The following is a 44,443-nucleotide window of genomic DNA, read 5'->3' as shown; positions in this document are numbered from 1 at the left end:
GTTTTTGTGCAACCTCAAAGGTAACGATGAGTTAAAACTTTCCCTTCTCATTTTTTATTCGTTTAGGACGCTATTGAAAAATAATAAGAGGCCTCCAATTTAATTCTGGCTTATTTTAAGAAATTGTAACCACCAAAAAATAGTGTTAATCTTTTTAAATCAGCATTAGAACAAATCTGAGATTATTTTTTCTGTATCAACACCTTCTGCCTCTGCTTTGTAGTTCCTCACGATCCTATGCCTTAATATCGGTTTTGCAACTGCTTGTACATCTTCAATATCCGGAGAATATTTACCGTTTATAGCCGCATGGCATTTTGCCCCAACCACTAGATATTGCGATGCCCTTGGCCCAGCGCCCCAAGAAAGGTATTTGTTAACAGCCTCGGTAGAATAGGTAGAATTGGGCCTTGTTTTAGCAACCATTTTAACGGCATATTCCAAAACATGATCAGCAATAGGTATTTTTCTGATAAGCTGTTGGAAATAAGTAATCTGTTTTGCCGACAGTATCCTTTTTAACTCCGCAACTTTATTTCCGGTTGTATTTTTAACAATGTTCAATTCTTCCTCAAATGAAGGATAATCTAAGCTCACGTTAAACATAAAGCGATCTAACTGTGCTTCGGGAAGTGGATATGTTCCTTCTTGCTCAATTGGGTTTTGGGTAGCCAATACAAAAAAAGGATTAGGCAAACTATGCGTTACGCCAGCGGCAGTTACACATTTCTCTTGCATCGCCTCTAATAGTGCCGCTTGCGTTTTTGGTGGTGTCCTGTTGATCTCATCGGCCAAGATGATATTAGAAAAAACGGGGCCTTTTATAAATTTAAAGTTTCTATCGTCCCCCAAAATCTCGCTCCCAATAATATCAGAAGGCATTAAATCTGGCGTAAATTGGATACGGTTAAAAGAAAGATCTAAAACATTGGCAACGGTTTGCACCAATAATGTTTTAGCTAAACCCGGCACACCCACCAAAAGGCAGTGCCCGTTACTAAAAATAGATATTAAAACAGATTTTACAACCTCATCTTGCCCAACAATTACCTTAGAAATTTCTTTTTTAATGGTATGGTAAGATGCACTTAAGGCATCAACGGCTTCTACTTCAGATCTGTAATCCATAAATATTTACTGTTTAGCAGCGGTGTCGGTATCTGTTATCCAATCTTTTAAAACATCGCAACTGTAATATTCTTTATCCAATTTTATGTAGGTAGATTTTCTTCTTTTCTCAAACCATTGGCTTACCGTTTTATTGATCTTATCCTCATAAGCGGCATCTTTAATTTTTGGCAGATCTTGGTTTAGGTTTGCTTTGTGAGGCGGTATCTTAGATTTAAGGTATAAAAACTTATAACCTGTTTTACCGCTGGCATCTGTAAACAGGGCAGGGGTAGAGTAGGTTCCCACCTTCATGGTATCTATGGTTAAAAACACTTTTGGATCTAATTGATCGGTAGGGATAAAAGTGGTACGTGTAGAAACATTTTGGGAGTTAAGCATCATGCCCCCATTAAATTTACTTTCCTTATCGTCAGAATTTAAGGCTGCTGCCGTAGAAAAATCTAGCTTACCGGTATTTACAAGTTTGTAAATAGAATCTATTTTAATTTTTGTTCTTTCTAAAGCAGCAGGCGTGTTTTGTGGGATGATCAAAATATGCCTTGCCCTTACTTGCTCCCCTCTCCTTTCGGTAACTTCTAAAAAGTGGAAACCAAATTCTGTTTCAAATACCGGCGAAATTTCTCCCGGTTTTAATTTAAAGGCCCAAGCCGTAAATTCTTTGGCCATGGTTTTTCTATCAAAAAACCCCAGATCGCCCCCGTTGCTTGCAGATCCTGGGTCTTGGGAGTACAGCCTGGCTAAGGTAGCAAAGCTTTCACCGCCCTTTATCCTTAGCCTTAAAGCCTCTGCTTTATCTTTGTAAAACTCTTTCTCTTTCTTGTTTAGTTCTGGGTACATCACTATTTCCCCAACTTCAACCTCTGTGTTAAATTCTGGTAAAGAATCTTTCGGAAACTTGTTATAATACCTTTCTACCTCAAGTGGGGTAACTTCTACTTTTTCGGTAATTTTTGCCTGCATTTTTTGCGCAACCAACTGTTCTTGTATATCGGGCCTTATCTCATCTTTGTATTGAATGATAGATTTCCCCAAAAACTCCTCTAACCTATCTTGCCCACCTGCCCTAGATATCATCACACGCATACGCCTATTGATTTCGTTATCAACATCTTCTTCATCTACGGTGATAGAATCTATTACGGCCTGCTGTGTCAATAACTTTTGGCTTAACATATTTTGCAAAAACAAGCATTTGGTGTTTTCATCTGCCTTGTTGCCTTGTGCCAAATATTGGGCATATTGCTGATCTACATCAGATTTTAAGATGATGTTGTCACCAACAACGGCAACCACTTTATCAACCACTTTTTCTTGTGCGTAAATATTTAAAAAACCAAAGAAGGTTAGCAAACCTAATATCGAAATCCTTTTCATTTATGATATATTTCTAATTCGTTATTCTTTTGAGCTTCGTTAAAAATGCTCTTTTCCATCTCATTGATCAAGGCCAATTTCCTTTGATTGATGATTAAATTCTTGATGTTCTGTTTTTCAAAAGCCAAGGGCGATAAACTATCCTTAAATTTCGAGTCCCGCAAAATTAGGAGATATAATGTATTATTCTCAGAAATTTCAAATATATGGTTTAAATTATCGTAATTATTTTCCCCAATTTTAGAAATGGGCAAAGTTTGCGCTAGTTCTTCGGTATAATGCCAGGTGGTATCCATCAAAGAAAAATTGGGCGAGTACTTAAAACAATATTTTTCTAACAGGTCAAAATCCCTTAAATCTTTAGAGGTAAAAAGTTTTTTTACCATGTTTATTTTTGGTGCTTTTTTAGATAATTTAATGTAAGAAACTTTTAAAATAGGTTTTTTGAGCTGAAAGTTATCTTTATTGCTTTCATAAAAAGCCGCAATTTCTTTCTCGCTTACCAAGGTATCTAACTTTTGCTTGATCAGCTCTTGCTCATATTGGAACCTTATCAAAGATCTTTTATAAACATCTAACTGTTCTTGTAAGGTTTTATCGTCTGCTTTAACATTTTGCTCTGCTTGGTGCTGTATAGCTTGCTCATGCAGCCATTGATCTATAAAACCTTTTACGATAGAAATACTATCATTGCCATGCGTGTTGTTAGGCACAATGCCTTCTAGATCTTTTAAATAAAGATACTTATCAAATGCTTTGGCAATGGGTTTGTTTTCTGGTTTAGAGAAATAATTACAAGAAATTGCCGTAAAAGAAAAAACTAAAACAGCAATAGAAAACCTAATTATATACATCATTAATCGAACGAAAGTAAAGCCTTTTTAGCGTAATAGGAATGCTTTAACTTTTTTTAACAAAAAATAAACAACTTTGTAAATGGATAATTTGCAAACAAATGATTTGATCGCTTTAAGTTTATTGCTTGATGAAGAGATTTATCTGATCAGAGGAGAGCAGATTGATGGCGATAAGGCGGAAGCTTTAAAAATTGGAATACTTGATAAAACCATAACCGAAGGACCCATTGAAATAAACAATGCGCCTGTTAAAGCAGCGGCTTTAGAAACAGAAGTTACCGTAATACCTGCCACTAACAAAGCAGGTGCCGTTGCACAGGCTAAACCTGCGTATAAATACCTTGGCGATAATAATAAATACCTGTTGATTATTGTAAATGAGCCTAGTTTTGAATTTTTGAACAAAAAAGACCTAGATTTTTTAACCAAGATTTTAGGTGCTAAAAAATGGGCGATCAATGATATTGCGATAGTTAACCTTGCAAAATACAATTCTTTGGATTTTGATGAGCTAAAAACTTTTTTCGGTTTTAACAAGCTCATTACCTTTGGGATAAACCCTAAAATATTAAATGTAGAAGGTGCGGTATCTAACAAAAAATGTATGTTTAAAGACGTTGCGATCTTAGGGACTTGGGATTTATTTAAGCTAGCTGAAGACGTTAAAAAGAAAACCACCTTTTGGAACGAATTAAAAACATTTTAAGCAATGGAAAAAGAACTGGTTTTTGCCACCAACAATGCACATAAATTAGAAGAGGTACGATCTAAAGTTGGCGATGTTTTTAAAATAATCAGCTTAAATGATATTGGTTGCCACGAAGATATTGCGGAGACAGGAAAAACGTTGGAAGAAAATGCTAGCATAAAAAGCCAATACGTTAACAAAAATTATAGCGTAAATTGCTTTGCAGACGATACAGGTTTAGAGGTTAAAGCTTTAAACAACGAACCCGGCGTTTATTCTGCCAGGTATTCTGGCTTTAGGGATTTTAAGCATAACATGGATTTGGTTTTGCTAAAGATGCAAGATATTACAGATAGAACTGCAAGGTTTAGAACGGTTATTTCTGTGATCATTGATGATGAAGAAACCTTGTTTGAAGGTATTGTAAATGGTAAAATAAGGGAAACACCTTCTGGAAATGATGGTTTTGGTTACGACCCGATCTTTGAGCCCGATGGTTATGATATTACCTTTGCGGAAATGGGTTTGGACGAGAAAAATAGAATTAGCCACCGTGGTTTGGCTATGGAAAAATTGATTGCGTTTCTGAAAAGTGTTTGAATATCTCCCGCAGATTTGGCTGATTAGCACAGACTTATGGAGGTCAGTTTCACGTTATATCCCTCATTAAAGGTACTTAGGGATAGCTAGGGGCTATCTTAGCTTTCAAATACCGTTAACTTTAACTGTTTTACTTTTCACAATATAGGTGCGTTAGGGATTGAAGTGGATACCCGCCTTGTGGCTAAGGCCTTGTGGGGTATGAACGTAAAGCCCGCCCGAACGCCCAAATTATATTCCTTTGTTTTAAGTGCCTATCTATCTGCAGATTTCCATTTGGTAATGTTATTGCTTAACTATTCATTAAAAAAAACAATGGAAAGGTTTAAAGATAAAAACATATTGGTTACCGGTAGTACTTCTGGTATTGGCCAGGCTTGTGCCGAACGTTTTGCAAAGGAAGGCGCAAACATTATTTTAAATGGGAGGCATTTTGCCGATGACGAAAAGCAACTGATAAAAACAATTGAAGCTTATGGCAACAAGGTTAAATTTGTGCAAGGCGATGTGAGCAAAGGGATGGATTCGGTGGGTATTTTGCAGCAGGCAATTGATGCTTTTGGGAGTTTGGATATTTTGGTAAATAACGCCGGCGTAGAAAGAAACGCAAATTTTTGGGAGGTTACGGAAGAGGATTATGATTTGGTAATGCACACCAATTTAAAAGGGGTTTTCTTTGGTACACAAACTTTTGTGAAATATTGCAGGAAAGAAAATAGACCGGGCGTGGTTATAAACATGAGTTCTGTACATGAAGAAATCATATTCCCGCATTTTTCTGCTTATTGTGCCAGTAAAGGGGGTTTAAAAATGTTGATGAGAAATTTGGCAACCGAACTTGCCCCACTAAATATCAGGATAAATAATGTTGCGCCCGGAGCTATTGCTACGCCCATTAACCAAAAAATGATGGCAGATAAAGACAAGATGAAGGGCTTGTTAGAAAACATACCGATGAAAAGAATGGGAACCCCAGAGGAGGTTGCAGGTTTGGTGGCTTTTTTAGCGAGTGATGATGCGAGTTACGTTACCGGCAGCACTTATTTTATAGATGGTGGGCTAACGTACCATTATGAAGAGCAATAGATTAGTGGATTAATTTTAATTGCGAATTGATTTTCAGTTCGCAATTTATTTAAGGCTGATCAACCATAACTTTATAGATGCAAACTTCTTGTTTTCTGCCTTTTAAGGGAACCAAGCCTTGCGATACCATGTTATAGGTTTTTTGATCAGGCAAAATAGTTTTCAGATCTTCTGAGATGATGAGATCGGCATCCAATTCATTGCATTTAGCTTGGATCCTTGCGGTTACGTTTAGTGTATCGCCATGGAAAGCAATTTCCCGTTTAACATCGCCCACTTCTACGGCAGTTACTTTACCAATGTGCATCCCTGCTTTAAACTGCGGCAAAACACCATGTTTCTTTAAGTAACGCGATTTTTTTTCGATAAAATAATTATAACAGGCAAAATAGAAATCTAAAGTAATTAAAGGGTTGGATAGGTGTTTGGTAGGCCAGCTCAATACTACCTCATCGCCAACGTATTGATAAATCTCGGCCCCATACTTTACCGAAATATAGTTGATATGCAAAAAACAATCCCTTATCAATTTGCTGTACTTTATATGCCCTAGTTTTTCTGCATGTGTGGTAGAAGACTTTAGATCCAAGAAAATAAAAATCCTTTCTTCTTCTTTTGGATTGGCGTACCTGCCCATTAAAAGCGGGACTAAAACGCCAGGGCCAAATTTTGTGTTTACTTGGATAAAAAAACTGATGATGATGCTCATGAAGAAAACATACACCATTGTAAGCTTAAAATAATCGGCCCAGGCCTGTTCTGGCAGGTTAAATTTTGTTCCTAGAAAATAAGTAGGATATAAGAAGCGCCCCCAAATTATTTCTTTCACAAAGTAGAACATCAATATCATCATTAAAAAGTAGAAGATACTTTTTACCACTATGAGCAAACCGGTAGATTTTCCTTTAAACAATCTGCGGTAGAAATAAAAATCTAGCAGGCCCAAAGAAATGCCATAAAGCAAGCCCATGGCTACAGAAATGATCACAATAGGTTTAATGGAGCTTGGAATAACTACATGATAGATTTTGGCAAATCCGTTTGCGGCAAAATGAAGGATTAGGCTTAAAAAGAAAAACGAGATGACCCAAAAGCTGGTTTGAATAAATATTGCGCTTATCAATGGGTATTGGAAAGCATATTTTCTGGCGTTTGCGGTATAATTTATCTTCATTAAGGCTTAAGCAAACAATCTGGTAATTAGGATAAAAACCAGAAGAACGATCAATAAAAAAATATAGGCTAAAGGTTTGGCAAAATTTAAGGTATAACCAAACCTAGGATTTGCCATTGGCACTATTAAATCCTCGTCATTGGCATCAAAAAAGAACACGCCGCCTTTATATTTAGATAAATCTTTTTTTGGTGGGTTAACCATGGATCGTTTCTGCCTTTCCGTAACTTTTTATTACGCTTCCTTCATAATCTAACCATTCTTGCCAGCGTTTTTCAACATCAATGCCAACACCATATTTACGGGCCAAACCTATGAATAAAGTATAATGTGTGGCTTCAGAAACCATTAATTCGTGGTAAAACTCAGAAAGTTCTTTATCGTCCACATATTCTGAAAGCACTTTAAAGCGTTCGCAACTTCTAGCCTCTATCATTGCTGCCAATAACAACCGATCTACCATGCTTTCTGTTCTCTTGGCTTCGCCGCCACCACGTTTTAAAAACTTAATGAGTTCATTAACATAATTATCCTTACGCTCTAAACCCAAGGTATAGCCACGTTTGATGATAATATCATGGACACGTTTAAAATGATCCATTTCCTCCTTAACCAATTCGGCCATTTCTTGCACCAATTCAGAAATGTTTGGGTTTTGGATAATCAGGGTAATCGCATTTGTAGCCGCTTTTTGCTCGCAATAGGCATGATCGGTCAAAATTTCTTCTATATTACTTTCCACCACATTTTTTACCCAAAAAGGATCTGTGGGCAAACGCAACTTAAAAATGGTTTTCTCGCTCATGCTGCAAAAATAAGGAATTTATAAAGGCTTAGGGCAAAATGCGTAAAGCTAAATTAATGTTGCCGCAAACTTTAATATACCGATTTGGTTTTTGGTATAAAAAATGCTTAAATTTATCTCAAATAATAATTATCATGAGAAAAGAGTTACAAGAGTTTTCTTTAATGATTGATGAACAGTTTGATTTATTTGAAAAACCACAAGGATTTTGGGGATATTTACTCAGCTTTTTCATTTAAAAAACATCAATTAAGTTCGGTTAAACTTTCTTTTAAAAGATAAATTAAGGGATTGCGCCCTCTCCATATCAATCTATCTCAAAATATTGCATTAAAACTTTACGCATAAAACCTATTACCTACAACTTACTGTTATCCCTCATAAAACTTATAACTCGAAACCTGCCACTTAAAACTTAATTCTCTTAAATTTGCACCTCAATAAAAATCAAGATTTGAGAGAGCAAAAAATTTTAACAGCGTTAAGCGTTTTTGATATAGCAGAAGAAGGCAAAGGCGTGGCCAGGGCCGATGATTTGGTGGTATTTATAGAAAAAGCCATTCCCGGTGATGTGGTGGATGCCGCAGTTTATAAAAAGAAAAAGAAATTTGCCCAAGCAAAAATCTCAAATCTGCTAACTCCTTCACCCGATCGTGTTGACCCTTTTTGCGAGCATTTTGGCATTTGTGGCGGTTGCAAATGGCAGCACATGGATTACGCTACGCAATTAAAATATAAACAAAAATCGGTTTTAGATGCTTTACAACGCTTGGCAGGTTTAGAAACCCATCATGCCGAAGATATTTTACCATCCGCAGAAGACAAATATTACCGAAATAAATTAGAATATACTTTTTCCAATAAACGTTGGTTAACAGATTTAGATGGCGAAATAAGCGATGAAAAGGAAATGAACGCTTTGGGTTTTCATGTTCCGTTGCGTTTTGATAAAATCCTGGAAATTAACCATTGCTATTTACAGGCTGATCCATCAAACCATTTACGCAACCAAATATCGGCTTTTGCCAAAGAAAACAATATTTCATTTTACGATTTAAGGGCGCATAATGGTGCTTTAAGAAACTTGGTAATCCGTACCTCTTCTACCGGAGAACTGATGGTAATTGTGGTTTTTGCTTACCCAGAAGAAGGACAAGTAGATCTGATGATGGAATTTGTTAAAGAAACTTTCCCGCAGATTACTTCTTTGCTTTACATCATCAACCAAAAAAAGAACGATACTTTTTTTGATCAAGAGGTGTTGCTTTACAGCGGCCGAGAGTTTATTTATGAAGAAATGGAAGGCTTAAAATTCCGTATCGGGCCAAAATCTTTTTACCAAACCAATTCTCTTCAGGCTTACCAATTATATAAGATCACTCGCGACTTCGCCGATTTAAAAGGCCATGAACTGGTTTACGATCTATATACCGGTACCGGCACCATCGCCAATTTTGTGGCAAAAAAAGCCAAGAAAGTAATAGGCGTAGAATATGTTCCGGATGCCATTGAAGATGCAAAAATCAATTCGCAAATCAATGGGATAAACAATACCGTTTTTTATGCCGGCGATATGAAAGACATTTTAAACAACGATTTCATCAACCAAAATGGCAAACCAGATGTGGTGATAACCGATCCGCCGAGGGCAGGGATGCACCCCGATGTGGTGGAGCGTTTAATGGAGCTTGAAGCAGAAAAAATAGTTTATGTAAGTTGCAATGCAGCTACCCAAGCCCGCGATCTTACACGTTTAAAAGAGAAATATGATTTGGTGCGCATTAAACCGGTAGATATGTTCCCGCATACGCAACATGTAGAAAACGTGGTACTTTTAAAACTAAAGAAATGAACCCAGAAGAATTATTAGGACAAAACGAAGGCGAAGCACCAAAAGAAAGTCCGCTGATCAGTTTAAAAAAAGACCTAGAATTTTATAAAGAAACGCTGCGTGAAGTTGCCGTAGAAATTATGGTAGAGGGGCTTTCTGCCTATCCAATTTTTGTGGCACATCAGCATGAGGTTGCCTTGGGCGAAATGATCTTGGACAGCAAAGAATTGGGTACAAATTGGAGCATCCAAGCTTCTACGCTAGAAGAATTTGTAGAGAAAAGCATTATCCAACACAGCAAACAAGAGATGTTTATACAAAGCTACAAACCCGCAGACGAGTTTATGTGCGTTTTTGCGATAGTTCCAGAAGGTGCAAATTTCATTTATTATCCTTATAAGTGAGCTGATTTGGGCGTTCGTCCGCCAGCTGGTGGATTACACTCTATCTTTTTATCCCTAATGCACTCATAAAACGGCTCTTCAAATTCAAAACTCCGTCATGTTGAAGAAACGAGACCTGACCTAAAATACAGGCGGGCATCACATTATAAAAGGTTTTAAAATTTTGAGTTTTAAAATTAACTTCAAAAAATCCTTTTCAAACTGTTGGCATCATTTTGCGGTTTATTTGCATTGTAAATAATTAGATCCATCATGAAAGCAGTCATCATTACCAAACCGGGCGGACCAGAAGTTTTAAAAATTGAAGAAAGACCGATACCAGTTCCGTCAGAAAATGAAGTGTTGATCAAAGTGAAAGCGGCGGGTTTAAACCGTTCTGATATTGCCCAACGTAAAGGAAACTACCCAGCCCCAATTGGTACTATACAAGATGTTTTGGGCTTGGAGGTTGCCGGAACAGTAGAAGATTTAGGTAAAGGAGTTAGAAAATGGAAAAAAGGAGATAATGTGATGGCGCTTATTTCTGGCGGTGGCTATGCAGAATACGTAACCGTTGATGAGAATATTTGTTTAGCTATTCCAGATACCTTATCATTTACGGAGGCAGCTTCTTTGCCTGAAGCATTATTTACCGTTTGGGATAATGTTTTTAGAAGAGGGAGATTAAAACCCGGAGAAAATTTTCTGATCCATGGCGGAAGCAGTGGAATTGGTATAACTGCTATTCAATTGGCAAAAGCTTTTGGGGCAACAGTTTTTGCAACCGCCGGCACTGATGAAAAATGTAAAGCCTGTGAAGATTTAGGTGCCGATATTTGCATCAATTATAAAGAACAAGATTTTGAGGCCAAATTAAAAGAAAAAGGAATTGATGTTATTTTGGATATGATCGGCGGAGATTATTTTGCTAAAAATATCAATATTTTAAATGCTGATGGGCGTTTGGTTTACATCAATGCGATGAAAGGAAATCCAAAAGAATTTAATATCATGAAAATGATGCAAAAAAGAATTGTGATTACAGGAAGTACGCTGCGTGGTAGAGATATTGAATTCAAATCGGCTTTGGCCAAAGAAATTGAAGAACACGTTTTGCCATTAATTAAACAGGGGAAATTTAAAACGGTTATCGATCAAACTTTTCCTTTATCAGAAGCTTCAAAAACACATGAATTAATGGAAAGCAGCAAGCATATTGGGAAAATTATTTTGGTGAACGAATGAAATTATATTATTCTTTTGAATAAAATCAACATAAGTTCTTTATTTGAGAACTATTTTTTAAATTTGTTAAAGAATTTGAACTTATGCCTAGGATTTTTTCAAGAGGTACTTTAAGAAGTTATTCGGAAAAACATCCAGAAATAGAACAACATTTAAAAGTTTGGTATGACACAGCCATTACTTCAAATTGGAGAAGTCCGGCAGATGTAAAACAAACTTATGCAAATGCTAGTATTCTTAAGAATAGTAGAATTGTGTTCAACATTAAGGGTAATTCTTATAGATTAGTTGCAAAATTTAGTTTTGAGAAACAATGGGTTTTTATTCGATTTATTGGTAATCATTCTGAATACGATAAAATAGATGCGAATACAGTTTAACAAATTTTGATTATGGATATAAAAATAATTAAAAACGAGAAAGAATATCAAGTTGCATTAGCAAGACTAGAACTATTGTTTGATGCAAAAATTGGTTCATTAGAAAGTGACGAGGCTGATGTTTTAGCATTAGTAATTGATGATTACGAAAGTAAATATTATCCAATTGAAGCCCCAGATCCTATTGAAGCAATAAAAATAAGAATGAAAGAAATGCATTTAAAGCAAACTGATTTAATTGGTGTTATTGGAGGTAAAAGCAGAGTCTCTGAGGTTTTGAATAGAAAGAAAAAACTCACTATTGATATGGTTCGTAAGCTTACAAATAGATTGAATTTATCTCCAGAATTACTTATTCATGATTACAAATTAAATTAATGCTTTTCATTTCACTGTATCTTCAAATACATCACCTTATGGTTTCCTATACCGGGGATATCAAAAAAATCACTTACCAATTCAAAGCCTAAACTTTGATAAAACCTGAAGGCTTTTTCCCTTGCGTTGCACCATAAATAATTGATTTTTTTTCCACGTAAATAAACGATCGCAAAATTAACCAACTTATTCCCAATTCCTTTTCCTTGATGTTTTGTTGCCGTTGCCATTCCTCTAAGTTGGTAGGCTTGGCCTATAAAATCGCTATGCGATTGTTTATGAAAAGAGGCCACGCAAACCAAATTATCCCTTTCAAAATATCCTAAATGGAAGGTATCATCGGCATCATCGTTTAAGAAAACACACTCTTCTGGTTTTCGTTTTCCTTGTCGTAATATCTCACTTCTCAAAAATAAAACCTGCTCTTTTTCAACAAATTTAATCATGGTGCTTATCTGATATTTTATCTATTAAATCTGCCAATCTGTTGGCATAACCAAACTCATTATCATACCAACCAACAACCTTAACCAAACCTCCCACAATAGAGGTCAGTTGGGCATCAAAAATACAAGAATGCGGGTTATCGATAATATCTACGGAAACAATCGGGTCTTCGGTATATTCCAATATATGTTTCAATTCAGCATCGGCGGAAGCCTTAAAAGCTCTATTTATTTCTTCTACCGTGGTTTGTTTTTTAAGGATGCAGGTAAAATCTGTTAATGAGCCATTTAAAACCGGGACACGGATTCCCGCACCTCCTAAATGGCCGTCTAAATGAGGGAAAATATTGGTTATCGCTTTTGCAGCACCCGTTGTGGTTGGGATAATGGAAGAAGAAGCGGCCCTTGCCCTACGCAAATCGCGATGTGGTGCATCATGTAGGTTCTGGTCGCCAGTCATAGAATGGACGGTTGTAATATAACCCTCTTTAATTTGCCAATTTTGATCCAAAACCTTAACCATGGCGGCCACGTTATTGGTGGTACAAGATGCGTTAGAAATTATTGGGCTATTCCAATCTATATCTTTATCATTTACACCCAAAACAACTGTTGGGATATTTTTATCTGGAGAGGGTGCAGATAACAACACTTTTTTTGCACCTGCTTTTATATGCTGATTTGCCAATTCTGCCGTTAAAAATTTCCCCGTAGATTCTATAACTAAATCTACATTTATTGCTTTCCAATTGATGTCTGCCGGTTTTTTTTCTTTAAGAACTTTAATTTTTTTTCCGTTTACGATTAAGTGGCTTTCATCAAAATCTAATGTTCCCTTAAAATTTCCATGAACAGAATCGTATTTTAGCAGATGGGCCAAGGTAGCGGTATCGGTCAAATCGTTAATTGCTACGATAGCTATTTTCTCAGAATTCCTTTCTATTAAGATCCTCAACAATGTTCTACCAATCCTACCAAAGCCGTTTATTCCTATCCTCATTAAAATTATTTTTGTGCAATTTACCAAAACTGCGATAATAATGGGAGGTGCTTTATCATCGCCATCAAAAACTTACGTTATATTGAAATTCTTTTATCGCTTAAATCATTTGATAATCCCTTAATTTGTTTGTAATGAACATTAACCGAGAAAAAGCCGAATTTTTGGATGAAATGATCGATGCTTGGCAACAAGAGCAATTATTATCTGAAGAGAAAGCAAGAGAATTAAAAAAGAGCTATGCCGTAAAATCTTTCGACTGGCAAAAACTGGCCCAATACTCCATTTATGTGGCCTTGGCTTGTGGTGTTTTTGCTTTAGGCTCCTTATTGTTAGATAAACAAATGACCGTTTTGTTGGAAAGGCTTTATTACACGCCAAATATTGTTATCAGTTTATTGTCTTTTGCTGCCGCTGCTTATCTACTATTTATAGGTAATAAAAGAAGAAAAACCAAAGCTAAACAGGTTTTTAGTAATGAGGCCTTACTTTTTGGTGGGGTAATGTTTATTGCGAACGGATTGGCATATTTTGGTAAAACTGTAAATAAGGATATTGAAAATTATGCTTTGATTTTTCTGTTGGCTGTCCCAATTTATGGGTTTTTAGGCTATTATTTTAAATCTAAGCTGATCTGGGCCTTTGCCTTATTTTCTTTGGGAGCTTGGTTTGGCACACAAACAAGTTATTTAGGGAAGCAAAATTTTTATTTCTTGGGGATGAACTATCCTTTAAGATTTGTGGTATTTGGTGCTTTACTTACCGCTTGTTCTATTGTTTTTAGGCAAAGCAAAAAACTTAATTTCCTTTTCCAAGCAACTTATTTTATCGGGCTTGTTTATACTTTCTGTGCATTGTGGCTGCTATCGATATTTGGTAATTATGCTTCTATTGATCAATGGTACAAAGTAAGCCAATATACTTTACTTTTTTGGGCGGCCTTATCTTTATTCATTTGTGGCTTAACCTTCTTTTTGGGCTTCAAATACAAAGATGAAATGGCTAGGGAGTTTGGCGCTACCTTTTTGATCATCAATTTATACAGCAGGTTTTTTGAGTATTTTTGGGATAGTTGGCATAAAGCGATATTCTTTGGTGTTTTAGCGCTTTCCTTTTGGCTCATCGGCCGTAAGGCAGAAAAGATATGGAACTTAGAATTTTTGAAAAAAGAAGATGCTGTTAAATAATTTTTTTTTTGCAGCTAATACGATAATCTTAAAAATTTGGGGTTTTATATCCATCTAACTCTCCGTGGTTAAATTTAAACATGAGGGAATGGAGAAACATGGAGTTTGTAATAACGAATGATTTCCCTCTGTTTTCTCTGTGGACCCTGTGGTTAAAAAACCTTAATTACTAAACAACAATTCTTTTGATATTTGAAATATCGCCAAACCAAAAAATACCGCAGCAATACTTCTGTTGATGATTTTATGGTTAAACGAGAACTTATTTTGGATATAAAGCGCAAATTTGGCGAAAAGATATAAACATAAAAAAGACCCTATCCCCGCTCCGATAGCAAAAACCTCTAAAGCCAAACCATCGGTTGTTATCCAATTATTGGCAATTAAATAAGTTCCCCCGATGGTCCAAAAAGGTATGATCATGGGGTTAAAGATCCCTAAAATAATACCTGTCCTAATACTGTCTCTTTTTCTGGATTCTTCTTTGGGTTTCGATTCCTTTTCGGCCTGTACCAAACTGATGATGCCCATAATAATGAAAACAGCCACTAAGATCCATCCCAGCCAACTCAACAAATCTTTTTTGCTGGCAAACCATTCGGCAAAATTCATTAAAATGAAAGTAAAGATGGCTTCTATAACGGAAAATGAAACCGCAAAAATTACAGCTTGTTTAAGCCCTTTATTAATGCTGATCTGCATTGAAGTAAGATTAATATTGCCCAACGGGATATATCCAAGAAAGTTGACTACAACAGCGACCAAAAAAGTGAGTAAAAGCATGTCTCCAAATATATACAAATTGTATTTCGCTCATAATATAAATTGGACAAACTGCTTTTAAACCCCTTTAAAGAAGTGTTTATTAAACTTATAATCAGATTTTTTAAAAAAACAGGAGTAGAATATTTTTTTGGCATCCACTTTGATAACTACATAATATCTTCACTCAAAGAAGATATTTCATACGTTTAGGTTTAGGTTTAGTAGAAAAGGAAGCGCCCATCGTTTCCTTTTCTCTTTTTGTGCAGAATTGCAAATATTAAACCTAGCAAACAGAATTGTTTTTTATTATTTTTAACCGCAGAAACCATAAAGTTCGATGACTAAAACTTTATCTTGTATTGCCATAGACGATGATGCTCTTGATTTGCTCGCTTTGCGTAACGAGATTTGCACAAACGCAAATTTGAACCTATTGGCAAGTTTTAATAATTGTTTTGATCTTAAAGATTTCTTAGATCACCATCAACCAGAAGTGGTTTTTATGGATATAGAAATGCAGGAAATTAATGGTTTGGACTTTATAAAGGCACTAAGTGGTATAAAATCTCAGTTTGTTTTGGTTTCTTCCCATCCAGAATATGCCATTGAAGGTTTTCAGCTTAACGTATTTGATTATATCTTGAAACCTATTGAAAGCGATAGGTTAAATAGTTGTGTGCAGAGGTTAATGGATTTTCTAGATTTAAGAGATAAAGCGGCTTGTTACGATCTTTATTTTGAAAACGAGAATATCGTTTTTAAAGAGGGCCACGCTATCGTTAAGTTAAATGTAAATGAGATTTTTTATCTAGAAGCTTTTGGCGATTATACTAAAATCATCACGCTAAATAAAAATTACCTCACTTTAAACCCACTATCAAAACTTTTAGAATCATTGCCCTTAGGCAAGTTTTTGCGTATCCATAGAAGCTTCATAGTTGCTATAAATAAAGTAAAAAGCTTGGGCAATAAAGTGATAGATATAGGTTTAATCAAAGTTCCGGTGGGTAAAACTTATTTAAAAGAAGCCAAACAAATGTTCAAATAAAAATAACATGAAATTTAAGCTGTTCTTTTTTTTTACTTGGTTTTTACCAAGTTTTCTTTTTTGCCAAACCAACCGATACACTAAATTAACGAGCATAAAAAGTAGGTGCGATGCTATTCTTGCGGCCTTTACCGGAAAACCAGAAACATTTGACGAATTAATCAAAGAGGGTACAGAAGGATTAAAATTTACAGCCCCGATAGATCACGAGTTTAGGTTTTCTTTTTACCAATCTATTGGCAACGGTTATTATTACAAGCAAAATTTCAAACTTGCCGCTTTTAATTTTGAACAGGCCTACAAAGAGGCAGCCGAGGCGAAACTTACCGAAAAAAGCTTGAAACCCCTTGGTAATCTTGTTTCTATTTACCATTATTTAGGTTTGCAGAACAAGGCTGATAGAGCTGCGCAGCAACTTAAAGAATTTGTAGAAAACATTGATACCCTCAAAAACAAAAGCGATGTGTATTATAATCTTGGGCTTTATAACCAACAGCAGAAATTTTATTACAGCATTGCTTTGGATAATTTTTTAAAAAGCGTTCAATTGCACAAACCCATTGCCGATACCACAAAGATCCTTAAGAAAAAGCTTGATTACGGCACCAAACTGATGATGGTATCAGAAATTTACCTTCAACTTAAACAGCCCCAAAAAGCACTTGATTATTTAAACGAGGTAAAACCATTTTTAAACCTCTCATCTATTGTAGATATAAGTGCCTACGGCAAATTTATAAGGGCTTATTCACAATTAAACAACAAAGCGGCAGCACTAAAATATTATAGCTTGTTACATAGATCGGAAGCCGCAAAAAACGGAAAATGGTCAGAACTGGTATCTTCAAATTTAGAGATTGCGGGTTTAGCATTAAAAACTAGGGATTTTAAAACGGCTAAACTATATCTGGATAAAGCCGTTAAGCAATCGGGGATCGATAATCTAGAGATTTTAACTTCATCCGTAAACTTATCTTATGGCAATTATTACAGCGATCTAAAAAAATATGAACAGGCCATAAAATATTATCAAATGGCAGAACATGGCTCTAAGCTTTATAATCAAGAACAATATGCAGATTTACTTAAATCAATCACATCTGCCCATATTTTGTTGGGTAACAAAAAACAAGCTAGCGTTTATTTCACAAAATACCTAACAGTATCCGACTCATTAAACCAAAGGAAAATCTCTTTGAATTTAGCAGAAATGGAAGCTAGATTTCAGAATAAAAGTAAGCAACAAAAGATAGTTGTCTTAGATAAAGAGAACCAGATAAAGGCTAGGCAGCTTTATGAGGAAAAGAAAACAAGATGGTTGTTGGTAGGAGGTGCTCTTTTATTGATGGTTGCACTTTTTTCTATCTATTCAAATTACAGAAATATCAAAAAAACAAATCTTTTATTGGACAATAAAAATAAAGAGTTAGATATTTTGAACGAGAAATTGACAGAGGCTAACCAGACAAAGGCTAAGCTGTTTAGTATAATCTCACATGATTTGCGCAACCCCATAAGCCAATTGTTTACATTTTTAAAAATACAGCAAAAACAAAATGCTTTTTTTGATGAAAAGGAAAGGGAAAAACACCAAGAAATGCTGCTGCAATCCTCATCACAATTGTTAGAAAGTATGGAAGATGTGCTACTATGGTCTAAAAGCCAAATGGAAAATTTTGAGCTAGAGAAAGAATTGGTTAAGATAGAAGGTATTTATGAAGATGTGGGCAATTTTATAGGGCATCAGGCTTTACAAAAAGCCATAGTTTTAGAAATTGGCAAGTTAGATTATAAAGAATTTTTTACAGATTATAACCTACTACACATTGTTTTAAGAAACATCCTTCAAAACGCAGTTTTAAACTCTCCTATTGGTAGTAAGATTTTTTTGGATACCTATCTTAAAGATGGAAAGCCAACGATCTCATTTACAAATATGGTTTCAAAACCCCTAGTTATGGGTAATGCAAATGATATCGCCAACGGCTTGAAGATTAAAAGCAGCGCAAATGGATATGGGCTCACTATAATAAAAGATCTGGCAGAAAAATTAGATGCTGAAGTAAAGATCAGTACGATAGACCAAAATAAATACTTAATTGAGCTTTTGTTTCAAACAGGTTAGATATCCTTATTCTCGATAAAAAGCCTGATGATTTTCACAATTGTACCTTAAAATTCTCTTTTGTCGATTATAACACTACGTTTACCGATCATGTTCCATAACCAGTTTTCATCTATGTACTTTCAGGAGTTAAAAAAATCCAAAGATGAAAAAGCATTACCTAACCTTATTAATTTTAGTATCATTTTGCTGTTTTAACGCCTGTACGGAAGTAGGCCTTGAAGGGCCAGAAGGCCAACAAGGTGCGGTTGGGCCAGCTGGAAAAGATGGCAGTATAATCTATAACGGACTGGGTGCACCACTTACCACTATTGGCAATACCGGCGATTATTATTTAGATAAAAGTACTGGCAAACTTTATGGGCCAAAAGTAGCGGCCGGCTGGGGCGATCCTGTTTCCTTAATGGGCACAAACGGAACCAACGGTAAAGATGGTTCAAACGGAACCGTTACCTTAAGCGGTAGCGGATCGCCCTCTATATCCCTAGGCAATAGTGGCGATTATTATTTGGATAAAGCAACTTACCAACTGTACGGCCCCAAAACAGCCACTGGCTGGGGATTGGCCATATTGTTGCGTGGGGCTGATGGCGCACAGGGGCCAACTGGGGCAGCAGGTAAAGACGGTAGCATTATATATAGTGGTACGGGAGTACCGGTAAATAATTTAGGCAATAACGGCGATTATTATTTGGATAAAACGCTTGGCTCACTTTACGGGCCAAAAACAACTTCTGGATGGGGTTCTCCGCTTGTTTTAAGAGGCACAAATGGCACTAACGGCAGCAATGGCACTAACGGCAGCGTAACTAACTCTGGCCTAGGCTCGCCAGATTTAACAATTGGCAAGCTAGGCGATTATTATTTAGATAGGATAGGATACCTATTATACGGGCCAAAATCCGTAGATGGTTGGGGAGTAGGTATTTTACTACGTGGTGCCGATGGGGCACAAGGCCCGATGGGCCCTGCTGGAGCAGACGGGACGGTTATTTACAGTGGTGATTATACACCAGATCCATTATTAGGCAAAATTGGAGATTACTTTATTGGCAAATACACTATTGCATTATATGGCCCAAAAACGGCGGCTGGATGGGGTACAGCAACATCGCTTAAAGGCACAAATGGGACTAATGGAAACAGTATATTAAACGGAATTGGTGCGCCAATAGCTACCAATGGTGTAAATGGAGATTTCTATATTAACCTTACAGATTACACTATTTATGGTCCAAAAACAGCTTCTGGATGGGGTACGGGTACTTCCTTAAAAGGCGCAAGTGGAAATAGTGATGCCAACGCATTTGAAACTTTAAGTACCGATACTTTTGATTGGATTTACGAAAACGGGTATTTGGTTTTAAGAAGATATGGTGTTGCGGTAAATGACACTTCTTCTGTTTTTAATATCCCAATGGCAAATTTTAACTCAGTAAAAACAGGGAGTACATTCGTTTACCTTAGTTCTTTAAATCTTGATGGTTCTTACACTTGGAGGCAATTAAACTTTACGGATAGCAATAACGGCTATGATGTTTTCCATAATTATGTTTTGCGTATCAGTACAAATGATGCCAAAGTGAGGATTAAAAGGACTTATGAGGGCTATGGCACCCCATATGTTCCAGTGGCCGTTAATAAAATACGTATCGTTATTATTCCCTCGGCATCTGTTGGGGCACTGAGTGCAAAAAATTCTGGCCCAAATACACTTCAACAGGTAATGCAGCAATTTAACATAAAAGACAAAGATTTCATAAAGTTACACTAAACGAAACAGCAGTATAAAATCTCTTTTCTAATTACCTAAACTAAAGTTATGAAACCATTTTGTGTTGCTCTACTTATGCTCATTATTGCAATTTTTTGCGCCCGTTCGTCAAAAGCCCAAGATTTAGGAAATATCAAAAACCAAAAACCATTTACTTTCAATGGCAATTTGGGCATTGGGTTGGGTACTTATCATGCCAACGGGATTATGGCGAGGCAAAGAGATTTTTCATATATTTTTAATGGCTCGCCAAACTTAAGCATTTTCGGCATTAGCTTTCCCTTTTCAGTGGTCATCAGTGATCAGCAAAAAAGTTATACCCAACCTTTTAACCAATATGGCATTAGCCCAACTTATAAATGGGCAACCCTACATGCGGGTTGGCAAAGTATTACTTTCTCGCCTTTTACGCTAGCAGGTCATAATTTTTTAGGTGGAGGTATAGAGCTTAACCCTGGTAAATTGCGCTTTGGCTTTGTATATGGCCGGTTTAATAAAGCAATAGAAGCCAATAACCAACAACCTCTTGCATTTACGCAGGAACCAACCTATGAGAGAAAAGGATATAGCGCAAAGTTGGGTTTAGGTACAGATAGAAACCATGTAGATGTGGTTTTTTTAAAAGCCAAAGATGATATTTTTTCATTAACAAAAACTCCTCCTTCAATAACACTCACTCCGGCAGATAATATGGTGCTTGGCCTGTCATCAAGATTTAGCTTTTATAAATATTTTGCTCTAGATATAGATGCAGCCGGCAGTATTTATACCCGTAATGTTTTATCAGATACGGTGTCTAACCTCAAACTTGGAAAATATAGTTTTATAAGAGATTTAATCACTTTAAATTCTTCTACCCAGCTTTTAACGGCAGGCCAAATAAGTTTCGGTTACCAAAAACCTAACTACAACATAAAACTACATTATAGAAGGGTAGATCCTGATTATAAGAGCATGGGTGCCTATTATTTTGAAACAGATGTGCAAAATTATACCCTGGAAGGGATGTACCGTTTGATAAAAGGACAATTACAGATCGGGGGCAGTTTCGGTTTACAAAACGATAACCTTTTAAAAGATAAAAGCTATCAATCTAACAGAAAGATTGGTGCAATAAATATCTCTTTTAACAACCCCAAATACGGGATGGATGTGCGTTACACAAATTACGGGATTACGCAAGACAGAGGACTTAACCCAATAGTAGATCAATTTAGGGTTGCCCGCACAAATCATAATTTAAGTACTGTTTTAAGATTTAATATCAATAAAGAAGAGATTTCGCAAGGCTTTATTTTGGTGGGGAGTTTGGCTAATTTGGTTGATCTAAATCGGTTTACTAGCAAGCAAAGCCAATCTAACAGTAAAACCGCCAACTTTTCTTATCAACTTAATTTCCCTAAGAGATACCTTGGCATCAATGTAAATGCAAATTATACCGTTGCCGATTTTTTTGGCGGAAACAGCACTTTTTATGGCCCAACGTTGGCTATCAACCAATCCTTTTTTAAGGGAGGCCTGGCCCTAGGGACAAGCTTTAGTTATCAAATCCAAAAATCTAATCATAAAAAAACCGGAAATATAGTAAGCGCCAATTTTAACAGTAACTATAGAATAGGGAAAAGGGATGCCTTAAGCTTTAATTTGATCTATTTAAAAAGCAATTCCCAAACATTTTTGCTTCCATCCTTTGATGAAATAAGTACCAAACTCGGAATTGTGCATACTTTTTAATTTTAGAAAAAACAATGAAAGACCTTAACCTAGCCATAACAAAAATACTCTTCGCTTTCTTTATAAGCTTTCTGATTTTAATTGGGAGCGAATCTATCGCTCAAACAGCTAATTCTATCAATATAACCATAAATATAATCCCTCCTTATTCACCCTATTATTCTGATTATGCCGGGCCAAATGCGGGGAAAGTTTTTTTGATGATCCAAAATCTAAGTACGAGCCAACAAACCATCAAACTAACAGGTGAGCTTAACGGCGACAATGGAATTAAAATAAACACCAAATCAAATTATGTGCCCTTGCAACCCATCGTTTTAAACCCTAATGAAGTTAAACAGTTTAACGGTTTAGCTTTAAAAGACATATTCGATATCAATTCATTAAACGTATATGGTATAAACAAAAGCTTAATTGCCACTACTTCTCGTTTGCCAGAAGGAAACTATACCTTTTGCATTCGGGCAGTAGATATAAATACTAATAAAGTGCTTTCATCCCAAGCTCCTTTGGGTTGTACAAGTTTCAGTATCAACTATCCAGATGCACCCGTCTTAATTAGCCCAGCGGCAAATACCGTAGTAAATGCTACAACGCCACAATCGTTGGTTCTTAGTTGGATGAATATGGGCATTGTACCTCCTAATATCCAATATGTTTTGCAAATAGCAGAAATGCCGTCGGTTTCTTCAGATCCCAATCAGGTTTTAAATGCAACATCATTTCCTTTGTTAAATAAAACAATCATAGCAGGTACAACTTACGTTCTATCGCCCACAGACCCAGCCTTGCTTGCCGGAAAGAAATATGCTTGGCGCATAAAAGCAATAGACCCATTGGGCAAAACGGTTTTCAAAAACGATGGTACAAGCGGGGCAAGTGTATTTAGTTATGGTAATTATCAATTGCTATCTCCCCCAATTATAAAAACCCCAGTTGATAAAACTATTTTTACCCCTGCACCTAACGGAATATATGTCAATGTTACACAACCAAAAATAAATATAGAATGGCAAAACCCACAAAACATTGCAAATACAATAAGCAGCTATCAATTAAAACTTATAAATGTAAAGGAAGGTTTAGATCTTCAAACCGCTTTTGATACCGAAGTTGGTTTGATATATAAGGCTAATACCACAGGTACAAAACTTACCATTAGCCCAAAAACCATGGCAAATACCCCGGCTATAAATAATTACGATAACCTAAATGAGATAAAAACCGATTTAGTTGTTGGCGAAAAGTATGCAGTACAGATTACAGAAACGGCAAAAGATTTTTCAGGGACACCTCTTCAATTCTCGGGTTTGGGCAAAAGCAATATTGTTACTTTTATTTACAAAGCAAATGTAGATCCAAACATGCAACCATTGGCTAGCAATAGCAGCATAACGGGGAAACTTTTTTACCAGTTTAAGAAAGAACAAGAGCCCATAAAGCCTACAAATTTTTTACTGCCAGGCAGACTTGATATTGGAAATTCGGTAGATAATATCGGCATCGGGCAGCAAAACACCGACCTAGATTATGTAGCAAATAATCTTTTCGCAAAAAATGAAACTGCAAAAGCACTAAAAAACACGCCCATCACTTTTACCTATACCATTTTTAAATCACCAATAAAAAGTATCAATAGTTACAAAAATTTTAAAGCCGCAAATACAGGGAATTATTTTAGTAAGGGCATAAAAATAGGCGACGTTTATTTTAAATCTAAAGATATTTGCACCGTACTTACGCAAGCCGACGGTAGTTTCTCAAAAACCTTTTTAAACGATTACCAATTTGGCTATCTAGGGAAAGTAGGTGCCGATTATTATTACGCCGCTTTACAACTTACCATTAAAACACCGCAAAATTATTTCTGTAGCCCAGATGTATTGATTTTTCCGCAGGTAGGGAAAAATATTAACCTACCAGACGAGGTGGTTTTTGTGAACGCCTACAATCTAAACGTTCCAGTAAAGGCAACTTTAGACATAAAAGACCAGGCCGTAGAAGGCGGAATGCCAATTTCTGGTTATCCTGTTCAAATTGTGGATCTACATAAATATATAGCCCCTCATGATGATGGTGCCAATTACGTAAGCTATCAAGTTGATGTAGAAGATAATCTAGAAAACATGCCAACAGAAGGCAACAGTGATAGTTATGCTTCGCAAAGTTTCGATTATCTGGGAGAAAACATCGCTATCGCAGATTTCCAGAATACCGATGCTGAAGGTTTAGCTCATTTTAAAAATCTACTGGTATCACATACGCATTCATCAGTAGCTTTAGAGAAGAAATTAGAAGGCAATTTTGCTTATAAGCAAAGTGATTTGAACAAGGTTGAAAATATTGGAAAAGACGGTAATGATTATGAAATTGGGGGCAATTTCGAGGGCGAAGGCAGCGTATGCTTTAACTCCGATTTCAAATTACTTACCGTTTTACAAAAACCAATTATAATTAAACCAAAATTGCCACAACTTTATTTAAGAGCAATAGCAGTACAAAATGGGGTTTCCAAAGGTATTCCGAATACAATTGTTAAAATAGACGAGTATAAAAACAAAAGCGACATTTACCCGCAATCATCAAATTACTACTACACAGATGAAAACGGTTACTTAAAACTAGATAACTTAGGTTTAACCACAGAAACCCAAGCGGGCAAAACAAAGGTTATTGGCCCATACAGAACCATTACCCTTAGAAAAGCGGGTTATAAGGATAAAGTGATAGATAAACAGCTTTTGGTATTTGGCGAACGCTTTCCGGCATCGGTTGAGCAACAGCTAGAAGCAGACGGAAAAGCGGTAGGATTCGTAGTAAACGAAAAGGGAGAACCTGTGATGGCAGAAGTAAGGGTAGGTAGCGGCCCGTTTATTAAAACCGCTACTAACGGATGGTTTTCTATTAGCAATTGCCAATCTGGTTATGAAAAAATAGAGATTGTACCTGTGATTGATAATTATTTTCCTGAAAGTTTTTATCAATTGATCAAAGTAGGGGATTACACCATAATCAGCAATACAAATGATAAAGCAGGCAAAAACGTGGTAATAGAAAAAATGCACCGGATGCAATTTACGGTACTTGATGCAAACAACAAACCCATCAATGGTAGCTGTACAATTATCGGTAATAACACTATAAATAGATGCTATACAAGCCTAAGCGACGGAAAAACCGGTGTTGCTGCTATTGCATCGGCAGATAATGAATTTAAAATAAAAACAACGGCCAATGGGTTTGCTACCAATGAATTATATGTAAATGTACCTATCGGTAAAACACCACAACCTATTACGATCAAACTTGATTATGGCCATACCATTGCAGGTACGGTTGTAGATAGCAAAACTCTAAAACCTATTGCTAACGCCCGGGTTTTTAGTTTAACAGGGGTTAACGATGAGGGCGAGATACAAAATGAAGTTTACACCGATGCACAGGGTAAATATATCTTAACAGGAGTAAAAGACAATAATTTGTTAACCACGGTTTTTGCGGTTAAAGGTGGCAACGGCGCTTATTTACAACAAAGTAAATCTGTGATGAAGTTAACCAAACAGGTTGATTTTAGTTTATTGGCATTGGATATGGATGCAAGTCTTTGGGGCATACCTATCGAGATAAATAAAGCTGTTACAACCCAAGGAAAAAACTTAATTTCTGGTTCATTTATTAATTTACCTGCAAATAGCACTTTTAAACCCTATGATGCCCATCTAAAATTGGCGTTTAAAGATGTAGAAATTGTTATAACATCTCCCGTCTCTCTATCATTTCCTGGCAAAAACACCTTTCAAACGCCCTTAAAATCTATTAAGCCTGTTAATAAAAGTATCGATATTTTAAGATCCAATTTAAAAGTGGTGGCTTTTGACCAATATAATTGTGAGGTTTTAGGTACCAAGGAAGAAAGGGAGATACAAAACTTACAGGTAAGCGAAGGTAAGGGTAATGGAGAACTCAGAGGTTACATCAGCTCAGAATTAAGCTCTTTCAACTTTAGCTATAATTACAACGGAAAATTTCTTTTGGGGAGTAACGGTATCCGGATCCCTGGGCAACCTGCAACAGATTTGGTTTTTAAGGCAAATTATCAAACTGGGCCAAACGCATTTAAAATAAGTGCTTTATACAATAAAAGCAGCTTTAAGATACATGATTTTGATGGTTCTTTCACTTCGGGTTTATTTGATAAAAGTGGTTTTGACCTAAACGCCTCGGTTGATCTAAAAATCCCGTTAATATCTAACACCAAATTAGAGGTTGGTAAAATAAAAATCGATACCAAAAGTATTGTTTGGAGCCAGTACACCGGAACTATAAATTTAGGATTAGAGAAATGGGCACTGTACGGCACAGGATTAAAATATGAAGAAAACCAAGGTGGCTTTAGCGTACAAAACGGTAATTTAAAAACCAATTTACCACAACTTGCATTAAAAAACATCATTATCAGACCTACACAGATTGATTTGGGTGCTAGCGATCTTACAGGTAAAGAAGGTTTATCTTTAGCCGGGGTAACACCATTAAATTTAGTGAGCGGTGCAAAAATGACATTGAATTATGATGATGCCGCAAGTTTTGATCAGCAACCCCATTACCGCCTAAATATCAGCAATACGGCTAATTCTGATGTGGCCTATATTAAAATACCAGGTGTTTTAGACAATAACGATCAAGTAAACTTTAATATGTTGAGTGTTTACAGTGATGCCAAACACCAGAGCATTTTATTAAAAGAAACTGATCATAAATTGTATAACATCATCAGTCAGAAAATTAGCGGTGTAGAGGTAGGTACCGATTATTTTACCCTCATCGGGAATACCAATTTGCAAATCCCTGGTGCCAACGCCAATATAACCGGTAGGTTTAAATGCACTAAAAGCCCAACACCAAACACCATCAATTGTAGTGTAGAAAAACTTCAGACAGATTTAGAAATGCCCGGAAAAGTAAAATTCAACGGCAACAAATTCGACCTCCATCAAAACTACTTTAGCGCATCGGGTGATTTAATTATCTATAAAAACACACCTTCCGATGGGATTAATTTAAAATCAACCATCACAAAAACACCAATTTCCATTAAAAATGACATTCTTGAAAACGAGTATATCAATTTAAAAGGACAAGGCGAAATAGCCATTTTAAAAGGCGGGGGAAATACGGTAGAAGAAAATAATTGGAGCTTTCTTGCTTTCACTGGCAAACCCCGGGGCTTTAAAACCGGCAATAAAGAATTGCTGATACCGGGCAATGATTTAATAGACTTTAAAGTAAAGGGCGCACTAAGCAATGTTGGCGGCAAGAAACTCGAGTTTAGCAATTTACCAAGCCCATTTGGGGATTTTAGTATGGAGTACGACTTTGAAAATAACGCAATGGCTGGCGCATTAACCTTAAAAAATGCCGGGATCCCTATTGGCCCCTTGGTATTGAATGACGGTATCTTTGACCTGCAGATAGATGGAAAAGGTTTTATCGTTTCTGGTGCCATATCAGACGCTAGATTAGCCGCAATACCGATACTCGGCAAGTTTAAAAGCGGTATCGCCATGGGTTATTATAGCAGCGCAATACCTACATATATGAAAAAAAACCTATTAAAAGTTACTTTATATAATGATTTACCAGGGTTGGATACAGAACTTAAGGGAGTTTATGTAAACGTGATGAAATCATTGAGTAAACAAGATCTGTTAAATGAAATGGGTATCGCAAATGGCCCAAGTTTAAATGATATACCATTGGTTGGCCATTATGTACCTCAAATTGATTTTTCTGCAGGTTTAGATTTAAGCACTATTTTAAGCCTTAGCAATGCCTCTGTAACAATCAACGGAAAGGGGTTTGTAAACGCATCAATTATAGAAGACATAGGTGCTTGTTCGCTCGGATTCTCTACCAGCAGGGAAGGCGATTTTAAGCTAAAATTTGGGGCAGAGGGCTTTTCTGGGTATGTAACTTTTGGTTTGTCCGGAACGCTTTACTATTGTGTAGGTAATTTATCGGTAAGCAAGGATGTTACCCTGCAAAAAAACGAGGGCAAAAATTTTAAATTCAAATTTGGAAAACCAGATGGAAACTAGAACCATGAGAAAACTAACCTTATTTATTTTTTTTAACTTAATGCTAGGTGCTGTTGTTGCGCAAGAAAACATCAAAAGTAATTTTACGGCCAAATATGATGGTGGCGATATCTTATTAGATTTTGATGCCACAACATTAAGCAGGCAAAAAGATAGCGTAATAATAGCTATTAGTCGCAAAGGTTTGGGAGGCGAAACTTACCTAGTAAAACAAAGAAAAATAGCAACCTCTAAAAACTGGCAAATGTTAGATACCTTACTAAGAAAAACACCTGGCGTCTATCAATATTACTTAACGGTTTCTAGTGCTAATAAACCAATATTAACCACGGGAGTTTGGGCTTATGCTTATCCTCCAGACTTAGTACCCATCCCTTTAACATTTACCGCAACCAATAAAAAAGGAACTAATGATATTGTTATCAAATGGAAAATAGATTATCCTTTTGCAGTACGCAGCATAACGTTACAGCGTAGCAGATCAAAAACGGGAACCTATAAAAATTTAGCAATTCTTTCTAATACAGATAGCGCCTATTTAGATAAAGTAAACGATGCCAATGAATCTTTTTATTATCATTTAAAAATTGAAAGCATTGCGGATAGCAACGCTTACACATCCGCATCAATTTTTGTGATTCCAGATTTTACAATTACCCCATTGCCCGTTAATGCTTTAAAAGGAGAATTAAAAGAAAATAAAATCTTGCTGAGCTGGCAAAATTTGGATAACAATGCTCGCGGGTTTTATGTAAAAAAACGTTTGCAAAATAATGGCGAATTTGAAATGGCATCCTCCATCATCCTGAAAAAAGAAAATGATTTATATCATTGGGAAGATAGTACATCAACGTTAACCGATAAGCAGGTTTATCAATACCTAGTAATTGCAGAAAGCAATTCTTTTGGTTTAAGCAAACCATCGGATACCCTAACGATAGCTTATAGATCGAGAATAAAAACATTATCTCCGCCACATGATTTAAGAACCATCCATCCAAATGATAGCATTTATTATTTAGCCTGGACGGTTGACAGCCTTAAAATAGACGATGTTTTAGGATATCAAGTGTACCTTAAATCTATAAATGAACCTACTTTTAGTTTATTGCCAGGTGTAGCTACAAACGGCAACAACAATTATGTAGAAATTGCTGCTCCAAAAAATGGTAACAGTTATTGTGTTAAAGCTATCAATGGTGTTACAGAGAGTGCTTTAAGCATCCCATACACTTTTAGTGATGCTTTTGAGAACAATTTTGGGCCAAAATATTTAACTGCTAAAACTAGCGAAGAAGGCTTGGTCATCAGTTGGTTAAACCCAAGAAATACAAATATTAAAAGATTTGAACTTTATAAATGGAACGGTAAAACATTTAAGTTGGTTGAGCTGGTTGGCGGCAATGAAAACCATGTGGTCACAAAATCTTACCAAGCCGGCAACCTAAACTCATACCAACTTAAAGCGGTTAACACAGAAAACAAAGAAAGTTTAGCAAGCGTTTTGTTAGAGGTTAATTAAGAAAGCGTTTTAAATATCTAAGTCTTATCATACCGTTTAAAACCAATTTACTTGGCATCGTTTCACTTCGCAAACAACCTATCCGGATTATTTAGATATTGATTATAGATAGAAAGCATTTTGTAGCTAGAAACGTGTCCCAAAATTGCCTCGTTTTTACGGATTAGAATATGATGCTCTTTTGCGACCGATGGATTATCCAATAGTTTTTTTCTTAAAGCGGTATAATTGGTTACATCAAAATTGGTATCCATCAATTCTGCAGCTTTTATGGTATCGTAACTTTCAAAATCTTTCATCAGCTCCCTTACTTTTTTAAGCTCTATGATCCCAATTATTTTATTTTTATCATCATAAACAGGTGTTACGCCATGCTCATGCCCAGAAAAATGAGCAATTACCTCCCTCAGGTTATCATTCGCTTTTATTTTCCCAAAAATAGGTTCTATAATATCCCGTAAATTAATCTGATTGAGGATAAACTTTTCCATCTGTAAAGTTCCATGCCCACCTTTTTGCAATGGGTTGTAAGCATCGATATAATTTTTGAAAGTGTAGGCAATGGTGGTGGTAATCATCAACGGAACAATCAGACCGTAGCTTTGCGTAGTATCTGCAATTAAGAAAATTGCTGTTACTGGTGCTCGCATCACACAGGCAAAAGTAGCCGCCATTCCCAAAAATATCAGGATATTGGGCTCTAGGCCAATCAAATTTCCGTAAAAAGAGAATATCAACTTAAAAACCAAGTACCCGGTTAAACCACCGGCAACTAAACTTGGCGCAAAATAACCGCCTTCCCCGCCAGAACCTAAACTTAAACCAGTAGTAACCGGCCTCAAGAAAAAAAGCGCTACCAAAATCAAAGTTCCATGGAAAGGCTGAAAACCCGGGTTTGCCAAAATAGAGTTTTCCCAAATCGCAGGTTCATTGTTATGCAATAATTCATTGATAGAAACATAGCCTTCGCCGTAAAGTGCAGGGAAAAAGTAGATCAATAAACCTAAAACAGAACCGCCAACCAAAGCAATTATATACGGATTATGCAATCTCGATAAATACTTATAACAAAAGCTATAAGTGTTTTTCATGTACAGGGCCGTTAAAGCACCCGCAAAACCAACTAAAATAACATAGGGTAAACTTTGGTAAGAAAAAGTATCGATATGCTCATCAAAACGCAAGTTTTGGCCCATGATCAGCTCAAACAATATTTTACCTGTAGCAGATGAAAGTAAAAGTGGAATTAGAAGGGCTGGTGTAAACTCTGGTAAAATTACCTCCAGGGCAAACAAAAAGCCACCAATTGGGGCGTTATACATGGCAGAAATTCCACCTGCCGTTCCACAACCTATCAAAAGAGTACGCAATTGGTAATTTAACCCAAAAGATTTGCCCATATTAGAGCCTATTGAAGCCCCGGAAGTGATAATTGCCGATTCCATCCCAGAACTTCCACCAAAACCAATGGTAATACCTGCGGTAATAAATTTTGTATAGATCAGCCTAAGCTTAATAAACGATTGATGGTTTTCTATAGAATCAATCACATTCCTCATCCCTTTAAAATCCGCCACTTTTTTAAAAATGTTGATATTTAATAGGTTAACCAACACCAACCCAACTAATGGGGTTAATATCAATAAAAATCCGGGGAAAAACTTAGTGGCGTAATTTTCTATTCCGTAGGTAATCTGTTTGATCAATATCGCCGCAAGGCCAACTATTAAACCTACCAAAACACTCAATAAAATAACGGTGATCTGCTTATTTTTTTGCTTTTCGGCAATGCGCCTAAATTTAACCCTCAGCTTTTTTATCTTTGTAGATGTAATGGGGTTTTTAATGGGCATACCCAAATATGATAAATTATTCTAAAAAATGGCAGATAAAAAATACAGGATATTAGTTGTAAACGATGATGGCATTACCGCTCCGGGCATTAAAGCATTAATAGAAGCGGTAAAAGATTTGGGCGAAGTAACGGTTGTAGCGCCAGATAGCCCACAATCTGGCATGGGCCATGCCATTACCATCGGCAAGCCTTTGCGTTTAGATAAGATAAAACTTTACGAGGGGGTAGAGATGTATAAATGCAGCGGCACCCCGGTAGATTGCGTGAAACTTGCGGTTAACAAAATTTTTAAAGGGCAAAAGCCCGATCTGTGTGTTTCTGGCATCAACCACGGCTTAAACAACTCCATAAACGTTATCTATTCTGGCACCATGTCTGCAGCGGTAGAAGGTGCAATAGAAAGCATCCCATCGGTTGGTTTTTCTTACGATGATTACACTTGGGAAGCCGATTTTGAAGGTTGTAAAAAATACATCACAGAGATTTGTAAACAGCTATTGGCAAACGGTTTACAACAAGGCGTTTTGCTAAATGTTAACTTCCCTAAAAACGATCAGCCTTTAAAAGGCATCAAAATTTGCCGACAAGCAAATGCTAAATGGGCTGAGGATTTTGAAGAACGCCAAGATCCCTACAACCGCAATTATTACTGGCTAACAGGCGTTTTCCAAAATAACGATAAAGGCGAGGATTCTGATGTTTGGGCCTTAAAAAATCATTACGTATCTGTGGTTCCCGTTCAGTTTGATATGACGGCGCACCACGCAATCTCTTCATTAAATGCGTGGAATTTCAATATTTAAAAAAGACAGCGTTTGGCTGGGTCTGGGGGCGGGTTTGTTTTTCCCGGCCGTTGCATTCCTCATTGTAGAAATCATTAAAAAGAACATCGTAATCTTTAGAAAAGATGATCTATTATACATTGGTTGCGTGGCATTAAACATGATTTTGTTAAAATACGCCTATAAAAAAGACATGGAGCAAACCGCCAAAGGTGTTATTTCGGCAACATTTGTATGTGCGTTCATTTTCTTTTATTACAAGTTTAATAAGTAGCGATAACCCTTGGGTTATCCACAAGTTTAACAGTAGCGATAACCCTTGGGTTACCCACAAGTTTAACAGTAGCGATAACCCTTGGGTTATCCACAAGTTAACAGCAGCGATAACCCTTGGTTATCCACAAGTCAACAGTAGCGATAACCCTTGGGTTATCCACAAGTCAACAGCAGCGATAACCCTCGGGTTATCCGGATTGGGTTGCGGTAAGGTTAAAATATTATGTTATGATAAATAATTTGGGCGTTTTGATTCCAAAGAAAAATTGGAATCAACCAGGCTTTCCGCTAAATCTTTTTTCTGTCTTATCCCTCGACTCCCTCTTCGACTTCGCTCAGAGTGAAAAGGCTCTGGATGACAGAAAAAAGCTTGCCCGAATTACAGGCGGGGATACCGCTGCAATCCTTAACCGCAAGCAACCCTCAAAATTACTGTCATTACTAAAAGATTTCTTAATTTTAATCAGTAAAAATATTAGCTATAAAACTCTTATAATCAGTATAATATAAAAATGTCGCCACTAGCGACACTTTTGAAAAAAATAATTCTTTTAATACATCAATACTTAATTCTAAAATCTCACATCTATAAAACAAATGAAATACTACTTAATTGCAGGCGAAGCATCTGGGGATCTACACGGTTCCAACCTCATGAAAACTTTGAAAGAGGTTGATGCGGAAGCAGATTTTAGATACTACGGTGGCGATTTAATGCAGGCACAAGGTGGCACTTTGGTAAAACATTATGCAGATATGGCATTTATGGGCTTTTTAGAAGTCGCTATGAATTTAAGAACGATTTTAAAAAACATCAAAAAATGTAAAGAAGATATTTTGCAGAACCAACCTGATGTTTTAGTACTGATAGATTTTCCTGGTTTTAATTTAAAAATAGCAAAGTTTGCCAAAGAGCAAGGCCTAAAAGTTTATTATTACATCTCTCCAAAAGTTTGGGCTTGGAATCAAAAACGGGTTTTAAAAATCAAAAGAGATGTAGATAAAATGTTTTGCATCCTTCCTTTTGAAGTTGATTTTTATCATAAATGGGGAATGGAAGTAGATTATGTTGGCAATCCTTTATTAGATGCAAAGGCCGCATTCATACCTAACCAAAACTTTAGAGAAGAAAATAATTTATCGGGCAAACCTATCATTGCTTTATTGCCCGGGAGTAGGAAACAAGAACTAAACTATATATTGCCAGATATGCTGGGCATTATCAACTCTTTCCCAAACCATCAATTTGTGATCGCTGGTGCGCCATCTTTTAACAATGGTTTTTACCAACAATACCTAAATGGTTTAAAAGTCCCTATTGTTTTTAACGCTACTTATGATTTATTGAACATTGCTGAGGCAGCTTTGGTAACATCCGGAACGGCAACCTTAGAAACAGCCTTGTTTAAAGTACCTCAAGTAGTACTGTACAAGGGCAGTAAAATTTCTATCGGCATTGCCAGAATGTTGGTAAAAATTAGGTTTATTTCTTTGGTAAATTTGATCATGGATAGCAAAACCGTTACCGAATTGATCCAAGAAAATTGCAACCTTACTACGCTCTCTAAAGAATTGGATGATATTCTAAAACAACCAAAAAGAAATGAAATGTTGGCCAATTATGAAATCTTAGCTAATAAAATGGGAGAAGCGGGAGCATCAGAAAAAACCGCCCGCTTAATCTTTAGATATTTGAAAAGTTCTAAATTATTCAAAAGCTCGTAAAATCCTTAAAGCAATTTCGCTCAATTCTTTTTCTGTGGGGTGCAATTTAGGTTTGCTAAAATTCATATCGTCAACGTTATCCATAGGGATAAGGTGGATGTGGGCATGAGGAACTTCTAAACCAATAACTGCCACACCAACTTTAGTACACGGAATAGCTTTTTTTATAGCTTTGGCCACCACTTTAGCAAAAATCATTAAACCTGCGTAATCGGCATCAGCCATATCAAAAATATAATCTACTTCAACTTTAGGTATTACCAAAGCATGGCCTTGGGTTAAAGGGTTAATATCTAAAAAAGCGAGGTATTCTTCGGTTTCTGCTATTTTATGGGCAGGTATTTCTCCTGCTATTATTTTACTGAAAATACTCATTATGAAGATGTTAGTTTACTGGTTAAAATAGTTCATTAGTTAAAAAATTCAATAGGCCTAAATAATGGTAAAATTAGTTTGTTAGTTTAAATAGTTGTTAATAAAAATAAAAGCACCCATGAACCAATCACTAATGAACTTTTAAATTAGCATTTACCTACTGATCTCTAAAATCTCGAATTCCATTTTACCCGCAGGAACCATAATTTCAATAACCTCTCCTACAGATTTGCCTAACAAACCTTTTGCTATCGGCGATTTAACAGAAATCTTGCCAGTTTTAATATCTGCTTCGTTTTCTGCCACCAATTGGTAGGTCATGGTTGCGCCATTTTTAAGGTTCTTAATTTTAACAATAGATAGAGCCAAAATTTTGGATAAATCTAATTTAGATTCGTCAATTAAACGGGCAGTTGCTAGGGTATTGCCCAATTGTGCAATTTTGGTCTCATGCAAACCCTGGGCTTCTTTTGCTGCATCGTATTCTGCGTTTTCAGATAAATCTCCTTTGTCTCTTGCTTCTGCAATTGCGGCAGATATTTTTCTTCTACCTTCTGTCTTAAGGTAATGTAATTCTTCTTTAAGTTTTTCTAAACCTTCTTTGGTAAAATAAGCTACATCTGTCATCTTCTTCCTTAATTATATGGTTACCGATTAAAAAAGCCCGGGTTACGCCAAGCTCTAAAAAACAAACAAGACTATATCTGCTTTAGGCATACATAGTCTTGTCTCTGTTCTTACACGAAGATATAAATTTTGGTTTTATATTTCCAAATTTTTCAGTTTATCTGCCAATACTTCAGAAATCTTTCGGTAAGAATCAAATGTCCAACCGCCAACGTGTGATGTTAAGATGACTTTTTCTTCTTTAACAAGTTGTTGGTAAAAATCAGCATCGGCCAAGGCCGGAAATTTCTCCCTTTCTAAAACATCTAAACCAGCCCCCAAAATTCTGCCTTCTTTAATGGCGTTTAAAACTGATTGGGTATTTACGATTTCTCCCCTTGCTGCGTTGATAAAGAAAAACGGGCGGCGGAAATAGCTTAAATACTCATCATTAACCATTTGTTTGGTTTCCCTTGTTAAGGGGATGTGAAAACTCACAACATCGCTATATTTTACGATTTCTTCCATGCTTGCTTCTTTTGCAAACTCATCCGTAAAACGAGTTTTATATTTATCGTAGGCCAATACTTTAACATCAAAGCCCTTCAATTTTTTTGCAAATGCACTTCCATTATTTCCGTACCCAATAATTCCGATGGTTTTCCCCATCAGCTCATAACCTCGGTTTCCTTCGCGTTCCCAAATCCCGTTCCTTATTTCCGCATCGGCTTTTCTAAAATTGTTCATCAGCGAAAGCAACAATCCCACACAATGTTCGCCAACGGCATCCCTGTTGCCTTCTGGTGCATTTATCAATTTGATGTTCTTTTCATCGGCGTAAGCCACATCAATATTATCCATGCCAGCCCCTGCCCTAGCTACAAACTTTAAGTTTTTTGCTGCATCAATTACCTCTTTATCAACCCTAAATTTTGTTCTTATGGCTAAGCCTTGGTAATCTTTCAATATTTCCAAAACTTTTTCTTTTTTGATCAACGGCAGGTCATCCACCTCAAAACCCATCTCTTCTGCAGCAATTTTAAATGCGGGGTGCAGATCGTCAACTATTAATATTTTTTTCATTTTGCTTGATCCTTTATACTTCTCTTAAGGAGAAGGATTTACTTACGTTTTTTAAACACTTTGCGCTATCAAATTCGTCAAATCCAGAAAATTCTGCACACTTAACCGCTCCGCCCTCAATGTCCAAATTTTGTTATCATCTTGCTTCTCTTTTGGGATAATCCCTGATAATGCGTTGCTCAAGGTTTTTCTTCTTTGATTAAAGCCCGCTTTAACCACTTGCCAAAACAACTTTTCGTCACAGCTTAAATCCTTTACTTCGTTTCTGCTCAGCCTGATAACCGCAGAAAGTACTTTTGGCGGGGGGTTAAATACCCCTGCCTTTACCGTAAAAAGATATTCGCATTTGTAATAGGCCTGCAAAAAAACGCTCAAAATGCCATATTCTTTAGTGCCTGGCTTTGCGGTGCAACGCTCTGCAACTTCCTTTTGAAACATCCCTACCACTTCTGGCACATGGTTTCTATTGTCCAAAACCTTAAATAATATTTGCGAACTAATGTTATAAGGAAAGTTACCGATGATGGCAAAAGAGGCTTGGAATATATCCTCAAAATTAAGTTTCAAAAAATCCTCATTTAACAATCTATCGCCTAGATCGGGATATTTTTTTTGGAGGAACAAGAACGACTCGGTATCAATATCTATCAAATAGGTTTCAAACTCTTTTTTCTGAAGCAAAAAATCTGATAAAACACCCATTCCTGGGCCAACCTCCAAAACTTTATTGTATTTATCATGATGGATAAGACTGCCCACTATTTTTTCCGCAATGTTTTTATCCGTCAAAAAATGCTGTCCTAGATGCTTCTTTGCTTTAACTACGCTCATTTATTTGTAAAGATGAGCCACAAATTACGGAAAGTTTAATCTTTAAAATCAACATTCGTTGCAAAATCTTTATTTTGCAGAAAATTTAGAAAAAGCATTTTTGTATGAGCGAGTTGTTAAAAGTTGGAATTTCTATAGGTGATGTAAACGGTATAGGTTTAGAGGTCATTATGAAAACCCTCTCAGAATCTGAGGTTTACAAATATTGCACCCCTATTGTTTACGGGCATACCAAAGTTGCATCATTTCATAGAAAAGCGGCAGGCATACAAGAGTTTATATTCCAGGTGGTACAAAACCCAGATCAAGCACATCATGGCAAAGCAAACATGATCAATTGTTGGGAAGAAGACGTTAAGATTGAGCTTGGCACCGCTAACGAGATTGGTGGTAAATATGCTTTCTTATCATTAAAAAGGGCTACCGAAGATCTAGTGGCAGGCAAAATAGATGCTTTGGTAACCGCACCGATCAATAAGCACAACATCCAAAGCGATGATTTTAAGTTTTCGGGCCATACAGAATATATCCAAGCAATGGCCGGTTCGCCAGATTCTCTGATGTTCTTGGTGAGCAATACACTAAAGGTAGGCGTGGTTACGGGCCACATACCCGTAAAAGACATCGCATCTAGCATTACCCAAGAAGCTATCCTATCAAAATTAAGGTTAATGAACCATTCCCTTAAATATGATTTCTGGGTAGAAAAACCAAAGATCGCCGTTTTAGGTTTAAACCCACACGCAGGCGACGATGGTTTAATTGGGCAAGAAGAATTAGAGACCATACTGCCCGCCATTGAAAAAGCCAAAAGCGAGGGCATTTTTGCTTTTGGGGCCTACCCTGCCGATGGTTTTTTCGGCAACAGGGCTTTTGATCAATTTGATGCCATTTTGGCCATGTACCATGATCAAGGCCTAATCCCTTTCAAATCTATTTCCTTTCATCATGGCGTTAATTTTACGGCAGGTTTACCAGTTGTAAGAACTTCCCCAGATCATGGTACCGGTTATGACATCGCGGGTAAAAACATGGCATCCCCAAGTTCTTTTAGGGATGCGCTTTTTGAAGCTTGCCATATCATCAAAAGAAGAAGAGAGCAAACAGAATTGGTAGAAAACACGCTCCCTTTTTCGAGGTTTAGTAGGGATAGGGATTAAAAAAATTATGGAATTGTATAGATTTGGGCGTTTTAACACTCCGCCAGCCGGCGGATGTATCTTTTTTTTTGCAATTAGCTTAATGGATTATTGCAAAAAAAGCCTGCCCGAATTACAGGCGGGGATACCGCTCCTGTCGTTAACGCAACTGATCGGCTTAAAAGTCCTTTTTTCAAAAAAACTTTCCACCTCAATAATTTTTCCTAAATTTGCAGGCTCAATTGCCGAACTTTGAAATCGTTAAAACAATATTCGATTCCCCATACGGGATTAAAAATTGGCCACCATCAATTCAGTTATGAAGTAGGCGGTTCCTTTTTTGATGAATTTGAATATTCTTTGGTAAAAAACGGGGCTTTAAGTGTAGAGCTTTCATTAGAAAAACAAGAAACTCTGATGGTTTTGGATTTTCGCATTTGGGGCACTCTACAGGTTAATTGTGATAGATGTTTGTCTGATTTTCCTTATCAGATAGACACAGCAGACAGGTTGATTGCTAAGTTTTCAGAATCTGATGATTTGAGTGATGCCGAAGAAGTAGTGGTACTAGGTAAAAATGATGTAGAAATTGATGTTTCTTCATTTATATATGAAATAATTAACTTGGCAGCCCCTTACGTAAATCTTTGCGAAGATCCGGGGAATACAAGTGCTTGTGATCAAGAAACATTAGAAAAATTAAAAGAGCTTTCTGTATCGGAAGAAAATAGCGAAAGTAAAGACCCACGCTGGGATATATTAAAGAGCATTAAAAAAAATTAAAATAGGAAAAAATGGCACATCCAAAACGAAAAATCTCCAAATCAAGAAGAGATAAGAGAAGAACGCATTATAAAGCAGAAGCACCAACTCTTTGGGTTGATAAGGAAACCGGAGCAGTACATTTGCCGCACAGAGCCTACAATGTAGATGGGAACCTTTACTTTAAGGGCAAACTGTTAATAGAGAACACTTCTATAGCTTAAAAAAATTGAACTACCCTTGTGTAAGTATCTCAAATCACAAAAAGAAAACTTACCCAAGGGTATCTTACATTATACAAAAAACAAATCGCTCAATTTTTTGGTGGTTTGATTTTTGTTCAAAATGCTTTAGAAACTCTTTATGATTATCATTTTAAACAGTTTCTCATACTTATCTCAATTATCTGAATGAAAATTGGCTTAGATATAATGGGCGGAGATTACGCTCCCAAAGCAACGGTTTTAGGGGCTATCGAAGCACATAAAAATCTTTCAAAAAATCAGCATTTAGTGCTTTTGGGAGATAAAAACGTAGCAATCCCAATACTACAAGAGCAGAATTTCAACCCCGATCATTTCGAGTTTATACATACCACAGAGGTAATCGGCATGGGAGAACATCCCACAAAAGCCATCGTACAGAAACCAAATGCCAGTATTTCAGTAGGTTTCCAAATGCTAAAAGAAGGAGGTTTAGATGCTTTTGCTTCGGCGGGCAACACTGGGGCCATGTTGGTTGGCTCTATGTTTAGCGTAAAGGCTATACCTGGGGTTTTAAGACCTGCCATCTCCACCATCATCCCCAAGGTAAAAGGCGGCTTCGGTATCTTGTTAGATGCCGGTGCAAATGCAGACTGCAAGCCCGAACATTTGGTGCAGTTTGGGATTATGGGCAGCCTTTTCTCTAAATACGTTTATCAAATAAATACCCCAAAAGTTGGCTTGATGAACTTGGGCGAAGAAGCAGAAAAAGGTAATTTATTAACACAGGCAACACACCCCCTTTTAAAGGCAAACACCCAGTTAAATTTTATTGGTAATATAGAAGGGCGAGATTTATTTAATGATAAAGCAGACGTAATGGTTTGCGATGGCTTTACGGGTAATATTGTACTAAAACTAGCAGAGTCTTTTTATGTGCTAACCGTAAAAAAAGGTTTTAAAGACGAGTTCTTTGATCGCTTTAATTACGAACAATATGGAGGAAGCCCAATTTTAGGGGTTAATGCCGTAGTGATGATAGGGCATGGCATATCTAGCCCAGAGGCAATAAAAAACATGGTTCTACAATCTAAAAACATGGTAGAATCGAAAATAATTGAGCGTTTTAAAAACGCTTTCAATTCATAACACATCAAATAAATTATGAGTAAAATTCATGCTGCTATAACAGCTGTTAATGGTTACGTTCCTGATTATGTTTTAACAAATCAAGAATTAGAAACTATGGTTGAGACCAATGATGAGTGGATTACGAGTAGAACAGGGATTAAAGAAAGAAGGATTTTAAAAGGGGAAGGGAAAGGCGTTACAGATATGGCGGTGCCGGCCGTACAAGGTTTGTTAAAAAAGAGAGGCATTGCCGCCGAAGAAATTGATCTGATCATTTTTTGTACTTCTACGCCAGATATGCCATTCCCGGCCAGTGCAAATATTTTAGCGGATAAAATTGGCGCAAAAAATGCCTGGGGATTTGATTTGCAAGCAGCCTGCTCTGGTTTTATTTATGGGTTGGCAACCGGTTCCCAGTTCATAGAATCTGGTAAGCATAAAAAAGTTTTAGTGGTTGGTGGCGATAAGATGTCTTCCATCATCAATTATCAAGATAGGGTTACCTGTATAATTTTTGGGGACGGGTGCGGGGCCGCCCTATTAGAACCAAATACAGATGGCTATGGTATTATAGATTCTATCTTAAAAAGTGATGGTTCTGGGAAACCGTTTTTACACCAAAAAGCCGGTGGATCTACAAACCCCGCTTCTCATAAAACAGTTGATGCAAATGAACATGTGGTGTACCAAGAAGGGCAAGCGGTTTTCAAATTCGCCGTAACAAATATGGCAGATGTAGCGGCAGAGATTATGGAAAAAAACAATTTAACAGCAGAAGATATATCATGGTTGGTACCCCACCAAGCCAATAAAAGAATAATTGATGCAACCGCAAATAGAATGGGCGTTGGGTCAGAAAAGGTAATGATCAATATCGAGCGTTACGGGAACACCACAAACGGAACAATCCCGCTTTGTTTGTGGGAATGGGAAAGTAAACTTAAAAAAGGCGATAATTTAATTTTAGCGGCCTTTGGGGGCGGATTTACTTGGGGTTCTATTTATTTAAAATGGGCTTACTAGCTAATTTTGTATTTACAGATAATTACTATATTAGATTTCTAAATTAAACACAATTTAAACCACACCAATATGGGAATGGATATTAAACAAATTCAAGACTTGATTAAATTCGTATCAAAATCAGGCGTTAATGAAGTATCGATAGAAGAAAAAGATTTTAAGATCACTATAAAAACGGCACAAGAGCCAACCTATGTTACGGCATCTGTTCCTCAGCAAATACAACAACAGCCTATACAGAATTTACCTGCGGCAGGTGCTGTTGCCCCAACACCAAACGCCCCGGTTGCGCCCTCAACTGATTCGGACGACTCAAAGTATATTACCGTTAAATCACCCATGATCGGTACTTTCTACCGCTCATCATCACCAGATAAACCAAATTTTGTTAACGTTGGCGATGAGATAGCCACCGGGCAGGTACTTTGCATAATTGAAGCCATGAAACTTTTTAACGAAATAGAATCTGAGTTTTCTGGCAAGATCGTTAAGGTTTTGGTAGATAATTCTCAGCCTGTCGAGTATGATCAGCCGTTATTTTTGATCGATCCTTCATAAATTCAATTTGCCAATTAGAAAATTTAAACCTTTTAAAGATCAGGTTTGAATAATTGTCAAATTCATAAATCGTCAAATTGAATAAAATGTTCAAAAAAATATTAATAGCAAACAGGGGAGAAATAGCATTGCGTATTATCCGTACTTGTAAAGAGATGGGGATTAAAACAGTAGCCGTTTACTCTACTGCAGACAGAGAAAGTTTACATGTACGCTTTGCCGATGAGGCAGTTTGCATTGGCCCTCCGCCAAGTAAAGATTCTTATCTAAACATCCCCAATATAATTTCTGCTGCAGAATTAACAAATGCAGATGCCATACATCCTGGTTACGGGTTTTTATCAGAAAACGCAAAATTTTCTGCCATTTGTAACGAGTATGGGATAAAATTTATTGGTGCAACTGCCGAACAGATAAACAGCATGGGAGACAAGGCATCTGCAAAAGACACCATGAAACTCGCGGGCGTACCAACCATACCGGGATCAGAAGGTTTATTAACAGATGTAAAGCAAGGCATTGAAATAGCAAAGAAAATCGGTTATCCGGTAATCTTAAAAGCCACCGCAGGTGGCGGCGGCCGTGGGATGCGCCAGGTATGGAAAGATGAAGATTTTGAAGACGCATGGAATTCTGCCCGCCAAGAATCTGCTGCCGCTTTTGGAAACGATGGCATGTACCTTGAAAAATATATAGAAGATCCTAGACACATAGAAATACAAGTAATTGGCGATCAGTTTGGTAAAGTTTGCCATTTATCAGAAAGAGACTGTTCTATACAACGCCGTCACCAAAAATTGGTGGAAGAAGCCCCTTCGCCGTTTATGACCCCAGAATTAAGAGAAAAAATGGGAGCGGCCGCAATTAAAGGAGCAACGGCCGTAAAATACGAAGGTGCAGGAACCGTAGAGTTTTTAGTAGATAAGCACCGCAACTTCTACTTTATGGAAATGAATACCCGTATCCAAGTAGAACACCCTGTTACGGAAGAAGTGATCAACTTTGATCTGATCAAAGAACAAATAAAAGTTGCCGCAGGAGTACCCATATCGGGGAAATCTTATACTCCAGAAATGTGTGCCATAGAATGTAGGATAAATGCAGAAGACCCCTACAATAATTTTAGGCCATCGCCAGGGAAAATTACCCACTTTCATTCCCCCGGGGGGCATGGCGTTAGGGTAGATACCCACGTTTACGCCGGGTATATCATACCTCCCAACTACGACTCTATGATAGCGAAGCTTATTTGCGTTGCGCAAACCCGCGAAGAGGCTTTAAACACCATGGAAAGGGCACTAAGTGAATTTGTGATAGAAGGAATAAAAACAACCATTCCGTTCCATTTAAAATTATTGAAAGATCCTAATTTTAGGGCGGGCAACTTTACCACCAAATTTATGGAAACCTTTGATCTTGGAACAGAAAACTAAAGTTTAAAAAAAACGTATCTTAAATACCACTCTGAATAATCTTAGTGGTATTTTGCTTTAAATATAATGGCCAAAGAAAGAAAATCAGATTTAATCAGATCCATAAAGAATAAAGGAAAGAATGTGGAGGCAGAGATGTCTTTTTTTGATCATCTTTCTGCCCTGCGAATCCATTTGGTAAGATCTTCCATCGTTATCGTTTTAATGACCATCGTTTGTTTTGTTTATTACGATTTCCTTTTTGATACCATAATTATGGGCCCCCATAAACCTACGTTTTGGACCTATAGAATGATGTGCAGGATTGGCGAGTATTTTCACATGGGACCAGGCTTTTGTATAACAAATATCCCCGGTAAAATCATCAATACAGAAATGGCGGGCCAGTTTACCTTACAGATAAATTCTGCATTAATGACCGGGCTTGCTTTGGGTTTCCCATATTTGATCTGGGAAATCTGGCGATTTGTGAAGCCTGCATTAAAAGACTCTGAAAAAAAATCTGCTACAGGATTTGTTTTTTATGCCTCTCTCTTGTTTTTGATAGGTTTATTGTTCGGGTATTTTATAGTTGCCCCTTTGTCTGTAAATTTCTTGTCTAATTATAGCATAAGCCCTGATATTGAAAATACGATTACTATCGATTCTTATTTTTCATCAGTAGCTACCTTAACACTTTGTACAGGTGCCGTTTTTGAACTCCCTATCGTTATATTCATACTTTCTAAATTGGGCATCATGACACCTGCATTTATGAAAGATAAGAGAAGATACGCTGTAATCATTATTCTTGTAATTGCCGCGGTAGTTACCCCTACCCCAGATATCCCAACGATGTTAACCGTTAGTTTTCCATTATTTGTATTGTATGAAGTTAGTATTTTAGTTTCTTCTAAAGTTCAAAAGAATAAGCTTAAGGCAGAAAAAGAGTTTTTTAAGAATTAAACCGGGCTTTTTTCCTGTTTTGTGCAATGGGACACCCAAGCTAAATTTTCAATTTAAATCCAGTTCAAACAGGTCAACAATTGCT

Annotated in this window: 43 protein-coding genes; 29 read left to right on the top strand and 14 right to left on the bottom strand. The window is 36.7% G+C overall.

Features of this window, described 5'->3' with window-relative positions:
- Positions 1-165: 165 nt before the first annotated feature.
- The 3 genes from I5M32_RS15375 to I5M32_RS15365 are packed head-to-tail and all read right to left on the bottom strand — an operon-like array spanning position 166 to position 3,362.
- Positions 166-1,128: an AAA family ATPase gene (locus tag I5M32_RS15375; protein ID WP_200587912.1), complete on the bottom strand. Its 963-nt coding sequence runs from the start codon at positions 1,126-1,128 to the stop codon at positions 166-168.
- Positions 1,129-1,134: 6 nt separating this feature from the next.
- Positions 1,135-2,505, bottom strand: a complete 1,371-nt coding sequence (locus tag I5M32_RS15370) for a peptidylprolyl isomerase (RefSeq protein ID WP_200587910.1) — start codon at positions 2,503-2,505, stop codon at positions 1,135-1,137.
- Positions 2,502-3,362: a hypothetical protein gene (locus I5M32_RS15365; RefSeq protein WP_200587908.1), complete on the bottom strand. Its 861-nt coding sequence runs from the start codon at positions 3,360-3,362 to the stop codon at positions 2,502-2,504. The genes I5M32_RS15370 and I5M32_RS15365 overlap by 4 nt, the downstream gene beginning before the upstream one ends.
- Before the next feature lie 79 nt (positions 3,363-3,441).
- Between I5M32_RS15365 and I5M32_RS15360 the strand changes: the two genes are divergently transcribed.
- From I5M32_RS15360 to I5M32_RS15350, 3 genes are all read left to right on the top strand, one after another.
- The gene (locus I5M32_RS15360) at positions 3,442-4,068 is read left to right on the top strand and encodes a hypothetical protein (RefSeq protein WP_200587906.1); all 627 of its coding nucleotides are present in this window, start codon (positions 3,442-3,444) and stop codon (positions 4,066-4,068) included.
- A gap of 3 nt (positions 4,069-4,071) precedes the next feature.
- Positions 4,072-4,650 carry a non-canonical purine NTP diphosphatase gene (locus I5M32_RS15355; RefSeq protein WP_200587904.1) on the top strand — a complete coding sequence of 193 codons (579 nt, stop codon included), beginning with the start codon at positions 4,072-4,074 and terminating at the stop codon, positions 4,648-4,650.
- A 165-nt stretch (positions 4,651-4,815) separates the two neighbouring features.
- A complete protein-coding gene (locus I5M32_RS15350) occupies positions 4,816-5,736 on the top strand; it encodes an SDR family NAD(P)-dependent oxidoreductase (RefSeq protein ID WP_317193143.1) in 921 nt (306 codons plus the stop codon).
- A gap of 49 nt (positions 5,737-5,785) precedes the next feature.
- Here the strand turns inward: I5M32_RS15350 and I5M32_RS15345 are convergent, their stop codons facing one another.
- Genes I5M32_RS15345 through miaE form a run of 3 tightly spaced genes read right to left on the bottom strand, consistent with a single transcriptional unit; the run spans position 5,786 to position 7,715 of the window.
- The gene (locus I5M32_RS15345; protein WP_200587902.1) at positions 5,786-6,910 is read right to left on the bottom strand and encodes an adenylate/guanylate cyclase domain-containing protein; all 1,125 of its coding nucleotides are present in this window, start codon (positions 6,908-6,910) and stop codon (positions 5,786-5,788) included.
- A gap of 6 nt (positions 6,911-6,916) precedes the next feature.
- The gene (locus tag I5M32_RS15340) at positions 6,917-7,114 is read right to left on the bottom strand and encodes a hypothetical protein (RefSeq protein ID WP_200587900.1); all 198 of its coding nucleotides are present in this window, start codon (positions 7,112-7,114) and stop codon (positions 6,917-6,919) included.
- Positions 7,107-7,715, bottom strand: coding sequence for a tRNA-(ms[2]io[6]A)-hydroxylase (gene miaE, locus I5M32_RS15335; protein WP_200587898.1), 609 nt, complete (start codon positions 7,713-7,715; stop codon positions 7,107-7,109). The genes I5M32_RS15340 and miaE overlap by 8 nt, the downstream gene beginning before the upstream one ends.
- Positions 7,716-7,753: 38 nt before the next feature.
- Between miaE and I5M32_RS15330 the strand changes: the two genes are divergently transcribed.
- The 6 genes from I5M32_RS15330 to I5M32_RS15305 all read left to right on the top strand — a co-directional run bounded on the left by I5M32_RS15330 (position 7,754) and on the right by I5M32_RS15305 (position 11,932).
- A complete protein-coding gene (locus I5M32_RS15330) occupies positions 7,754-7,954 on the top strand; it encodes a hypothetical protein (protein WP_200587896.1) in 201 nt (66 codons plus the stop codon).
- Positions 7,955-8,169: 215 nt separating this feature from the next.
- A complete protein-coding gene (gene rlmD, locus I5M32_RS15325; RefSeq protein WP_200587894.1) occupies positions 8,170-9,567 on the top strand; it encodes a 23S rRNA (uracil(1939)-C(5))-methyltransferase RlmD in 1,398 nt (465 codons plus the stop codon).
- Positions 9,564-9,950, top strand: a complete 387-nt coding sequence (locus tag I5M32_RS15320; RefSeq protein ID WP_200587892.1) for a hypothetical protein — start codon at positions 9,564-9,566, stop codon at positions 9,948-9,950. The genes rlmD and I5M32_RS15320 overlap by 4 nt, the downstream gene beginning before the upstream one ends.
- A gap of 252 nt (positions 9,951-10,202) precedes the next feature.
- Positions 10,203-11,174, top strand: coding sequence for an NAD(P)H-quinone oxidoreductase (locus I5M32_RS15315; protein ID WP_200587890.1), 972 nt, complete (start codon positions 10,203-10,205; stop codon positions 11,172-11,174).
- A gap of 83 nt (positions 11,175-11,257) precedes the next feature.
- Positions 11,258-11,554 (top strand): type II toxin-antitoxin system HigB family toxin, encoded by a 297-nt coding sequence (locus I5M32_RS15310; RefSeq protein ID WP_200587889.1) that lies wholly within the window; start codon positions 11,258-11,260, stop codon positions 11,552-11,554.
- Between the two features lie 12 nt (positions 11,555-11,566).
- Positions 11,567-11,932: a helix-turn-helix domain-containing protein gene (locus tag I5M32_RS15305; protein WP_200587888.1), complete on the top strand. Its 366-nt coding sequence runs from the start codon at positions 11,567-11,569 to the stop codon at positions 11,930-11,932.
- A gap of 11 nt (positions 11,933-11,943) precedes the next feature.
- Here I5M32_RS15305 and I5M32_RS15300 read toward each other — a convergent pair whose 3' ends face one another.
- Positions 11,944-12,378 (bottom strand): GNAT family N-acetyltransferase, encoded by a 435-nt coding sequence (locus I5M32_RS15300; RefSeq protein ID WP_200587887.1) that lies wholly within the window; start codon positions 12,376-12,378, stop codon positions 11,944-11,946.
- Positions 12,371-13,378, bottom strand: a complete 1,008-nt coding sequence (gap, locus tag I5M32_RS15295) for a type I glyceraldehyde-3-phosphate dehydrogenase (protein ID WP_200587886.1) — start codon at positions 13,376-13,378, stop codon at positions 12,371-12,373. The genes I5M32_RS15300 and gap overlap by 8 nt, the downstream gene beginning before the upstream one ends.
- Positions 13,379-13,512: 134 nt before the next feature.
- Between gap and I5M32_RS15290 the strand changes: the two genes are divergently transcribed.
- Positions 13,513-14,565 (top strand): DUF2157 domain-containing protein, encoded by a 1,053-nt coding sequence (locus tag I5M32_RS15290; RefSeq protein ID WP_200587885.1) that lies wholly within the window; start codon positions 13,513-13,515, stop codon positions 14,563-14,565.
- A 162-nt stretch (positions 14,566-14,727) separates the two neighbouring features.
- Here the strand turns inward: I5M32_RS15290 and I5M32_RS15285 are convergent, their stop codons facing one another.
- The gene (locus tag I5M32_RS15285) at positions 14,728-15,348 is read right to left on the bottom strand and encodes a LysE family transporter (protein WP_200587884.1); all 621 of its coding nucleotides are present in this window, start codon (positions 15,346-15,348) and stop codon (positions 14,728-14,730) included.
- Positions 15,349-15,667: 319 nt separating this feature from the next.
- On the opposite strand from I5M32_RS15285, the gene I5M32_RS15280 reads away from it, so the two are divergent.
- From I5M32_RS15280 to I5M32_RS15255, 6 genes are all read left to right on the top strand, one after another.
- Complete coding sequence (locus I5M32_RS15280; RefSeq protein ID WP_200587883.1) at positions 15,668-16,378, top strand: LytR/AlgR family response regulator transcription factor; 711 nt, start codon at positions 15,668-15,670, stop codon at positions 16,376-16,378.
- 7 nt (positions 16,379-16,385) lie between these two features.
- On the top strand, positions 16,386-18,503 hold the full coding sequence (locus tag I5M32_RS15275; protein WP_200587882.1) for a tetratricopeptide repeat-containing sensor histidine kinase: 2,118 nt from the start codon (positions 16,386-16,388) through the stop codon (positions 18,501-18,503).
- 145 nt (positions 18,504-18,648) lie between these two features.
- Positions 18,649-20,277, top strand: coding sequence for a collagen-like domain-containing protein (locus tag I5M32_RS15270; protein ID WP_200587880.1), 1,629 nt, complete (start codon positions 18,649-18,651; stop codon positions 20,275-20,277).
- Between the two features lie 48 nt (positions 20,278-20,325).
- Entirely contained in the window at positions 20,326-22,011 is a 1,686-nt protein-coding gene (locus tag I5M32_RS15265; protein ID WP_200587879.1) for a hypothetical protein, read from the top strand.
- A gap of 14 nt (positions 22,012-22,025) precedes the next feature.
- A complete protein-coding gene (locus I5M32_RS15260; protein ID WP_200587878.1) occupies positions 22,026-28,109 on the top strand; it encodes a carboxypeptidase-like regulatory domain-containing protein in 6,084 nt (2,027 codons plus the stop codon).
- A complete protein-coding gene (locus tag I5M32_RS15255) occupies positions 28,099-29,631 on the top strand; it encodes a fibronectin type III domain-containing protein (protein ID WP_200587877.1) in 1,533 nt (510 codons plus the stop codon). The genes I5M32_RS15260 and I5M32_RS15255 overlap by 11 nt, the downstream gene beginning before the upstream one ends.
- A 62-nt stretch (positions 29,632-29,693) precedes the next feature.
- Here the strand turns inward: I5M32_RS15255 and I5M32_RS15250 are convergent, their stop codons facing one another.
- On the bottom strand, positions 29,694-31,484 hold the full coding sequence (locus tag I5M32_RS15250) for a chloride channel protein (RefSeq protein ID WP_200587876.1): 1,791 nt from the start codon (positions 31,482-31,484) through the stop codon (positions 29,694-29,696).
- A 28-nt stretch (positions 31,485-31,512) separates the two neighbouring features.
- Between I5M32_RS15250 and surE the strand changes: the two genes are divergently transcribed.
- The 4 genes from surE to lpxB all read left to right on the top strand — a co-directional run bounded on the left by surE (position 31,513) and on the right by lpxB (position 34,269).
- Positions 31,513-32,289 carry a 5'/3'-nucleotidase SurE gene (gene surE / locus I5M32_RS15245; RefSeq protein WP_200587875.1) on the top strand — a complete coding sequence of 259 codons (777 nt, stop codon included), beginning with the start codon at positions 31,513-31,515 and terminating at the stop codon, positions 32,287-32,289.
- On the top strand, positions 32,267-32,542 hold the full coding sequence (locus tag I5M32_RS15240; RefSeq protein WP_234461983.1) for a stationary phase survival protein SurE: 276 nt from the start codon (positions 32,267-32,269) through the stop codon (positions 32,540-32,542). The genes surE and I5M32_RS15240 overlap by 23 nt, the downstream gene beginning before the upstream one ends.
- A gap of 230 nt (positions 32,543-32,772) precedes the next feature.
- Positions 32,773-33,054: a hypothetical protein gene (locus tag I5M32_RS15235; protein WP_200587874.1), complete on the top strand. Its 282-nt coding sequence runs from the start codon at positions 32,773-32,775 to the stop codon at positions 33,052-33,054.
- 87 nt (positions 33,055-33,141) lie between these two features.
- A complete protein-coding gene (lpxB, locus tag I5M32_RS15230) occupies positions 33,142-34,269 on the top strand; it encodes a lipid-A-disaccharide synthase (RefSeq protein WP_200587872.1) in 1,128 nt (375 codons plus the stop codon).
- On the opposite strand, the gene I5M32_RS15225 is transcribed toward lpxB, so the two are convergent.
- The 4 genes from I5M32_RS15225 to rsmA form a co-directional block, all read right to left on the bottom strand.
- Complete coding sequence (locus I5M32_RS15225) at positions 34,252-34,647, bottom strand: HIT family protein (protein WP_200587914.1); 396 nt, start codon at positions 34,645-34,647, stop codon at positions 34,252-34,254. The genes lpxB and I5M32_RS15225 overlap by 18 nt on opposite strands.
- Positions 34,648-34,797: 150 nt before the next feature.
- The gene (greA, locus tag I5M32_RS15220; RefSeq protein WP_200587870.1) at positions 34,798-35,271 is read right to left on the bottom strand and encodes a transcription elongation factor GreA; all 474 of its coding nucleotides are present in this window, start codon (positions 35,269-35,271) and stop codon (positions 34,798-34,800) included.
- A 135-nt stretch (positions 35,272-35,406) separates the two neighbouring features.
- Positions 35,407-36,333, bottom strand: coding sequence for an NAD(P)-dependent oxidoreductase (locus I5M32_RS15215; RefSeq protein ID WP_200587868.1), 927 nt, complete (start codon positions 36,331-36,333; stop codon positions 35,407-35,409).
- A gap of 51 nt (positions 36,334-36,384) precedes the next feature.
- Positions 36,385-37,164 (bottom strand): 16S rRNA (adenine(1518)-N(6)/adenine(1519)-N(6))-dimethyltransferase RsmA, encoded by a 780-nt coding sequence (gene rsmA, locus I5M32_RS15210; protein WP_200587866.1) that lies wholly within the window; start codon positions 37,162-37,164, stop codon positions 36,385-36,387.
- 104 nt (positions 37,165-37,268) lie between these two features.
- On the opposite strand from rsmA, the gene pdxA reads away from it, so the two are divergent.
- The 9 genes from pdxA to tatC all read left to right on the top strand — a co-directional run bounded on the left by pdxA (position 37,269) and on the right by tatC (position 44,358).
- Positions 37,269-38,324: a 4-hydroxythreonine-4-phosphate dehydrogenase PdxA gene (gene pdxA, locus I5M32_RS15205; RefSeq protein WP_200587865.1), complete on the top strand. Its 1,056-nt coding sequence runs from the start codon at positions 37,269-37,271 to the stop codon at positions 38,322-38,324.
- Between the two features lie 7 nt (positions 38,325-38,331).
- The gene (locus tag I5M32_RS15200) at positions 38,332-38,559 is read left to right on the top strand and encodes a hypothetical protein (RefSeq protein ID WP_200587864.1); all 228 of its coding nucleotides are present in this window, start codon (positions 38,332-38,334) and stop codon (positions 38,557-38,559) included.
- On the top strand, positions 38,556-39,086 hold the full coding sequence (locus I5M32_RS15195) for a YceD family protein (RefSeq protein WP_200587863.1): 531 nt from the start codon (positions 38,556-38,558) through the stop codon (positions 39,084-39,086). The genes I5M32_RS15200 and I5M32_RS15195 overlap by 4 nt, the downstream gene beginning before the upstream one ends.
- 11 nt (positions 39,087-39,097) lie before the next feature.
- The gene (gene rpmF, locus I5M32_RS15190) at positions 39,098-39,289 is read left to right on the top strand and encodes a 50S ribosomal protein L32 (RefSeq protein ID WP_200587862.1); all 192 of its coding nucleotides are present in this window, start codon (positions 39,098-39,100) and stop codon (positions 39,287-39,289) included.
- Between the two features lie 186 nt (positions 39,290-39,475).
- On the top strand, positions 39,476-40,417 hold the full coding sequence (plsX, locus tag I5M32_RS15185) for a phosphate acyltransferase PlsX (protein ID WP_200587861.1): 942 nt from the start codon (positions 39,476-39,478) through the stop codon (positions 40,415-40,417).
- Positions 40,418-40,432: 15 nt separating this feature from the next.
- Positions 40,433-41,422: a beta-ketoacyl-ACP synthase III gene (locus I5M32_RS15180; protein ID WP_200587860.1), complete on the top strand. Its 990-nt coding sequence runs from the start codon at positions 40,433-40,435 to the stop codon at positions 41,420-41,422.
- Positions 41,423-41,491: 69 nt separating this feature from the next.
- The gene (gene accB / locus I5M32_RS15175; RefSeq protein ID WP_200587858.1) at positions 41,492-41,980 is read left to right on the top strand and encodes an acetyl-CoA carboxylase biotin carboxyl carrier protein; all 489 of its coding nucleotides are present in this window, start codon (positions 41,492-41,494) and stop codon (positions 41,978-41,980) included.
- 86 nt (positions 41,981-42,066) lie between these two features.
- Entirely contained in the window at positions 42,067-43,413 is a 1,347-nt protein-coding gene (accC, locus tag I5M32_RS15170) for an acetyl-CoA carboxylase biotin carboxylase subunit (protein ID WP_200587856.1), read from the top strand.
- A 66-nt stretch (positions 43,414-43,479) separates the two neighbouring features.
- On the top strand, positions 43,480-44,358 hold the full coding sequence (gene tatC / locus I5M32_RS15165; RefSeq protein ID WP_200587854.1) for a twin-arginine translocase subunit TatC: 879 nt from the start codon (positions 43,480-43,482) through the stop codon (positions 44,356-44,358).
- Positions 44,359-44,443 lie beyond the last annotated feature (85 nt).

It is taken from the genome of Pedobacter segetis (genome assembly GCF_016623585.1).
GTDB lineage: Bacteria > Bacteroidota > Bacteroidia > Sphingobacteriales > Sphingobacteriaceae > Pseudopedobacter > Pseudopedobacter segetis.
The sequence above is the reverse complement of the archived record's forward strand: the minus strand, read 5'-3'. Positions and strand labels throughout refer to the sequence as shown.

Excerpts from the sequence above, each read along its gene's own strand:
- I5M32_RS15255 (WP_200587877.1), top strand. The coding sequence starts at position 28,099 with ATGGAAACTAGAACCATGAGAAAACTAACCTTATTTATTTTTTTTAAC.
- I5M32_RS15250 (WP_200587876.1), bottom strand. The coding sequence starts at position 31,484 with ATGCCCATTAAAAACCCCATTACATCTACAAAGATAAAAAAGCTGAGG.
- accB (WP_200587858.1), top strand. The coding sequence starts at position 41,492 with ATGGGAATGGATATTAAACAAATTCAAGACTTGATTAAATTCGTATCA.
- I5M32_RS15345 (WP_200587902.1), bottom strand. The coding sequence starts at position 6,910 with ATGAAGATAAATTATACCGCAAACGCCAGAAAATATGCTTTCCAATAC.
- I5M32_RS15315 (WP_200587890.1), top strand. The coding sequence starts at position 10,203 with ATGAAAGCAGTCATCATTACCAAACCGGGCGGACCAGAAGTTTTAAAA.
- greA (WP_200587870.1), bottom strand. The coding sequence starts at position 35,271 with ATGACAGATGTAGCTTATTTTACCAAAGAAGGTTTAGAAAAACTTAAA.
- gap (WP_200587886.1), bottom strand. The coding sequence starts at position 13,378 with ATGAGGATAGGAATAAACGGCTTTGGTAGGATTGGTAGAACATTGTTG.
- I5M32_RS15235 (WP_200587874.1), top strand. The coding sequence starts at position 32,773 with ATGATAAATAATTTGGGCGTTTTGATTCCAAAGAAAAATTGGAATCAA.
- plsX (WP_200587861.1), top strand. The coding sequence starts at position 39,476 with ATGAAAATTGGCTTAGATATAATGGGCGGAGATTACGCTCCCAAAGCA.
- I5M32_RS15290 (WP_200587885.1), top strand. The coding sequence starts at position 13,513 with ATGAACATTAACCGAGAAAAAGCCGAATTTTTGGATGAAATGATCGAT.
- pdxA (WP_200587865.1), top strand. The coding sequence starts at position 37,269 with ATGAGCGAGTTGTTAAAAGTTGGAATTTCTATAGGTGATGTAAACGGT.
- I5M32_RS15240 (WP_234461983.1), top strand. The coding sequence starts at position 32,267 with ATGCGTGGAATTTCAATATTTAAAAAAGACAGCGTTTGGCTGGGTCTG.
- miaE (WP_200587898.1), bottom strand. The coding sequence starts at position 7,715 with ATGAGCGAGAAAACCATTTTTAAGTTGCGTTTGCCCACAGATCCTTTT.
- I5M32_RS15305 (WP_200587888.1), top strand. The coding sequence starts at position 11,567 with ATGGATATAAAAATAATTAAAAACGAGAAAGAATATCAAGTTGCATTA.
- I5M32_RS15365 (WP_200587908.1), bottom strand. The coding sequence starts at position 3,362 with ATGATGTATATAATTAGGTTTTCTATTGCTGTTTTAGTTTTTTCTTTT.
- I5M32_RS15310 (WP_200587889.1), top strand. The coding sequence starts at position 11,258 with ATGCCTAGGATTTTTTCAAGAGGTACTTTAAGAAGTTATTCGGAAAAA.
- I5M32_RS15285 (WP_200587884.1), bottom strand. The coding sequence starts at position 15,348 with ATGCTTTTACTCACTTTTTTGGTCGCTGTTGTAGTCAACTTTCTTGGA.
- I5M32_RS15360 (WP_200587906.1), top strand. The coding sequence starts at position 3,442 with ATGGATAATTTGCAAACAAATGATTTGATCGCTTTAAGTTTATTGCTT.
- I5M32_RS15355 (WP_200587904.1), top strand. The coding sequence starts at position 4,072 with ATGGAAAAAGAACTGGTTTTTGCCACCAACAATGCACATAAATTAGAA.
- I5M32_RS15180 (WP_200587860.1), top strand. The coding sequence starts at position 40,433 with ATGAGTAAAATTCATGCTGCTATAACAGCTGTTAATGGTTACGTTCCT.
- I5M32_RS15275 (WP_200587882.1), top strand. The coding sequence starts at position 16,386 with ATGAAATTTAAGCTGTTCTTTTTTTTTACTTGGTTTTTACCAAGTTTT.
- I5M32_RS15300 (WP_200587887.1), bottom strand. The coding sequence starts at position 12,378 with ATGATTAAATTTGTTGAAAAAGAGCAGGTTTTATTTTTGAGAAGTGAG.
- I5M32_RS15200 (WP_200587864.1), top strand. The coding sequence starts at position 38,332 with ATGGAATTGTATAGATTTGGGCGTTTTAACACTCCGCCAGCCGGCGGA.
- I5M32_RS15270 (WP_200587880.1), top strand. The coding sequence starts at position 18,649 with ATGAAAAAGCATTACCTAACCTTATTAATTTTAGTATCATTTTGCTGT.
- I5M32_RS15265 (WP_200587879.1), top strand. The coding sequence starts at position 20,326 with ATGAAACCATTTTGTGTTGCTCTACTTATGCTCATTATTGCAATTTTT.
- I5M32_RS15320 (WP_200587892.1), top strand. The coding sequence starts at position 9,564 with ATGAACCCAGAAGAATTATTAGGACAAAACGAAGGCGAAGCACCAAAA.
- rpmF (WP_200587862.1), top strand. The coding sequence starts at position 39,098 with ATGGCACATCCAAAACGAAAAATCTCCAAATCAAGAAGAGATAAGAGA.
- I5M32_RS15260 (WP_200587878.1), top strand. The coding sequence starts at position 22,026 with ATGAAAGACCTTAACCTAGCCATAACAAAAATACTCTTCGCTTTCTTT.
- I5M32_RS15370 (WP_200587910.1), bottom strand. The coding sequence starts at position 2,505 with ATGAAAAGGATTTCGATATTAGGTTTGCTAACCTTCTTTGGTTTTTTA.
- I5M32_RS15340 (WP_200587900.1), bottom strand. The coding sequence starts at position 7,114 with ATGGTTAACCCACCAAAAAAAGATTTATCTAAATATAAAGGCGGCGTG.
- I5M32_RS15375 (WP_200587912.1), bottom strand. The coding sequence starts at position 1,128 with ATGGATTACAGATCTGAAGTAGAAGCCGTTGATGCCTTAAGTGCATCT.
- accC (WP_200587856.1), top strand. The coding sequence starts at position 42,067 with ATGTTCAAAAAAATATTAATAGCAAACAGGGGAGAAATAGCATTGCGT.
- tatC (WP_200587854.1), top strand. The coding sequence starts at position 43,480 with ATGGCCAAAGAAAGAAAATCAGATTTAATCAGATCCATAAAGAATAAA.
- I5M32_RS15330 (WP_200587896.1), top strand. The coding sequence starts at position 7,754 with ATGCGTAAAGCTAAATTAATGTTGCCGCAAACTTTAATATACCGATTT.
- rsmA (WP_200587866.1), bottom strand. The coding sequence starts at position 37,164 with ATGAGCGTAGTTAAAGCAAAGAAGCATCTAGGACAGCATTTTTTGACG.
- lpxB (WP_200587872.1), top strand. The coding sequence starts at position 33,142 with ATGAAATACTACTTAATTGCAGGCGAAGCATCTGGGGATCTACACGGT.
- I5M32_RS15215 (WP_200587868.1), bottom strand. The coding sequence starts at position 36,333 with ATGAAAAAAATATTAATAGTTGACGATCTGCACCCCGCATTTAAAATT.
- I5M32_RS15280 (WP_200587883.1), top strand. The coding sequence starts at position 15,668 with ATGACTAAAACTTTATCTTGTATTGCCATAGACGATGATGCTCTTGAT.
- surE (WP_200587875.1), top strand. The coding sequence starts at position 31,513 with ATGGCAGATAAAAAATACAGGATATTAGTTGTAAACGATGATGGCATT.